This window comes from Xanthobacter lutulentifluminis, assembly GCF_043194675.2.
Classification (GTDB): Bacteria; Pseudomonadota; Alphaproteobacteria; order Rhizobiales; family Xanthobacteraceae; genus Xanthobacter.
The window spans coordinates 1,412,711-1,462,500 of sequence record NZ_CM195525.1 but is presented as its reverse complement, the minus strand read 5'-3'; the positions used below and the strand labels follow the sequence as shown (position 1 = coordinate 1,462,500).

Here is a 49,790-nt window from a genome sequence, read left to right as displayed (position 1 = left end):
CGAGGCCGAGAAGGTTCACATCGATGAGATGGCCGGGCGTCTCGATTTCCAGCTTCATGAGGTCGAGCAGGTTGGTCCCCCCGGCGATGAAGCGCGCGCCCGGTGTCAGGGCCGCGGCGCCCGCGGCATCGGCGGGGGTCAGCGCGCGCTCGTAGGTGAAGGCCTTCATGCGCGCCTCCCCGCCGCCTCGGTGATGGCATCGATGATGTTGGAATAGGCGCCGCAGCGGCAGATGTTGCCGCTCATGCGCTCGCGCAGCTCCGCGCCGGTCAGCGTCGCGGGGGCAAGCAGATCGCCGGTCACGTGGCTCGGGATATCGTCACGGATCTCATCCAGCACCGCCACGGCCGAGCAGATCTGCCCCGGCGTGCAATAGCCGCACTGGAAGCCGTCGTGGCTCACGAAGGCGGCCTGCATGGGATGCAGCCGGTCCGGCGTGCCGAGCCCCTCGATGGTGGTCACCGCATCGCCCTGGTGCATGACCGCGAGGGTGATGCAGGAATTGATCCGCCGGCCGTCGAGGATGACCGTGCAGGCGCCGCACTGGCCATGGTCGCAGCCCTTCTTGGTGCCGGGCAGGTGCAGGTGCTCGCGCAGCAGGTCCAGCAGGGTGGTGCGGGTGTCCACCTCGATGCTGCGCTCGACCCCGTTGACGGTGAGCGACAGGCTCGCCATCATCGGTTTCCCCGCACCTGTCGCCGGCGCGGACGGGACGCCCTCGGCATCGGCCGGAACGTGACCTGCCGCCCGTGACCTGCCGCCGTGGCGGCGGTCGCCGCGCCGCCGATGAGAAGGTCGCGCCGGCTCGGGTCAGGAGGGGAACGTTCCATGCGGTCAGGCTCCTTCCGGCCTTCGGCGCGCGCCACGGCGCCCGCATGCCTTTAACGGATGCGATGCGCCGCCGGATCCCCGCGCGCATTTCCCGCGCCGCGGCCCGCGGCATAGCATGCGCTGCCGCCGCGGCGGCTTCCACGAGACAGCACTCTAACCGGTGCCGGCGAGCTTCGGTTCCCTTTCCCCGCGGACGTCCTCCTAGGTCTCGACCCTCAGCCCGGCCTGCCCGGTGCGGCCGATGACGGAGACCGCGCAACCCTCACCCACGCGCTCCAGCTTCACGTCCAGCCGGTCCTGGCCGATCTGCAGGCCGCGCAGCGCCAGCCGGTCGAGGAAGGCGGGCAGCCGCGGCCGGTCGAACACGACGCGGCCCTGCGGCAGGTCGAAGCCGAGGCCGAGGGAGGCCTGCAGCAGCGCCAGCGGCGCGGCCGCCGCCCAGGCCTGCGGCGCGCAGGCGACGGGATAGGACACCGGCCCCTGGCTGCGCTGGCGGGCGAAGCCGCAGAACAGCTCCGGGATGCGCCTCAGGTCGAAATAGATCGAGGCGCGGAACAGCCCCTCGAAGATGCGCGCCGCCTCGGCCCTGAAGCCGTAGCGGGCAAGGCCGAGGGCGACCACCGCATTGTCGTGCGGCCAGACCGAGCCGTTGTGGTAGCTCATGGGATTGAAGCGCGCCTCGCCCTCCGCGAGCGTGCGTACGCCCCAGCCGGAGAAGGACGCGCGCCCCATCAGGTCGTCCGCCACGGCGGCCGCCCGGCCGGGCAGGGCGATGCCCGCGAACAGCGCATGCCCGGCATTGGAGGTGCGCACCCGGCAGGGCGCCTTGTCGCCGTCCAGCGCCAGAACATAGGTGCCGAGGTCCGGATCGAAGAAGGCGGCGTCGAACGCATCCCGCAGCCGCGCGGCGCGCAAGGCATGGGCGCTGGCGGAAGTCTCGTCCCCCAACGCGCGGGCGAGCAGCGCTCCGGCCTGCCAGGCGGCGTAGGCATAGGCCTGCACCTCCACCAGCGCGATGGGCCCGCGCGCCAGCCGCCCGTCCGCGTGGAAAACGCTGTCGTGACTGTCCTTCCAGCCCTGGTTGACGAGCCCGTCGCCGCGCCGGCGGCCATACTCCACGAAGCCGTCGCCGTCGCGGTCGCCATGGTCGCGGATCCAGGCGAGGGCGGCTTCCACTGCGGGCGCGAGCAGGCGGATGGTGTCGAGGTCGCCGGTGCGCTCCAGATAGGCGCCGGCCAGCATGACGAACAGCGGCGTGGAATCGATGCTGCCGTAATAGCGGCGGAACGGCACCTCGCCGAGCTCGGCCATCTCGCCGAACCGCACCTCGTGCAGGATCTTGCCCGGCTCGGCGTCGGCCTCCGGATCGAAGCGGTCGGCCTGGTTGGCGGCGAGGTGCAGCAGCACGCCCCGCGCGATGGCCGGGTCCATCCACAGCGTCTCGAACGCGGTGATGAGCGCGTCGCGGCCGAACACGGTGCTGAACCACGGCACGCCCGCATACGGATAGGGCCCCTCCGGCGTGTCGGTGACGAGGATGTTGAGGTCGCTGACCGCGCGCCGCAGCCCCTCGTTGAAATGATGGTTGGAGGAGACGACGCTCGCGCCACGCGCGGCCCGCTGGCGCAGGTCGCGCCGGGCGTTGCGCAGGGCGGTGCGGAAGGCGAGGCGCGCGCCCGGGCCGGGGTGGGCGGCATCGCAGCGGATCTCCACGAACATCACGAACGTCTCGCCGGGGGCGAGCTGCATGCGGTAGAGCGCGCGGTCGCCGGTGAGGGCGGTGGGTGTCGGCTCGAAGCCGAGGGTGGTCGTGCGCGTCTGCCCGTCGAGCCCGGCATAGGCGAGGCGCACGCGCGAGCGCTCCACGACCGGCGCCGCGCGGGTGCCGCGCCGGCTCCGGTGCGCGCCCCGCACCTCGAACAGGTCGGCAAAATCCGCATCGAAGCCGATGGCCAGCTCGATGCGGCGCGGCACCACGTCGAAATTGCGCACCGAGAGGCACTCGTGGCTCGCTGCGCGATAGAGGAAGCGCGAGCGGCGGATGTGCACGAGATCGTGCAGCAGCTCGTCCCGGCCATCGCCGGCGGGCAGGTCCGGATTGGTGAGGTCGCAGGTCAGCGTCGCGTTGTCGTCCCGCACCGTCGAGGAGAGCAGCAGCGGCCGCACTCCCTGCACGGTGAGGAAGAACTGCGACAGGTGGCGGGTGTCGCGATGGAAGATGCCGTGGTTGCCGGCCAGCTCGGGCACGGCGTCGCCGTGGGCGTCGAACACGGCGAAGGTGTCGTCGTGCTTCAGCGTCCGCGGCGTTGCCTCCAGCTGCGAGGCGCTGGCGGCGATGACATATTCCGGTTCCTCCGGATCGGGCGCGGGGAGCCGGGCGGCAGCGTCAGAGTGCAGCATCGAGGCTCCCGTTGACCACCTTGAGCCTGGGCTTTCCCGGGGCGGGCGCCGTGAGGCGCTCATAGATGGCGAGGTAGTCGCGGGCCATCCGCTCGGCCGAGAACCGCCTTTCAAAGATGCGCCGGATCACGGCACGATCAAGGCGGGGAATATCGCCAACGCGCCGGACCGCCTCCTCCACCGAGGAGACGATGAAGCCGGTGGCGCCGTCGTCGATGACTTCCGGAACGGAGCCGCAGCCGAAGGCGATCACCGGCGTGCCGCAGGACATGGCCTCGATCATCACCAGCCCGAACGGCTCCGGCCAGTCGATGGGAAAGAGCAGGGCCGTGGCGTCGCCGAGCAGGTGCGCCTTCTCGCGCTCGTTGATCTCGCCGATGAACTCGACGCCGGGCGTGGCCTTCACCATGGGCGCGATCACGTCCTCCCAATAGGCCGCGTCGGCACGGTCCACCTTGGCCGCGATCTTCAGTGGCATTCCGGCGCGGGCGGCGATCTCGATGGCGCGGTCGGGCCGCTTCTCGGGCGAGATGCGGCCGAGGAAGGCGAGATAGCCGCCGTTGCCCGGCCCGTACGGCAGCAGGTCGCGCGGCAGGCCGTGATGCACCGTCGCCGCCCAGTTGACGGGCGGCATGGGCCGGCGCTGGTCATCGGAGATGGAGACGAGGGGAAAATCCCGGAAGGTGGAATAGAGCCGGTGCACGGCGGGCAGGTCGAGCCGCCCGTGCAGCGTGGTGAGGCACCGGTTCCGATGCTCGCGCAGCATCGGGTAATGCAGCAGGTCCAGATGGATGTGCAGGACATCGAACGCGTCGGCGCGCTGGCGCGCCTCTTCCAGCAGCAGCATGTGGAAGACCAGCGGATCGACCGGGCCGGGTGCCAGCCGCAGGCCGGTCTCGCACATGGGCTCGAGCTTCGCCGAGGTGAGGGAGTCCGCGCTCGCGAACAGGGTCACGTCATGGCCGGCGCGCACCAGCTCCTCGGTGAGATAGGAGACGATCCGCTCCGTGCCCCCGTAGCGGCGGGGCGGCACGCTCTCGATGAGCGGCGCGATCTGGGCAATGCGCATGGGGGCACACTCCTCGGCGTGCTGGGCCGTGGCTGGAAGGAAAGAGGTTCAGGTCTTTCCCGCACAACGTGCAGCGCGGCCCGAGGTTTCACGCGATGCAAAAAAGCATCGAAACGCCATGAAATCTTCCCGCCTTGGTCGCACGATGCTGTCGCATCCGCGCGAAACTTACGCCCGCGCCCCTTCTCTCCTTCGTGTGATCGCGGCGGCCGCACGGGTTAACCGGCGGATGCGGCAGCCCCGACGACACGCCGCCGCTGGCGCGCCGGATGCGCGAGATGGTGATCGGCGCGCGTCGCGGCGGGAGGGCGGACGACACCGCCCCGCCCGAGCCTCAGGCGGACCTGTGCCGGTTCTGCTTCACCTCGCGACGCTCGGTCTCGCGGCGCGCGGCCTCCGTGCTGGTGGCGAGCGTGCCCCTGCGGCGCGCCTTCAGCTGCTCGACGTTCTGGTCCTTGTCCTCGTTCGGGGCGGGGCGTCCGAGGTTGCGGTCGGCCGACTTCTGCATTGCCAGTCTCCTTTGGGAAGTCATGTCCAAGGCAACGGCGTGCGCGCCCGTTTGTTTCCGCAACGCCACGAGCGGCACCGGGAACGCGTGGCCTCCTGCAACGTTTGGCAAGGGTGCTGCGGTCGTGATTTGACCGCCCGAAGGCAAACGGTGGCAGAATAGATCCATGGCACCCCGGGCTAGCTGGAAAGGCTTCCTCACCGTCGGAGCGCTGAGCTGCGGCGTGGGCCTTCATGCCGCCGCCTCCACCGCCGAGCGCATCTCCCTCCATATGGTGAGCCGCAAGACGGGCCACCGGCTGCGGCGCCAGTATGTGGACGAGGAAACCGGCGCGCCGGTGGAAGGCGACGAGCAGGTGAAGGGCTACGAGGTCGCCCGGGGCGAGTTCGTCACCCTCGAGCCGGAAGACGTGGCGGCGGTGGTGCCCCAGGGCACGCGCACCATCGCTGTGGACACCTTCCTGCCCTGCGGCGGGATCGACACCGCCTATCTCGACCGGCCCTATTTCCTCGCCCCGGTGGACGCGCCGAGCGCTCAGGTGCTGGCGCTCCTGGCTGCGGCCATGGCCGAGCGCAAGGTTGCGGCGCTGGGCGAGGCGGTGCTGTTCCGCCGGGTGCGCCGCCTGCTCATCCGCCCGGTGGGGGAGGGCGGGGCGCTGATCGCGTCCACCCTCAATTTCGACTATGAGGTCCGCCCCGCCGGAGAGGCGTTCGCCGATGTGCCGGACGCCGGGATCTCCGGCGAGATGCTAGAGCTCGCCACCCACATCATCCGTTCCAAGCCCGGTCGCTTCGACCCGGCCACGCTGGACGACCGCTACGAGGCGGCGCTGGCCGCGCTGGTGCGGGCCAGGATGGAGGGCAAGCCGCTGCCGAAGCCGGAGCCGCGCCGCGCCGGGAAGGTGGTGAGCCTGCTCGACGCCCTGCGCGCCAGCGCCGGAGCGGGCGCCAGCGAGGCGCAGGCGCGCTCCGGCGGCAAATCGTCAGGCGAAGTCAAATCTTCCGGCAAAGGCAAATCTTCCCGCGAAGCCAAGTCTTCCGGCAAAGGCAAATCTTCCGGCAAAGCCAAGTTTCTGGGCACGGCCAGATCCTCGGACCAATCTTCCGGCACGGCCACCGGTAAAGTGCCGGCCGCCGCGAGCGGTAGGGCAGAGGGCGGTGCGGGCAGGCGCGCGGGCGGCGGTGTCCGAAAGGCAGGGTAGCCATGGCCGGTCTCGACACCTATCGCGCCAGGCGCGACTTCGCCACCACGCCCGAGCCGGACGGTCGCCCGCGCCGCCAGCCCAAGCGGGGAGCGCAGGCGGACATGGAGGCGGGCGCCTACGTCATCCAGAAGCACGCCGCCCGGCGCCTCCACTACGATCTGCGGCTGGAGATGGACGGCGTGCTGAAGAGCTGGGCCGTCACCCGCGGGCCGAGCCTCGTTGCCGGCGAGAAGCGCCTTGCCGTGCATGTGGAGGACCACCCCCTCGCCTATGGCGGGTTTGAGGGCACCATCCCGCCGGGGCAGTATGGCTCCGGCAACGTGATCGTCTGGGATCGCGGCACCTGGACGCCGGTGGGCGATGCCGCGGCCGGCTATCACAAGGGCCATCTGGAATTCGAGATCGCGGGCGAGAAGCTCCATGGCCGCTGGCATCTGGTGCGCATGGCGCCGCGCGCCGGTGAGAAGAAGGAGAACTGGCTCCTCATCAAGGCGGAGGACGCCGCCGCCCGGCCCGAAGGCGCGCCCGAGATCACGGAGGAGGCGCCGCTCTCCGTGCTGTCCGGCCGCGACGTGGCGGGCGTGGACGGCGCCGACGCGCCGGTGCGGACAGCATCATCCGGGAGCAAACGTGCTGGCGCATCGGCGGCCGGGACTGGCGCGCGCAAACGGGCCGTGCGCAAGCCGCCACCTGCCGCCGCATCCGCGCGCCCGCCGGCCGACGCGCGGGTTTCCGAAGGCGCCGCCGCAGCGCGCAAGACCGGGGCCGGCGGGATGCCCACGCCCACGCCCACGCCCGGAGGCGCGCGCGCCTCCGCTCTCTCCGTCCAGAAATCAGATGCCCGCGCGCCGGCATCCGCCGATGCCGCTGTCCCGGCCAAAGGCGGGGCGCGCTCGCTCGCGATGGCAAGGCGCGCCGGCGCGGCAGGCATTTCCCGTGCCCAGGCCACTGCGGCGCCCATCCCGTTCGAGATCCCCAAGGCCGCGCGCAAGGCGCCGCTACCGGATTTCGTGCTGCCCGCCCTCGCCACGCTGGCGTCGCGCCCGCCGGCCGGGCGGCGTCATGTGCACGAGATCAAGTTCGATGGCTACCGTCTGCAGGCGCGCCTCCATGGTGGCCGGGTGCGGCTCATCACCCGCACGGGGCTCGACTGGACCGATCGTTTCGGCGCGCGGGTCCGCTCGGCTCTCGAAGCGCTGCCGGTCGCCGATGCGCTGATCGACGGCGAGGTGGTGGTGGAGGCCGGCAACGGCGCCTCCGATTTCGCCGCTTTGCAGGCGGACCTGAGCGCGGGACGGGACGAGCGGTTCATCTATTACGCCTTCGACCTGCTTCATCTGAACGGATACGACCTCACGCCCGCGCCGCTCCTCGCCCGCAAGATGCTGCTGGAGCGCCTTGTCTCGGCCGCCCCGGAGAGCTTCGGCGCGCTGCGCTGCAGCGCCCATTTCGAGGACGACGGCACCCTGGTGCTGCAGCACGCCTGCCGCCTGAGCCTCGAGGGCGTGATCTCCAAGCTGAAGGATGCGCCCTATCATTCCGGCCGCTCGCGCGACTGGATCAAGTCCAAGTGCTCGGAGCGGCAGGAGTTCGTGGTGGGCGGCTTCGTGCCCTCCACCACCGCGCGGCGGGCCATCGGCTCGCTCGTGCTCGGGGTCTATGAGGGCGGGCGGCTCGTGCCGGTGGGGCGGGTCGGCACCGGCTTTTCCAACCGGATGGCGGCGGACCTCCACGCCCTGCTAGCGCCCGATGCGGTGGAGGCGAGCCCGTTCGCCGGCAAGCTCTCGGCCGAGGAGGCGCGCGATGTGGTGTTCGTGGCGCCGAAGCACGTGGCGGAGGTGGAGTTCCGCGCATGGACGGGCGACGGCCACCTGCGCCACGCCTCCTTCCGCGGCGTGCGCGACGACAAGCCCGCCACCGAGATCGTGAGGGAGGCCGCGCCCGCGCCCCCGGTGGACGACCCTCCGCCGAAGCGCCGCGTGCGCCTCACCCATCCCGATCGCGTCTACTGGCCCGACGCCGGTGTGACCAAGGAAGGACTGGCTGATTACTACGCCGGGGTCTGGCGTTTCATCGCCCCGTTCGTGGTCGGCCGGCCGCTGGCGCTGGTGCGCTGCCCGGAGGGGATCGAGGGGCCCCGCTTCTTCCAGAAGCATCCCTGGAAGGGGGCGGACAAGGCCATCCGGGCGGTGGCCGATCCGCGCGCGCCGGGCGATCAGCGCTATCTCGCCATCGACACCCTCGACGGCCTCATGGCGCTGGTGCAGGGCGCGGCGCTGGAGATCCACCCCTTCGGTGCGCCGCTGGCCGACTGGGAGCGGCCCGACATGCTGGTGATGGACCTCGACCCCGGCGAGGGCGTGGACTGGGAGGCGGTGATCGCCGCCGCGCGGGAGGTGAAGGCGCGGCTTGAGGCGGAAGGCCTCGCCGCCTTCGTGAAGACCTCCGGCGGCAAGGGCCTGCACGTGTGCACGCCGCTGCTGCCCAAGGCGGACTGGGCCGCCGCGAAGGCCTTCACCAAGGCCATGGCCGAGGCGATGGCGGCCGATGCGCCGGAGCGCTTCGTCGCCACCATTGCCAAGGCGAAGCGCACCGGCCGCATCCTGGTGGACTACCTGCGCAACCAGCGCGGCGCCACCGCCGTCGCCGCCTATTCCGCCCGCGCCCGGGCCGGCGCGCCGGTCTCCATGCCGCTGGGCTGGGAGGAGCTGGGCCCGGCCGTCGGTCCGCAGCATTTCACGGTGCTGAACGCGCCGTCGCGCCTCGCGCATCTCGGTGCCGACCCGTGGGCGGATTTTCGCGCCGCGGCCGTGCCCCTGCCGGATGCTGCGGCGTCGGGCTCCAGCAAGCGGGCGAGGAGGCGCTGATGGCCCCGCGCGCCTTCTGGAAGGGCTGGCTCAAGCTCTCGCTCGTCACCTGCCGGGTGGCCATGACGCCGGCCACCACCGACCGCGAGAAGGTGCGCTTCCACATGCTGAACCGCGCCACGGGCAACCGCGTGGTCTCCCGCTATCTGGACGAGGTGACCGGCGAGCCGGTGCGCGCGGAGGACGCGGCGCGGGGCTACGCGACCGGCGAGGACAGCTATGTGCTGATCGAGGACGAGGACCTCGACACCATCGCGCTGGAGACCGTGCACACCATCGACATCGACAGCTTCGTTGCGCGCGATGCGGTGGGCTGGCTCTACCTCGACAAGCCCCATTACCTGGTGCCCGACGACGCGGTGGGTGCGGAGGCCTTCGCCGTCATCCGCGATGCCATGGCGCAGACCGGCACCGTCGCCCTGTCGCGGCTGGTGCTCTACCGGCGCGAGCGCGGCGTGATGCTGGAGCCGCGCGGCAAGGGCTTCGTGCTGTGGACCCTGCGCTATGCCGACGAGGTGCGCCACTTCGAGGGCGCGCCGCAGCCGCAGGGCAAGCCGGACAGGGCGGCGCTCGCGCTCGTGCGCAAGCTGATCGATGCCGGGACGGCGGAATGGTCGCCTGCTCTCGTGCATGACCCGGTGCAGGAGGGGCTGGTGGAGCTGATCGCCGCCAGGACGCGCAAGCGCCCGTCGCGCCGGGCGAAACCCGCCCCCGAGCCCGCGCCCGGCAATGTGGTGAACATCATGGACGTGGTGAACATCATGGAGGCCCTGCGCCGCAGCCTGAAGGACGGCGGCAGGGCGGGCCGCCGGGGAGCCGGCACCTGAGGCGCCGGCCGCCCCTCTCGCCGGCCAGAGCCAAAAAAAAGCCCGCGACATGGTCGCGGGCGAGGTGGCGGCCCGGTCGAAAGGAGGAATGACCGGTCTCGCAAGCGGTGGGTTGGGGTGGCTCAGATGACGCCGGCGCCGCGCATGCCGGCGATCTCGGTGTCGGAATAGCCGACGCTGCGCAGCAGGGCGTCGCTGTCGCCGCCGAGCTGCGGGGCAGGGGCGCGCGCGGTGAAGTCCGTGCCGTCGAACCGCAGCGGGCTGCCCACGTGCCGCAGCCGGCCTTCCACCGGATCATCCACCTCGATGACGAGGCCACGGGCGGTCACATGCTCGCTCGCCATGGCCTCGCGCGCCGACAGCACGGGCGTCACGCAGGCCTCGCTGCGGGCGAACAGCTCCAGCCACGCGTGGCGCGGGCGGGTGCGGAACGCCGCGGCGATGGCTGCGCGCTGCGCCTCCTGCGCGTCGCCCTCCACCCACTGCCGGTCGATCCATTCGGGCAGGCCCAGCCCTTCGCACAGGTTGCGCCAGAACTTGGGCTCGTAGGCCCCGACGACGACGCTCAGCCCGTCGGCGGCCTCGTAGACGCTGTAGAACGGCCGGTTGAACGGGGCGTCGAACGGATTGTCCTCGCCGGCGAGCTCGGGCGCATTCCAGCGGGCGGTGACGAAGCTCGCCCAGGTCAGCAGCCCGTCGGCCACGGAGACATCCACGAACCGGCCCTTGCCGGTTCCGCGCGCCTCGATGAGCGCGGCGAGGATGCCGCCCAGCGCCATCAGCGATCCGCCGCCCACGTCCGCCAGCGGGATGCCGGTGGAATGCAGGTTCGTGGTGGAGCCGTTCACCAGCTGGAGCAGCCCCATCATCCCCGTATAGTTGAGGTCGTGGGCGGCGAGCCTGGCCAGCGGCCCGTCCTGCCCGAAGCCGGTGAGGGCGCAGACGACGAGGCGCGGATTGCGCGCGTGCAGCTCTTCCGGCGACAGGCCGAGGCGGGCCATGACACCGGGGCGGAAGCCCTCCAGCAGCACGTCGGCGGTCTCGGCGAGCCGCAGCAGCGCCTCGCGCCCGGCCGGCGCCTTCAGGTCGAGCGTGATGCTCTTCTTGCCGCGGTTGAGCGCCAGGAACTGCACGCTCTGGGTCTTCACCCGCGGCGGGATCCAGCGCCAGTAGTCGCCCTCTCCCGGCTGCTCGACCTTGATCACCTCGGCGCCCATGTCGGCCAGGAGCTGGGTGCAGAAGGCGCCGGGCAGCAGGCGGGTGAGGTCGAGCACGACCACGCCGGCGAGCGGGCCGCGGCTGTCGTCGGCGGGTGGTGCTTCACCGATGTCGGCGTCCGCCTCTCCAGCCCTGCCATGCATCTTCGGCCTCCCTTGTTGCTTGCCCGTACGGGAATTCTGGCCACGCGAACCGGCCGGTGCGTGAGGCCAGCGGGCCTGTGGCCGGATCGGTCTGCCTGCGGCTGCCCGGCCAGCTCGTTTGCGGCACGCCGGGGCCGGGGCTATTTGTCAATCAAACGATAGTTAGAACATCATGCCGTGTCAACGTGCGGCGTCCCTGCTCGGCTGTTCCGTTCCGACGCCTCGGTTCGGGCTGTGGCCCGCGGGGGATGGGCAAGGCAGGAGCGCCGGACGCCGCGAAGGACGCCAGCGCGGCCCCTCGGCGCGATTCCATCTGCGCCGCCACCGGGACGCACGCCCATCGCCCAGGCGCCCTTGCAGCCCGCGACGCCTTGCCGCGGTCGCCCCGCGCATCCGCCTGCCGCGGCCCCGGCGGGGGCAGGCGCCGGGCAGCGGCCGCAACCCTCTTTCAAACGCTCGATAGATCGTCGTAAAATGCCGGCGGAGGCGGCATGTCGGCCCGGTGCGACCGGGCCATGCCGTCGGGGGACGTGGGCCGGCAGGCGGGCGGACGTGGCCTTGGGGCACGCAGCGGCCGCATGACGGTGTGCGCACCTTTCAGGCCCAGCGGAGAGTTAGGGACGAGATGGCAACGGCATTGGCTCAGGGCGTGGCGCGTCGCGAGGTCGTCGTCGAGGCAGCCGCGAAGCAATTCGCCAAGCATGGCTACGACGCCACGACGATGCGTAACATCGCCGCGTCCACAGGAATTCTTCCCGGCTCCCTCTATTATTATTTCTCCTCGAAGGAGGAACTGTTCGCCGCCGTCCACGAACGGGCGATCAACCATATCTGCACCGGCGTCATCCGCGCCATCAATCCGGAGGCGGACCCCTGGACGCGGCTGGATCAGGCCTCGCGCGGCTATCTCGAGGCGATGCTGAACAGCTCCATCTACGCGAGCCTGATCGTCACCGAATTTCCGCGCCGCCGCTCCAAGAAGCTGCGCGAGCGCCTCATCGCGGACCGCCAGCGATTCGAACAGATGTTTGTTGAGATCGTCGACGAGCTGCCGCTGGCGCCGGAGGTGGACCGCAGCTACTGGCGCCTCGCGCTCCTCGGCATGCTCGCGTGGACCTATGTCTGGTACAAGCCCTCGGGCGATCCGCCGGGCGTGGTGGCGAGCAACCTGATCGCCCTGCTGAAGAACCGCACCGCGGCCTGACGCGCGGCGGCCTCCGCGCCGCCTGCCTGCGTGCGGTCCCTTGCAACAGCGCTCCACCACAGGTCCCGTGCCCCGTACCGGTCGCGGTCCGTGGCGCGCCGCCGCCTGCGCATTCTGCCGGCCCGCCCCTCGTGTTTCACGTCGCACGATCCGGCCGCATGCGCCGCCGGCAGGCCTTTGCCGCGCATGTTCCCGCTCCTGCATTCTGGCGCCAAAACACCAAACAGATGCCGGTCCCGGCCGCGCAAAGGCGCATGAATGCAGGCGTGAATGCCATTGACAGGCTCCAAAATTCAAACTATCGTTTGATCATAACGACGGGCCAAAGCCCGACCAGAACAGGGGAGGACGGGCATGAATGGTGCCTCTGGAGCGGGGGTGTCCCGCAGGCGTTTCCTCGGACAGGCAGCAGGCGCGGCCGTCGTGGCCGGCGCCGTCGGCTCGCCGGCATTCCTGCGCGGCGCGGCGGCGCAGTCGCGGACGGTCCATATCGGCGCATCGCTGCCGCTCACCGGGACCTACGAGAAGGTCTCCCGTATCTGCCGGGACGGCTACGAATTCTTTCTGAAGGCAAACAACGGCAAGATGATCGTGGCCGGCGAGCCGCGTGACATCCGCCTCACCATCTATGACGACGAGAACAATGCCTCTCGCGCCGCGCAGCTCACCGAGCGGCTGATCAGCTCCGACAAGGTGGATCTGGTGCTCGGCACCTACGGTACCGATACGGTGCTGGCGCAGGGCGCGATCCTGCAGAAGAACGGCTGGGTGTTCCTGCAGTCCGGCGCGGCCTCCCGTCGCGTGGACGAGGAGATCGGCGGCCGCACCGCCTTCACCTGCATCGGGCCGCCCAGCACCTACGGCGTCGGCGTCGTCAACTTCCTGGCCCGCCAGCAGCCCAAGCCGGCCACCCTCGCGGTCGTGACCATGGATGATCCCGTCTATCACGAGATCGGCCAGGGCGTGAAGGACAAGGCCGCGCAGTATGGCATCAAGCTCGTGCAGGAAATCGTCCTGCCCATGAATGTGCAGGATCTTCGCCCCGCCGCGCTGAAGCTGAAAAGCGCAGGCAACGTGGACATCGTCTACAATACCGGGTGGGATCTCATCTGCGTGAAGCTGGTGCAGGAGATGGCGGCGCTCGGGGTCATGCCGAAGGCGTTCGTCGGCGGCCACCTCACCATGAGCCCCATCGTGCGCGAGACGCTCGGCCCGAAGATGGACGGCATCGTGGGGTCCACCTTCTGGGCGCCGCAGCTGAAGTATTCGGACCAGACGTTCCCGTCTGGAGAGGCCTTTTCCGAGAAGTTCAAGGCGACATTCGGCTATGCCGCCACCTATCATGCCGTCTATACGTACATCCTGCCATGGATCTACCAGGAGGTGCTGAAGGACGCGGATCCGAAGGATCCGTTCAACCAGTCCGAGCTGCGCCGCAAGCTGGCGGCGTTCAAGCGCGACAATTCCATGTGGGGGCCCATCTCGTTCAACGAGAAGGGGCGCATCAAGGTGGAAGCGGCGCCGGCCATCCAGTGGCTCGGCAAGCCCGCAGAACCGCTGGTGGTGGAGCCGCGCGACATGGCGCAGTCCGCGGGCGTCTATCCCATGCCCGCATGGTGACGGCCGCGCCCTGAGGGGCGGGAGCGGCATGTCTGCAAGGTTTGGCGCGACGGATCGCGCCGGCGGGCAAGCCGTCGGCGCGCGGGAAGGACGTGCGCGCGGCGATGACGTCAGCGCGGCGCAAGAAATACATCCGGAGGAAGACATGAGCCGAGGAAAGGACCAGGAAGGTCTGTCGCGGCGTTCGATCCTGAAGGCTGCCGCAGCCGGCGGCGCGGCGCTGCTCGCGCCGGCCGTGGTGCCATCGGTGCGGGCGCAGGCGGGCGGGGGAACTGTCCATTTCGGATGCTCCCTGCCGTTGACCGGAACCTATGAAAAGGTCGCGCGCATCTATCGGGACGGCTACGATTTCTGGGCGCGGACGGTCAACAACGAGATCATGGTCGGCGGCAAGCCCATGGGCGTGCGCTGGACCGTCTATGACGACGAGAACAACCCCTCGCGCGTGGCCCAGCTGACCGAGAAGCTCATCACCTCGGACAAGGTGAGCTGCATCGCCGGCGCCTATGGCACCGATACGAACCTGGCCCAGAGCGCCGTTGCCGCGCGCCACAAGTTCGCGGTGATCCAGGCCGGCGCGGCGTCCTCGCGCATCGACGAGGAGGTAGGCGGCCACACCACCTTCACGCTGGTGGGCGCGGCATCGAGCTATTACCTCGCCGCCATAGATTATCTTGCCACCAAGACCCCCGCGCCAAAGACGATCGCGCTGGTGGTGGTGGATGATCCTGTCTATCACGAGCACGCGGTCGGCATCCGCGAGCGGTGCGCGCGCCACAACATCAAGGTGGTGGCGGAGGAGATGGTCCCGCTCAATGTGCAGGACTTCCGCCCGACCGCGCTGAAGCTGAAGAACCTCGGACCGGTGGATATCATCGCGGCCCCGGCGTGGGACGTGGTGTGCATCAAGCTGGTGCAGGAGCTCTCCACCCTGGGCGTCCAGCCCAAGGCGTTCATCGGCGGCCACCTGACGGCGAACCCCATCGTCAAGCAAAGCCTCGGCCCAAAGCTGCAGGACGTCATCGGTGTCACGTTGTGGGCGCCGAGCCTGAAGTACAAGGACCCGCATTTTTCCTCGCCGGCGGAATTCCTGGAGAAGTTCACGGCGACCTATGGCTATACGCCCACGTATCACGCTGCCATGGCCTATGCCATTCCGCTCACCTACGAGCAGGCGCTGAAGGATGCGGACCCGGCCGATCCCTTCAATCAGGAGAGGCTGAAGGCGGCGCTGCGCGCGCTGTCCTACGAGTCGGTGTTCGGCCCCATCGCGTTCAACGCCAAGGGGCGGATCCGCAACGAGGGCATGCCGGTGCTGCAATGGTTCGGCACGGACCCGGTGGCGAAGATCGTCTTCCCGGAAAGCATGGCCGAGGCCAGCGGGGCCTATCCCAAGGTGCCGTGGTGAGGAGGGCCGCTAACGGTCCGGCCATGTATTCCGCCAATCGAGGACAATAGATGGAAGATGTCATCATCTACGGATTGCTGCGCGGCGGCATCTATGCGCTGGCGGCGTTCGGCTTCAGCCTGGTGCTGGGCGTCATCGGCATCGTCAATTTCGCGCACGGCGTGTTCGTCGTGTTCGGCGGCCTGCTGACGCATTATCTCGCCACCAAGCTCGCCTTGCCCTACGTGCCGGCGCTGCTGCTGGCGGCGATCGCCACCGGCCTGCTGGCGGGGCTGATCCAGCGGCTGTTCATCGCCCGCACCTTCACCTCCGAGCCGCTGATGGTGCTGGTGCAGACCTTCGGCATCGCCACCGTCGTCACCGAGCTCGGCATCCACTACTGGGGATCGCAGGAGCGCGTGCTGCGGGTGGAGACGGGCCTGCCGCCGGGGTTCTTCATCGGCAATACCTTCGTGCCCTCGTTCGACTTCGTGCTGTTCCTGCTCAGCCTGGTGTCGGCAGGCGTGCTCTACCTCCTGATCCAGAAGACGCGGTTCGGCCGTGCGGTGCGGGCCTGCCGCGATGAGCGTCAGTCGGCCCAGCTCAACGGCATCAACCTGTCGCGCACGTTCGAGCAGACCATGTTCGTGTCGGGCGCGTGGTCGGGCCTTGCCGGCGGCATGTTCATCGCCCTGAGCCCGCTGGCGCCCTACATGGACTTCGACTGGACCATCAATTCCTTCCTCGTCATGGTCATCGGCGGGCTGGGAAGCATGGTGGGCGTCCTTGTCGGCGGCCTCATCTTCGGCGTGCTGGCGTTCGCCTCGTCCTTCTACCTTCCGACCGTGGCGCCCTCCGTCACCTTCTCGGTTCTTCTCCTGTTTCTCCTGTTCCGGCCGCAGGGACTGTTCGGCACCGGTCAGGGCGCGAGGAAATGATGATGCGCTCCCTCTTCGCACGCGCCGGGGGCCATGGCGCCGCCCGGCTCCGCATGCAGTTCGCGTGGCTTGGACTGTTCGCGCTGGCGCTCGTGCCGCTGCCGTTTCTCGTGAACGACTACTGGGTCCGCGTGGCGGTGTTCGTTCTGATCAATATCGGGCTGGCGTCGGCCTGGAACATCATCGGCGGCTTCGCGGGCTATGCCAGCTTCGGCCACGGGGTGTTCTTCGGCCTCGGCGCGTTCGTCGGCGCCATCGGCATCGTGCGCTATGGCCTGCCGCTTCCGGTGGTGATGCTGGCCGGCGGGCTGGTGACGGGCGCGCTTGCGCTGCTGTTCACGCCCATCTTCAAGCAGCGGGGGCTCTACTTCGCGCTGTCGAGCCTCGCGGTGCTGCTCATCTTCGACAACCTGCTGCAACGCTGGAGCTTCACCCGCGGGCTGCGCCAGTATGACGTGGGCTGGAGCGTGCAGCCCTCGCTGAGCCTCGACGGCTTCTACTACACCTTCCTCGGCCTCACCGTGGTGCTCATCGGCTCGGTCATCCTGCTGGCCCGCTCGCGGGTGGGCTATGCGCTGCACGCGCTGCGGCGCGACGAGGTCTTGGCCTCCTCCATCGGCATCCGGGTGCTGAAGTACAAGGTCATCGCCTTCGTCTTCAGCGCGGCCTGGCCGGGCGTTCTCGGCGCCGCCTTCGCGCCCTTCATCTCGTTCGTGTCGGTGCAGAGCGTGCTCGACATGAAGTTCACGCTGAACATGATCCTCGCCACGCTGTTCGGCGGGGCCGGGACGGTGATCGGGCCGGTGGTCGGCGCCATTGCGCTCTCGGTGATCGACCAGATCACCTGGGGCAATTTTCTCGAATACCACCGGCTCATCTTCGGCGCGCTCATCGTCGCCATCACCACCTTCGCCCCGGGCGGGCTGGTGAGCCTGTTCCGCTCCCTCACCCGCCGGGCCCCCGCGGCGCGGTCCGAGGCGGCGCCCCCCATCGGAAAGGTCAAGGTGAGCCCATGAGCGCGCGAACGCCCCTGCTCGAGGTGGAGCACGCCTCCCGCACCTTCGGCGGCGTGGTCGCCCTGAAGGATGTCTCCTTCGAGGTGTTTCCCGACGAGGTGGTCGGCCTCATCGGCCCCAACGGCGCCGGCAAGACGACCCTGTTCAACCTCATCTCCGGGCTGCTGCCGCTGTCCGGGGGCGAGATCCGGCTGCAGGGCCAGTCCCTGTCGCGGCTGCGACCGGACCAGATCTGCGCGCGCGGCGCGGTGCGCACGTTCCAGGCGGCCTCGCTGCTGGGCAACATGACGGTGTGGGACAATGTCCACGTCGCCAGCCTGTTCCGCGGCGATGGCGGCAAGGCGGGGATGTCGGCTGCCGACTGCACCGCCAACGCGCTGCGGCTGTGCGAGATCGAGCACCTCGCCGACCTGGCGGCCGAGCAGGTGACCGTGGGCGACCAGAAGCGCATCGAGATCGCGCGGGCGGTGGCCTCCGGTCCCCGGCTGCTGATGACGGACGAGATCCTCGCCGGCCTCAACCCCACCGACGGCGCGCAGATCCTCGAGATCCTGCGCAAGGTGCGGGGGCAGGGCATCAGCATCATCTTCGTCGAGCACGACATGCGCTCGGTCATGTCCCTCAGCGACCGGGTGGTGGTGATCGCGCAGGGGGTGAAGATCGCCGACGGCCCGCCCGGCGAGGTGGCGCGCTCGCCGGAAGTGATCTCGGTCTACCTCGGAGGGCGCTATGCTCAGGGTGTCTAACTTCACCGGCGGCTACCGGCGCGGCGTCGCCATCATCGAGGGCATCTCGTTCGACATCGGCCGCACGCCGGTCACCAGCATCGTCGGCTCCAACGGCGCGGGCAAGACCACGCTGCTGCGGGGCATCGGCGGGCTGCTGGGCTGGCACGGCGGCGAGATCCATTTCGACGGACGGCGCATCGACCAGTTGCCCGCGCACGAGATCGCGCGGCTCGGCATCCGCATGGTGCCGAGCGGCCGCGGCACCTTTCCCAGCATGAGCGTGCTGGAGAACCTGCAGGTCGGCGGCCACCACCTCGGCGCCTCCGAACGGGCGGCGCGGACCGACCGCGAGATGCAGCGCTTCCCCCGCCTGCGCGAGCGCTGGTCGCAGCAGGCGGGCATGCTCTCCGGCGGCGAGCAGCAGATGCTCGCCATCGCGAGGGCGATGATGAGCGATCCCCGCCTGCTGATCCTCGACGAGCCGTCCCAGGGCCTTGCGCCGATCATCGTGGACCAGATCTTCGAGATGATCCCGACCCTCGCCGGCCAGAACGCGCAGGTGCTGCTGGTGGAGCAGGATGTGGGCCGGGGCCTGGAGGTGAGCGAGGAGGTGTTCGTGATCGAGAAGGGCCGCGTGACCCTCTCCGGCCGCAGCTCCGACATGGCGAACAACGACAAGATCCGGGAGTCCTACCTTGGCCTTGGCTGACACGCAGGCGAACGCGGCGGCCGCAGTGCCCGCCGCCCCGCTGCTCATGACCCCGCTGAAGCTGCGCGACCTGACGCTCAAGGGCCGCGTGATGATCTCCCCCATGTGCACCTACAGCGCGCATGAGGGTGTGATGGACGATTTCCACCTCGTCCATCTCGGCCGCTTCGCCATGGGCGGCGCCGCGCTGGTGATGGCCGAGGCCACCGCCGTCTCGCGCGTCGGGCGCATCACCCACGGCTGTGCCGGCCTGTGGGAGGATGCCCAGATCGCGCCGCTCAAGCGCATCTGCGATCTGCTCCACCGGTTCGGCGCGGCGGCCGGCGTGCAGCTCTCCCACGCTGGCTTCAAGGCGGCCTCGCAGCGCCCGTGGGAAGGCGGCGTGGGGCTCACCGCGAGCGACCTCGAGGCCCGCGGGGAGGGGCCGTGGCAGCCGCTCGGCGTCACCGCGGCGCCGTTCGACGAGGGCTGGCCTCTGCCGGCGGCGATGACGGCGGAGGATATCGCGGCGGTGGCGGGCGAGTTCGTCGCGGCCGCCCGGCGGGCGGATGCGGCCGGCGTGGACGTGATCGAGCTGCACTGCGCCCACGGCTACCTGCTGCACTCCTTCCTGTCGCCCATCGCCAACACGCGCACGGACGCCTATGGCGGCGAGCTTGCGGGGCGCATGCGCTTTCCGCTGGAGGTGGTGGCGGCGGTGCGCGCCGCGTGGCCGGCGGGCAAGCCCCTGTTCGTGCGCATCTCCAGCGTGGACGGCATCGACGTCGGCTGGTCGGTGGGGGATTCCATCGCCTTCGCCCAGCGCCTTAAGGCGCTGGGCGTGGATGTGATCGACTGCTCGTCCGGCGGCATGAAGCTGCCCTCCCAGCAGAGCTTCGTGTGGCGCGGGCCGGGCTTCCACGTGCCGTTCGCCGAACGGCTACGGCGCGAGGCGGGCCTGCCCACGGTGGCGGTCGGCCTCATCACCGAGCCGGCGCAGGCGGAGGCGGTGCTGGCCGAGGGCAAGGCCGACATTGTCGCCATCGCCCGCGAGGCGCTGCTTGATCCCAACTGGCCGGTGCGGGCGGAGCTGGAGCTGGCGGGCGCGCCGGCCTGGAGCCGCTTCGCCGAGCAGTTCGGCTGGTGGCTGCTGCGCCGATCGCGCCAGCGCAAGGACGCCTACGCGACGCCGCGCGGGCCGGGCGCGGCCTGAGGCCGCCCATCGTACGCACCCGCGCCGGCGCGCGCCGGCGGACGGGACATCCAGACAGGCGGGAGGCCGGTTCGTGACACGCAAGCTCGTTCTACTTCACAAGCGCCGCGCGGGAACCGCGGTGGATGCCTTCCATGCCGCGCTCGCCGCCGCGTGCGAGGACGACGCCGCCATCGCCGGGCTGACGCGCTACGTCCAGTCGCACACGCTGGTGCAGGGCTATCGCAAAGGCGAGCTGCTGTTCGATGCGGTGGAGGAATTCAGCTTCGCCTCCCGCGCCGCCGCCGCCGATTTCCTCGCGGGCCCCGCCTTCGCTGCCGTGCGCGGCCGCCGGGCCGCCCTCGTCGATCCGGCCGCCGGCATCGTCATGGCGGTGGACGTGCACCGGGTGAAGAACCAGCCGGTGCCGCTGGGCGCGGTGAAGAACATCGAGTTCGTCAACCGCCGTCCCACGGTCGCGCTGTCCGCCTTCCGCCGCTACTGGCGGGAGGTGCACGGGCCGCTCGGCGCCACCATCCCCTCCATGCTGCGCTACGAGCAGAACCACCTCGCGCCCGAGGCCTACCTGCCGGACGAGCCGGCGCCGCGGTTCGACGGGCTGGCCATCACGTGGTTCGCCTCCACCGCCGCCATGCGCGCGGGCGCGGAGACGCAGGCCTATGCCCTGACCCGCGCCGACGAGGCCGCGTTCCTGCCCGACGGCCACCTGCCCATCATCATCACCCGCGAGGTGCTGGAGCGCTGAAGCCGCCCGCATCGCCCGCGCGAACCCACTTAAGGACGACCATGGACCACCTGACCGCCGAGCAGCAGCAGATGAAGCAGCAGTTCATGGCCGATCGCGGCTACTGGAACGCCTTCTGGGATGGCCTGCTCACCCTCAGCCCCGAATTCTTCGAGGCCTACCGCACCTTCTCCAGCATCCCGTGGAAGCATGGCCCGCTGGAACCGAAGGTGAAGGAGCTCATCTACATCGCCATCGATGCGGCCACCACGCATCTCTACGAGCCGGGCCTGCGCATCCACATCCAGAACGCGCTGAAGTACGGGGCGATGAAGGAGGAGATCATGGAGGTGTACCAGCTCACCTCGGTGCTCGGCATGCACACCTGCACCATGGGCGTGCCGGTGCTGATGGACGAGCTGACGGCGGCCGGGCGCGGCGCCGAGCTGGAGGGCGAGCTGAGCGGGCCGCAGCAGGAGCTGAAGGCCCGCTTCATGGAGAACCGGGGCTACTGGAACCCGTTCTGGGACGGCCTGCTGAAGCTCGATCCGCGCTTTTTCGCCGCCTATCTGGAATTCTCCTCGACCCCGTGGAAGACCGGGCCGCTGGAGCCGAAGGTGAAGGAGTTCATCTACATCGCCATCGATGCCTCCACCACCCACCTCTATGAGCCGGGCCTGCGCATCCACATCCAGAACGCGCTGAAGTACGGGGCGACGAAGGAAGAGATCATGGAGGTGTACCAGCTCACCTCGGTGCTCGGCATGCACACCTGCACCATGGGCGTGCCGGTGCTGATGGACGAGCTCGCCAGGGCCGGCTCCTGAGCGCGTGGCACCCCCCGCATGAGCACGCAGGGCGCCGTGTGGCGTGGACGGATTCAATCTGCCCGCACGGCGCTCTAGAGTGGCGGCGAACGCCCCGAACCGGCGCGGGCCAGATGGAGGTCGCAGATGGACATTTCGCATCCCGGCGTGGAGCCGCCGGCGCCGGCCCCGGCCGAGTATTTCACCGGGACGGTGACCATGGAACGGCGCTTCCAGCGGGCTGCGCCGGCGCGCATCTCCGGCGCCGTGGTCACCTTCCAGCCGTCGGCGCGCACCGCCTGGCACACCCATCCGCTCGGGCAGACGCTCATCGTCACCGCCGGCAGCGGGCTGGTGCAGCGTGAGGGCGAGCCGGTCCAGGCCATCGGGGTCGGCGACATCGTGTGGATTCCGCCGGACGTGCGGCACTGGCACGGCGCCAGCCCCGCCTCGGCCATGACCCATGTGGCCCTCGCCGAGATGCGCGATGGCGTCTCCGTGGCCTGGCAGGAGAAGGTCACGGACGCGGAGTACGGCGCGCCCTGAGCCGGCGCTGCGCACGGCGCCGGCGCGCCTCCTCCAATGCCGACGAGGCCGGCGCGGGCCGGCCTCGGGCGCTGTCGCGATGCCCTGGGGTCAGGCGCGCCGTTCCAGGCTCATCACCGGGATCGGGCAGACCTCCGGCGTCGCCGGCTCCGTGCCCGCCTCCGGCAGCACCGGCGCGGCGCTGGTCTCGCCGGCGAGCGCGGCGGTGAAGCGGGCGTGGTCGAGCTCGCCCTCCCAGCGCGCCACCACCACCGCGGCGACGCCGTTGCCGATCATGTTGATGACCGCCCGCGCCTCGCTCATGAAGCGGTCGATGCCGAGGATCAGCGCCATGCCGGCCACCGGGATCGCCGGCACCACCGAGAGCGTGCCCACGAGGGCGATGAAGGAGGCGCCCGTCACCCCCGACGCGCCCTTGGAGGTGAGCATCGCCACCGCGAAGATGGCCATCTGCTGGGTGAAGGAGAGATCCGTGTTGGTGGCCTGCGCCACGAACAGCGCCGCCAGCGTCATGTAGATGGAGGTGCCATCCGTGTTGAACACGTAGCCGGTGGGCACCACGAGGCCGACCACGGGCTTGGGCACGCCGGCGCGCTCCAGCTTCTCCATCAGGCTCGGCAGGGCCGAGTCGGAGGAGGAGGTGCCGAGCACGATCAGGATCTCCTCCTTGATGTAGGCGAGGAACTTCAGAACGCTGAAGCCCGCCCACCAGGAGATGAGGCCGAGCACGCCCACCACGAAGATGGCGCCGGTGAGGTAGAAGGTGCCGATCAGCATCACCAGCGGCCCGAGCGAGGCGACGCCATACTTGCCGATGGTGAAGGCCATGGCGCCGAACGCGCCGATGGGGGCGAGGCGCATGATGACGTTGAGCGCGCCGAAGACGAGATGCGAGCCCGCCTCGATGGTCTCGCGCACCGGCCTGCAGCGGTCGCCGAGGTGCGAGAGCACGTAGCCGAACAGCACCGAGATCAGCACCACGGGGAGGATGTCGCCGCGGGCGAAGGCATCCACCACGGTGTTGGGCACGATGTTGATGAGGAAGTCGGAGATGGACTGGTCCGCCGCCTTGCCGGCGTAGGCCTTCACCGCGGCGCTGTCGAGGGTGGCGGGGTTGGCGTTGAAGCCGGCGCCGGGGCGCACCACGTTGGCGACGACGATGCCGATGACGAGGGCGATGGTGGACACCACCTCGAAATAGAGCAGCGCCTTGCCGCCCACGCGGCCCACCTTCTTCAGGTCGCTCATGCCGGCGATGCCGGTGACCACGGTGCAGAAGATGACGAGGGCGACGATCATCTTGATGAGCTTGATGAAGACGTCGCCGAGCGGCTTCATGTCCACCGCCACCGCCGGCCACAGATAGCCGACGACGATGGCGAGGGCGATGCCGATGAGCACCTGGATGTACAGCACCTGATACCAGGGCTTGCGCGGGCATTTGGCGTTCGCTGTGTGGGCCATCAGATTTCCTCCGGTCGGGGCGTGCGGGGCTTCGCCGCCCTCATGTTGTTGTTGGGTGGGTTGTTCTCGGGACGGGGTTGCTTCTGGGGTGGTCGGGTGCGGCTTCAGGAGGCCCCGGCGGTGCGCGCCGGGGTGGGATCGCGTGGGGCGGTGCCGGCAGCGGGCTGGAGCGGCATCACCAGCAGAACGACGGCCGGGGCCGCGCTGTCGTTGCGCAGCTGGCGGCCCTCGCCGGGGGCGATGCGGCAGGAATCGCGGGCGGCGAGGCGGACTTCCTCGCTGCCGTTGGACAGGACGATCTCGCCCTCGATCACCAGGTAGATCTTCTCGACGCCGGAGGCGTCGAGGGTGGTGCCGCCGCCGGGCGCGAGGGTGGAGAGGCCGAGCCACACGGTGTCCGCCGGCCCGGCTTCCCGTCCCTGGAGGCGCCGCATCTCCATCAGATGATGGCCGGGAGCCTCATAGGCGGGCGCGGCATCGATGCGCACGACGTGCATGGCTCAGGCCTCCGGCAGCAGCAGCACACGGTCCTGCGTCGATCCCATCACCAACCCATAGGCGGCGCGGGCCTCGGCGAGGGGAAAGAGGGCTCGCGCGTGGATGGGGAAGGGCTTCAGCGCCCCCGTCGCGAAGCCCGGCGCCAGCGCCGCGAGGATGCGGCCCGTCTCCACCGAGCTCAGGGCGATGGTGTCGATGCCCACATAGGTGTGGCGGCCCTTGTAGAAGGCGAGGATGTCGAACGTCACGAAGCGCTCGATGGCGGCGATGAACACCGCCCGCCCGCCCACCGCCAGCGCTTTCTGGCCGATGTCGTAGAAGGGATCGCCCACCGTGTTGAACACGATGTCGGCGCCCTTGCCGTCGGTGATTTCGCGCACGCGGGCGGGGACGTCATCGGCGGCGGCGTTGAGCACGATGGGCGGAACGCTCGCACGGCCGATGAAGGGCTCGGCGCGCCGCACCACGCCGATCACCCGGGCGCCCCGCCAGGCGGCGATCTGCGCCACCGCCTGCCCGACCTTGCCGTTGAGGCCGAGCACCAGCACGCTCTCGCCCGGCTGCGGCAGGCCCGCGCGGCGAAGACCTTCCCAGGCGGTGACGAAGGGCACGCCGATGCCCGCAGCCTCCTGAAGGGAGACGCCCTGCGGCACCTCCACCACGGCGTCGGCTTCCACGATCATGTGGCTCGCCTGCGCGCCGTCCTGGCGGATGCCGAGATCGCCCGAGGAGCCGAACACGGTTCGGCCCAAGAGCGCCGCGGGGCCGGCCACCACCGTGCCGGAGAAATCCCGGCCGGGGGTGCGGGGGAAGACGGCATAGGGCATGAGGCCGGTGGCGGCCTTCGCGTCGGAGGGGTTCACGGCGGCGGCGGCGATCTTCACCACCACCTCGTCGGCGCGGGGGGTGCGCAGCGGCGCGTCTTCCAGCGCCAGGTCGATGGCATCATAGCTCGCGGCCTTCGCGTTCAGTCTGAGGCCGTGGCGGACGATGGGGGCGATCTGCGGGCGTTCGGCAAGAAGTGTCATGGGGGCTCCGGTCACTCGGCCGCGGCCGGGGTGCGATGGGTGAGAGGCGCGGCAAGGCCGAGCAAAGCGCGAACCTCGGACGGGGTGGCGATGGCGCCGCCGAGGGCCTCGACGATGCCGCGGGCCTTGGTCACCAGCGCCGCGTTGGAGGGGGCGAGCACGCCGCGGTCGAGATAGACGCTGTCCTCCAGTCCCACCCGCACATGGCCGCCGGAGAGATAGGACATGGCCACCATGGGAAAGGCCGCGCGGCCGATGCCGATGGCGGTGAAGGCGGTGCCGGCCGGCAGCAGGTTGCGGGCGTAGAGCACGGTTTCCGGCGAGGGCTGGAAGCCGTAGCGCACGCCCATCACGAAGGAGGCGAGCACGGGGGCGGAAAGCGTGCCGTCGGCGATGAGATCGTGCAGCAGGGCGATGTCGCCGGAATCGAACAGCTCGATCTCCGGCTTCACCCCGGCGTCGGCGATCACTTTGGCCATGCGCCGCACGTTGGCCGGCGTGTTGATGACCACGGCGCTGCCCGAATACATGGTGTTGAGGTCGAGGGTGCAGATGTCCGGCTTCAGCGCCGCGATATGGGCGACCCGTTCTTCCGGCGGCAGGAGCGTGGTGCCGGGCGCCGCCACTTTGGGATCGTCCGGCGAGGGCACGAAGCGCCCGCCGGGGCCGGTGGTGACGTTGAGGATCACCTCGCGGTTCGCGGCGCGGATCAGGCGGATGGTCTCCTCATAGAGCCTGAGATCCATGGAGGGCGCGCCGGTGGCGGGATCGCGCACATGGATGTGGACGACAGCCGCGCCGGCATCGGCGGCCTCGAGGGCTGAGGCGGCGATCTCACCCGGCGTGATCGGCAGGTGGGGCGTCTGGTCCGGCCGCGTGAGGTTGCCGGTGATGGCGCAGGTGATGAACACCCGGGGCAGGGGCACGCGCATGGTGCGGGTCCTCAGAGGGCGCGGCCGCCATCGACCTGGATGGTGTGTCCGGTCGAATAGCCGAGCATGGTGGCGCAGGCGGTGATGGCGGCGGCGATGTCCTCGGCGTCGCCGATGCGCTTCAGCGGGGTGGAGGCGCTGACCTTGTCGTTGAAGTCGGCGCCCCGGCCGGGCACGAACTCCGTGTCCACCACGCCCGGCGACACCGCGAGCACCCGCACCTCCGGGGCGAGCGCCCGGCCCAGCGCCTTGGTCATCACATCGATGCCGGCCTTGGCCGCGCAATAGGCGATGGACGAGCCGACGCCGGTGAAGGCGGCGATGGAGGAGATGTTCACCACCAGCCCGTCGCCGGAGGCCTTCAGCAGCGGCGCGAAGGTGCGGATGGTGGCGAACTGGCCGCGCCAGTTCACCTGCAGCATCCGGTCGATGAGCTCGTCGGTGAGGGCGTCGAGATCGGCGTGGGGCACCGGCCGGGTGAAGCCGGCGGCATTCACCAGGATGTCGAGCCGGCCGTACCGCGCGGTGATGGCATCGCGCAGGGCGAGGAGGGAGGGCGTGTCCACCACGTCGGCGACGAAGGCGGCATGGCCCTCGCCCAGCTCGGCGATGAGGGCGGCGGCGGCCGCAGTGTCGCGCTCGGCGGCGAGATGGCTGATGGCCACCTTTGCCCCGGCGGCGGCGAGCATGCGGCTGGTGGCGGCGCCGATGGCACCGGCGCCGCCGATGACGAGGGCCACCTTGCCCTCCAGCGAGCGGGGATAGGCGAGGCGCCTGCCGGCGGCAGGGGTCGGGGCATGGTCGCGCGGCGACACGGCATCGGTTCGCACCGGCGTCTCCTTCAAGGTTCGGAAGATCGGAACAGGCGTGCGCCGCCGCTCAGCGGATCGGCGGGACCGGCAGCTTGGCCTCGCCGGGCTCCATGACGAAGGCGTAGTCGAGCCGGTACCACGGCGCGCCGGCATCGGGGGCCGGGGGCGTGCCGGAGCCTTCGCGGTAGTCGCCCACGAGGGCACGGGTGACGCCGAACACCACGTCGCTGTCGAGATGGCCGTCGTCATCCACGAACACCTGCGTGATGAGCGTCTTGTAGCCCGGCCGGTAGGCGAGGAAATGCAGGTGCGCGGGGCGGAAGGGATGGCGCAGCTGGGCCTTGAGCAGGTCGCCGGCCGGGCCGTCGGTGGGCACCGGATAGCCGGCCGGCTTCACCGAGCGGAACGAGAAGCGGCCATCCGCATCGGTGCGGAACTTGCCGCGCAGGTTCATGTCCGCCTGGCCGGGGTCCTGGTTCTCGTAGAGGCCCACGGGCGAGGCCTGCCACACATCCACCTCGACGTCGGCCAGCGGGCGGCCCTGCGGGTCGGTGACGCGGCAATCGGCGAACAGGGCCGGGCCGGGAGTGGGCGAGCGCAGGATGGAGCCGCCGTTCTCCGTCTGTGGCGAATGCATGCGCCAGAACGGGCCGAGCAGGGCGGCGGCGGTCTCGGTGGCGCCGTTCCGGCCGTTGTTCAGCAGGCACACCAGCGTCGAGAAGCCGATGACGTCAGAGAACAGCACCGCCTCGTTGTGGCAGTCGTCGGTGGCCTTGCCGATGCGGTTGAGAACGTCGAGGCCGAGCTCGAACTCGGCCTCGGTCAGGCGCACCTCCCGGGCGAAATCGTGCATGTGCCGCACGAAGGAGGCCATCACCTGCCTCAGGCGCAGGTCCGGGCCCCGTGACATGGCATCGAGGACCACGTCGGTCAGCGTCTCGGTGTCCTCGATGATGTGGGAGCGCGGCTTCAGTTGCGCCTCCAGCATGTCCAGTCCGGTGGTCATGGCGTTCCTCCGTGGTGCGGGCGTCGCGGATTGTTGTTTGTGCGAACGATTGCGCAATCATGCGCGAACGATTGCACAAGTCAAGCCCCCCGGATCGGGCGCCAGAGTCAGGCGCCGGAGCACGCGCGGAGAAAGCGAGTGGGCGGGACGGAGTCAGCGCCGGCGCGCGGGGCGGGCCCTGGCGGGTGCCGCGTCGCGCGGGGCGGCGGTGGAGGCGCGCAGGATCAGGCGCGCCGGCACCAGACAGAGCGCCGGCGGGGCGTCCGGCCGGGCGATCTGATCCAGCAGGGTGCCGGCGGCGGCGGCGCCCATCTCCTCATGCCCGATGCGCACGGTGGTGAGCGGCGGGGCCACCATGTCCACCAGCGGCATGTCGTTATGACCGACGATGGAGATGTCCGCCGGGATGGCGAGGCCGCGCTGCTGGGCCTCCTGATAGGCGCCGAGCGCCAGCAGGTCGTTGCTGGCGGCGATGGCGGTGATGTCCGGCCACCGGTCCAGCAGGTCCGCGGCCGCGGCGCGGCCGGCCTCGCGGTTGTAGGCGCTGGCGGTCGCCACGGCCGTCGCGTCGAGGCCGGCCGCCGCCATGGCGTGCGCGAAGCCGCGCCGGCGCAGCACGCCGGTGGAGAGCCGCTCCGGCCCGGCGAGGTGGCCGATGCGGCGATGGCCGAGCGCCACGAGGTGCTCCACCGCGAGGCCGATGCCGCCCTCGTCGTCGCTCACCACGGTCGGGGCGCGCAACGTGTCCTCGCCGCGATTGACCAGGACTGTCGGCACGCCCGACCGCAGGCACAGGGCGACGGTGGCGTCGTCGCGCTTGGCGGTGGCGAGCACGAGGCCGTCCACCCGCCGGGCGATGAGCTTTTCCACCATGTCGGCCTGCGCCGCCGCGTCCTCTCCGCCGTCGGCCACCATCATGGAATAGCCGCGCGCCGCCAGTGTCGCGCCGATGCCGCCGAGGATGGGGGCGAAGACGGGATTGGCGAGGTCGGGCACCACCACGCCGATCAGGTGGGACCGGCCGGTCCGCAGCGAGGAGGCGACCGCATCCGGCCGGTAGCCCTGCCGCCGGGCCTCCTCCTGCACCTTGGCCACCACGTCCGTGGAGATGCGCCGGCTCTGCTCGGGATCGAGCGCGCGGGCCACGGTGGAGCGATGCACGCCCACCGCATCGGCGACGGATTGCAGCGTCGCGCAGCGGGGGGCGGCGGCCGGCTTCGGGTGTCTTGCGCGCATGACCTGAGGGATTCGAAAATGGCGACCGCCGCAGGATACAAGTTTCCGCGCGCCGCGCACGCGCAGGCTCCCCGCCATGGGCGCGGCACCCGCCGCCGCCTCAGCCCGCCCGGCGGGGCGGGCATGGCCTCACATCTCGGCCCAGCGCCGCACCAGGTTGTGATAGACGCTGGTGAGCGACAGCACGGCGGGATCGTCGTCCGGCAGCCGGCCGCGCAGGTCCATGATGGCGAGGTCGAGGTCGTAGAGCAGGGCCCGCGTGCCGTCGTCCGGGATCATGGATTGGGTCCAGAAGAACGATCCCCATCGGCTGCCGCGGGTGATCTCCCGCACGCTGTGCAGGCTGCTCGACGGATAGACCACCGCATGGCCCGCCGGCAGCTTCACCTCCTGGACGCCGTAGGTGTCCTCGATCAAAAGCTCGCCGCCGTCATACTCGGCCGGGTCGGTGAGGAAGACGGTGGTGGAGACATCGCAGCGCATGCGCCGGCCGGCGCCGGGAATGGCGCGGATCGCCCCGTCCACGTGGGCGCCGAACTTCATGCCCGTGTCGTAGCGGTTGAACAGGGGCGGCAGCACGTGCAGCGGCATGGCTGCGGAGTTGAAGACGGGGTTGCGCCCCAGCGCCCGCAGGATGATGTCGCCGAGCTCCAGCGCCTCCGGCGCCTCCTGCGGGATCTGCAGGTTGAGCTTGGAGCGGGCCGCCTGCTGGCCGGCGGTGACACGGCCATCCACCCAGGCGGACGCCTCGAGCACGCGGCGGCAGTGGGCCACCTCGTCGGCGGTCAGCAGGTGCGGAATTTCAACCAGCATGCAGCATCCGTTCTCGGCTGAAGCGCCGGCGGGCGGGCCGCCGGCGCATCGGGGGCGTCATCAGAAGGTCGCGCCCACGGTGAGGGTGAAGGTGCGGCCGGGGGCCGGCACGGCGCGATTGCCGAACCCGCTCGCATAGTTGAGCTCGTTCGTCAGGTTGTAGCCGTTGAGCGCGACCCGGTACTTGTCGTGCCGGTAGGAGACGAGCGCGTCGAGGGAGAAGGTGTCGGGAATGATCGAGGTGTTGGCGCTGTTGGTGAAATAGGCATCGGCATAGGTGATGCCGCCGCCCACCAGCAGCTGGCCCGGCAGGCTCTTCACGAGGCCGCCCTTGATCAGGTCGTAGGTGGTCCACAGGGTGAAGTTGTTGGGCGAGACGAAGGGCACCTCGTTGCCCACGTAGGAGGCCGTGGGAGAGGTGAGGATATCGCTGGCGTAATAGGCGTAGCCGGCCTGGATGCTCCATGCGTCGGTGATGTTGCCGGTCATGCCCAGCTCCACGCCCTGCACGCGCTGGGTCTCGCCGGTCTCCAGCGTGTCGCCGGTCACCGGGTCGGTGTAGAAGACGTTGCTCTTGTTGACGCGGAAGATCGCCGCGGTCAGGCCGAGCTTGCCGTCGAGCACCGAGATCTTCGCGCCGCCTTCCCAGGTCTCGTTGTCTTCCGGCGCAAGGTCGCGCTGGAGCGGGTTGACGACGGTGGCGTCGTTGGTGGGGAAGGCGCCCTGCGGGGTGAAGGACTTGGCGTAGGAGACGTAGTAGGTCTGGGTCTTGGTGGGCTCCCAGATCAGCGAGAGCTTCGGGCTCCAGAACTGGGTGTCGGACGAGGCGTTGACCCAGGTGCCGGGGTTCAGCGGACAGGTGACCGCCGTGTTCACGCACCAGTAGTCGTAGTCGGTGGAGTAGCTGTCCCAGCGCGTGCCGGCGAGCACGGAGATCTGGTCGGTGAACCAGATGCGGTCGCTGGCGAACAGGCCGAGGTCGGTGGTGTCGCTGATCTTCTGGCCGTTGTTGCCGCGCGGATTGAGGTAGAGGAAATATCCGGTCGTGTTCTCGTAGATCGGGAGCCAGATGGTGGAGACGCCCTTGGTGCCGGCCACCGAGAGCGCGGTGCGCTCGTCGTGGACCGCGTAATAGTCCACGCCGGCGATGAATTCATGCCGCAGCCAGCCGGTGTTGAACTTCGCCACCAGGGTAGTGATGTTCTGGGCCGCCCAGCTGTCCTGGTCATAGCCGGGATTGCCGCCGCCGAAGGTGATGGCGGGATTGTTGCCCGCGAAGAACTGGCCGGTGCAGCTCGCCGCGTAGCTGGCGGGGGTGATGGGCGTCGTGCCCTGGCTGCAGCCCGGCGAGGTGGCGGCGAAGTCGCGGGAGTAGATGCCGATCCGGCTGTCGTTGCTGACCGTCAGCCAGTCGTTCACCTCGTTCTTGTAGTTGGCGGTGAACATGTTGGTGTCGGTGATGTCGTGGTCGGTCACCTTGCCGTAGAAGGTGCTGCGCGGCACGCCCCACTCGGTCACCGGCTGGCCGACGCTGCCGAATTTCGCCACGTCGCCGTACAGCGGGGTCACGATCGGCACGCCGTAGTCGGGCGTGCGGTCGCCGTGCTGGTAGAGGTAGTTGAGGTAGAGGGTCTGGTTGGTGCCGAGGCCGAAGCCCAGCGAGCCCATGATGCCCCAGCGGTCCGATTCCACATGGTCGCGATCGACGATGCTCTGCTCGTTGAACATGCCGACGATGCGCGCGGCCGTGGTCTCGTCGATCTGCTTGTTGACGTCGAACACGCCGCGATAGAGCGGGCCGGAGCCGAACTGGCCTTCCACGTCGTAGCGGTCGCCGCGGTGGGCCTGCTTGAGCTGGGAGTTGATGGCGCCGCCGGTGGTGCCGGAGCCGAAGCTCTCCGAGCTCGGGCCCTTGAACACCTCGACGTTCTGATAGGCGAAGCTGTCGCGCACATAGACGCCGAAATCGCGCAGGCCGTTGACGTAGATGTCGCCCTTGGCCTGGAAGCCGCGGATGCGGAACTGGTCGCCGTTCATGCCGCCGCCGCCCTCGCCGATGGACACGGTGACGCCCGGCACGTTGCGCAGCGCCTGCTCGAGCGTGGTCACGCCCTGCTGCTGCATGGTCTCCTGGGAGATGACGGTGACCGTCTGCGGCGTGTCCTGCAGCGTGCCCGGCAGGCGGGAGAGGCCGGTGCCTGCCTCCAGGGAGTTGGCCGGCTCGCCCTCGCCGGTGACGACGATGGTGGGCAGCTCGCCGTCGGCGCCGGTGTCCACGTTTCCGGCCTGCTGCGCGAAGGCATCGGCGAACGGCACCGCCGACAGGGTCATCGCCAGTCCGGCGCTGAAGGTGGAGCGGGTCGTGGGCCGAAGGGTCCTCAAGGTTGCCATGACTTCTTCCCCCGTGAAGGAACGACGCCGGACACCAGTGTGGCGCCGGGCGCGGGAGGGTATTTCCAGTATTTACTCGGTAAATATCGTGGGCCGCCAAGTTGCTTGGAAGTCGTCATGCGGGCGGGCCCGGCATTCAATTCTTCCGCGCAAGAATGGCCCTTGAGCAGGGCTGCGCCGGCGGCGGCATGGGCAGCATCTGCAAACCGGTCCAGTGGAAAAATTACCCCTTACGTATCTGGAGGTATAAGTCTGTGATGTGCGGCGCTGCAACAATTATGTTTTTTATTTGTTCTAAGCAGGTCGCAAAAGAGCCGCTCGGCAACACGATGATGCGTCTCGTTACACTTTCATACGATGTCTGGAGCATTTCAAAATAAGAATTTGTCTAATCAAAAGCGAAGGGAATAGCCGCTTTCGCGGTTGACAATCTGTCTCCGCGCCCGGGTGAATGGCCTGACATTCCTTGCCGCCCGGCCCCGCCCGGCGGCGTCGCGCGCAGGGCCTTGCGTCCGCGCGCCACGGGTCGCGAGATGCTGGACGAGGTGATTTCCTACAAGGCCCTGAAGGGCATGGACGAGGCGGCCCTGCGCGCCCGGCTGGCGGAGGAGCCGCATCGCGCCGCCGCGCTGGTCCGCGCCGCCGCGCTGAACGGCATCCGCAGCGCGCAGGTGATGCTCGGCCAGATGCTGGTGGACGGCCACGGGGTGGCGCACGATCCTGCGGCCGGCCTGCGCTGGTTCCGCATCGCCGCCGAAGCCGGCAGCCTCGACGGGATCAACATGGTGGGGCGCTGCCACGAGCTTGGCTGGGGCGTGCCGCGCGATGCGACCGAGGCCGCGCGGCACTATCTCGCCGCCGCCCGCAAGGGCCATGCCTGGGCCCAGTTCAACCTCGCGAGCCTGCTGCTCCACAGCCCCGGCTTCGCGGAGGATCCCGCCCCGGCGCGGGCCTGGTTCGTCCGCTCCGCCCGGCGCGGCAATCCCAAGGCGATGGCGATGGTGGGCCGCTTCCTGGAGCGCGGCTGGGGCCGGCCGGCCAATCCCGTGGCGGCGCGGCGCTGGTACCGGCGCGCGGCCGAGGGCGGGGATTATCGCGGCCAGTTCGATCTCGCCCGCACCCTGTGGGAGGACGGGCGGCGGGAGGAGGCCACAGGCTGGTTTTCCCGCGCCGTCGAGGCCGGTGTCCCGGACTTCTGCCGGCTCGCCGCCGAGGGCCTGCGCGCCGCCGGCGATCCCGCGCTCGCCGCCCTCGCCGATCGCGCGCTCGAGCGGGTGGCCGAGGCGGAGGCGGGCGCAGAGGCGCTGGCGCAGGCCCGTGCCAAGGAGGCGGCCGCGCGCCGGCCGAGGCCGCTCCACCGGCGCCGGCTGCGCTGGCCGCGGCTGTTGGCCTGACCTCCGCGCGCGGCCCGGCTCAGTCCCGCATCAGCGCGGTCACCGGATCGAGCCGCGAGGCGTTGCGCGCCGGCAGATAGCCGAAGCCGACCCCGATCAGGCTGGAGCAAGCGACCGCCGCGACGATGGAGGTGGTGGAATAGACGAGGGTGAAGTTCGACCCCGAATAGGCGAACAGCGCCCCGAACCCCAGCGCCAGCCCGATGCCCGCCACCCCGCCCACCAGGCACACCAGAACGGCCTCGATGAGGAACTGGTTGAGGATGTCGCTGCGCCGCGCGCCCACCGCCATGCGCACGCCGATCTCCCCCACCCGTTCCGAAACCGATACCAGCATGATGTTCATGACGCCGATGCCGCCGACGATGAGCGAGATCACTGCAATGGCTGCGATCAGCATGGTCATGGTCTCGGTGGTGGAGGTGATGGTGTTCCGGATGTCGTCGGTGTTGATGATGAAGAAGTCCTTGATGCCGTGACGCTGCACGAGGAGGCGCGTCACCTGCTGCTCGGCGACCTCCATGGGGGCATCGTCCGCCACCTTCACGGTGATGGAGCGCAGCGAGCTGTTGCCGAGAAAGCGTGTCTGCACAGTGGTGTAGGGCAGGTAGATGGACAGGTTCTGGCTGCCGCCGAACCCGCCCTGCTGCGGCGCCACCACCCCCACCACCCGGGCGAACACGTCGCCGATCAGGATCACCTGCCCGAGCGGCCCGCCGGGGGTGTCCTTGAACAGGGTGCGCCGCGTGTTCTCGTCGATCACCGCATCCAGCGCCCGGCCGTGCACGCTGTCGGTGTCGAACAGCCGGCCCTGGGTGAGGCGCACGCCCTTGGCCTCGAAATAGCCTTCGCCCACGCCGTTGACGAGAGCACTCGCCTCGGTGGCGCCGAACCGCACGGTGCTGGAGCGCGAGACGGTGGGCGTCACCGCCGCCACATAATGCTGGCGGGCGAGGGCGTCGGCATCCGCCACCACCAGCGTGGTGATGCGGCCGGAGCGGGTATCGCCGAAACTGCGGCCGGCGAAGATCTCCAGCGTGTTGGTGCCCAGATTGGCGATGTTCGCCAGCACCCGCCGGCGCGAGCCTTCGCCCAGCGCCACCACGCACACCACCGAGGCGATGCCGATGATGATGCCGAGCATGGTGAGGAAGGTGCGCAGGCGGTGCGCGTTCATGGCGAGAAGCGCCATCACGAACGCCTCGTACAGCCGGTCGGCGAAGGCGCTCCAGCGCGCGAGGCGTCCCTGCGGCGGGACGGCCGCCCCCGCGACGGCCGGCACACGCGCGCGGGACGCCCCGCCCGGCCGATCGGCGACGATCTCGCCGTCGCGGATCTCGATGATGCGCTGGGCGCGCTCTGCAACCTTCATGTCGTGGGTGACGATGATGATGGTGCGGCCCTCGGCGTTGAGCTCGTCGAGGATGCGCAGCACCTCGGCGCCGCTGCGGGTGTCGAGCGCGCCGGTGGGCTCGTCGGCGAGGATGACGTCGGCGTTGTTCATCAGCGCGCGGGCGATGGAGACGCGCTGCTGCTGGCCGCCGGAGAGCTGGCCGGGCCGGTGGCCGGTGCGGTCGGCCATGCCGAGCCGGGCGAGGATCGCCTCCGCCCGCTCGCGCCGGGTCTCGGCATTGGCGCCGGCATAGACGGCGGGGATCTCCACATTGCCGAGGGCGGTCAGTTCGCCGAGCAGGTGATAGCGCTGGAAGATGAAGCCGAAATGCTCGCGCCGCAGGGCGGCGAGGGCGTCGGGCTCCAGCGCCGAGGTCTCCTTGCCGCTCACCCGGTAGCTGCCCGAGGTGGGCCGATCGAGGCAGCCGAGGATGTTCATCAGCGTCGACTTGCCGGAGCCGGACGCGCCGACGATGGCCACCATCTCGCCGCGCGCGATGGACAGGTCGATGCCCTTCAGCGCCGCGATGGTGCCTTCGCCGGAGGGATATTCGCGCCACACGCCCTTCAGCTGGATCAACGGTTCCGACGGCGTGCTGACGCAGGTCGGCGCGGGCCGGACGAGCGACGCGTCCATGCTCACAATCCCCCCATGGGCGGCGGGCCACCCGGCCGGCGCTGCTGCTGCGCGCCAGCGGTGGCGCCGGGCATGGCCTCGCCCGTCACGACCTTCTCGCCCTCCTCGAGGCCGGAGCGGATCTCGGCCGTCACCTTGTCGTTGAGGCCGACCTCCACCCGCCGCCGCTCCACCGTGCCGTCGGGCTTCAGCACCCGCACCCGCCAGCCCTTGCCGGCGCGCTCCAGCGCCGTGGCCGGCACGGTCAGGACGCCCTCGGCGCGGCCGAGCACGATGTGCACTTCGGCCGTCATGTAGGTGCGCAGGCGGCCCTTGGGGTTCGGCACGTCGAACACGCCGATGTAGTAGATCGCGGACGAGGTGGTGGACGAGGAGGACGACGACGAGCTGCTGGTGGAGGTGGCGAAGCTGCTGTCGCTCTTGATGCTTTCGGGCGCCGGCTCGATGAAGCCGAGGCGGGCGGTGTGCCGCTCGTCCGGCGCGCCCACCACGGTGAACCAGAGCGGCATGTCCGGCGTGACCTTGACGATGTCGGCCTCGGAGATTTCCGCGCGCACGGTCATCACGTCCAACTGGCCGAGGATGGCGATGGTGGGCGCGGACTGGGTGGCGTTCACCGTCTGGCCCTCCTGGGCGACGATGGCGAGCACCGTGCCATCGGTGGGGGCGGTGATGCGGGTGTAGCCGAGGTTGGCGCGGGCCGTGTCGACGGCCACCTGCGCCGAGATGATCTGCGCATCCAGCGCCGCGAGCTGGGCGCGGGTGACCTTCACCTGCGCCTCCGCCGCCTCGAAATCCGCCTGCGACACCGCGCGCTGGGCCACCATGGTGCGCTGGCGGGCCAGCGTCTGCTCGTTGAGGACGAGCGTCGCCTCCTTCTCCGCCTTCTGCGCGCGCATGTTGGCGAGGGAGGCCTCGGCGGTGCGCAGGGCGTTTTCCTGCGTGACGGAATCGATCTGCGCGATCAGGTCGCCCTTGCGCACCACCTGGCCCAGAACCGCCTTCAGCGACAGGATGCGTCCGGAGGCCTGCGAGCCCACCGCCACGAGGCGCGAGGGCTTCAGCGTGCCGGAGGCGAGCACGGTCTCCTCCACATTGCCGCGGGTGACGGGGGCGGTCATGAGCCCGGCGGTGGGCGCGGGCGTGTTGTAGCGGTCATACGCGTAGGCCGCGGCCGCGAGCAGCACGGCACCGAGTGCCCAGCGCCAGAGACGGCGGGGCTTGCGCCGGGGCTTGGCCGCAGCAGTCTTGGCGTCGGCAGGCGCGGCGCGGGTTTCGTCGAGGGGCGGCAAGGCGTTCACGTCGGGGCGCTCCCGTCACTGGCTCGCGGAGGGCAGGGGGCGGGCGAAATGCGGGCCGGTATAGCCGTCCGCCACCTCGGGCCTGGAGGTGTCCACCACGCCGTCCCAGCCGCCGCCAAGGGCCTTGTTGAGGGCAATGTAATAGCGGGCGGTCGCCACCCGGCTCTGGATGAGCTGGGTCTCGGCCGAATAGAGCGAGCGCTCCGCCGTCAGCACGTCGAGGAAGCTGGTGGAGCCGCTCTCGTAGAGCGTGCGGGAGAGCCGCGCCGCCTCGCCATAGGAAGAGGCGGCCACCGCGAGGCGCGCCGTCTTGCGCCGCTGCTGGGTGAGGGAGACGGAGGCGTTCTCCACCTCCTCCAGCGCGGTGAGAACTGCGGCCCTGTACGCGAGGAATGAGGCGTCGCGCTGGGCTTCCGCCCCGTCCACGAGGGCCTTGAGCTGCCCGCCGGTGAAGATCGGCACCGTCAGCGTCGGCCCGAACGCCCAGCTGATGGAGGAGGCGCGTCCGAGGTCGCCGAGCTGGGTGCCGGTGGCGTTGATGTTGCCGGTGAGGCTGACGGCGGGATAGCGGTTCGCCTCCGCCTGGCCGATGAGCGCGGTGGACTGGCCGAGCCGCCGTTCGGCTGCGCGCACGTCGGGGCGCAAGGTGAGCACGTCGGCGGGGATGCCGCGCGCCACCGGCAGCCGCGGCGCCGGCACCGCCCGTGCCACGGAGAGGCGGGGCGCCAGCGCCGAGGGTGGCTGGCCGGTGAGCACCGAGATGCGGTGGATGCTCGCCGCCAGCGCGGCCTCCAGCTCGGGGATGCCGGCCTCGGTTGAAGCCACCAGTCCGGAAGCGTTGGCGAGGTCCACGGCCGAGGCGGCGCCCGCATCCACCTTGCGGCGGGTCAGCGCCTCGGTCTCCCGCTGGGAGGCCGCGGTGCGGCGGGCAAGCGCGATCTGGGCCTGATAGCCGCGCACGTCCGCATAGTTGGAGGCTACATCGCCCAGCAGCGTCAGCAGCACGGAATCAAGATCGTTCACCGCCGCGTCCACGCCATAGACGGAGGCTTCCACCCCGCGCCGGTTGGCGCCGAACAGGTCGATCTCCCAGCTGGCGTCGAGGCCGGCCTGATACTGGCCGTAGCTCGAATCCACCGTCACGTCGCCCCCGGAGCCGACCCGCCCGCCATTGTCGCCACGCGTGCCGGAGGCGTTGCCGGTGACCTGCGGGAACAGCGTGCCCACCTGCTGGCGATAGCTCGCGCGGGCGGCGCGGACATTGGCCTTGGCGGTGGCCACATCGAGATTGCCCGCCACCGCTTCCGCCATCAGCGCATCGAGCAGCGGGTCGCCCATGCGCCGCCACCACGCCTTGAGATCCGGCGTGGCCTCGGCGCGCTTGGGCGCAGCGGTGCCCCAATGGCCGGGGACGGCCATGTCCGGCGTCTCGTATTCCGGCCCCACCGCGCAGCCGGCGAGGGCGAGCGCGAGGGCGAGCGCCATGGCGCCGGGCGGGCGCCATGGCGGGCGCGGCGGTACCCGACCCGCCTCGGTCCGCATGGCTTTTTGTGCTCCCGGCCCGCTGCCGGGCCGGGCCTGCGCCGCGATGCGATGTGCCATCAGTCGAACGTGTCCACGCGGATGCGGCCTTCCGAGATCCAGCGGGCGACCTCGTCGCGCGCGGCCTCGCCCTTCAGGCCGCCCTCACGGGTGAGGATGGCGGCGATCGCTTCCTGCACCGCGCCCGCCATGGCGCGGCGGCCGCAAATGTAGACGATGGCCTTGCGTTCCACGAGCCACTCGAAGGCGAGGGCGGCATTTTCCATCAGCCGGTCCTGCACCCGCCTCCCGTCGTCGGCATCGCGGGAGAAGGCGGTGTCGAGGCGGGTGAGGCTGCCGTCCGCGAGCGCCGCCTCGATGAAGGAGCGCCACAGGAAGTCGGTGTCGCGATGGCGGTTGCCGAAGATCAGCCACGCCGGCCCCGCCCGCCCGGAGGCCCGCCGCTCGGCGATGAAGCCGGGGAAGGGCGCGATGCCCGAGCCGGCGCCGATCATCACGATGGGCTGCGCAGCATCGGCCGGGGGGTTGAAGCCGGGGTGCGGATCGAGCCGCGCCTCCACCACCGCGCCCGCCGCCGCCTCGCGCACCAGGAAGCCGGAGACGCGGCCGAACCGGCGGGTGCCATCCGCGTCACTCCATTCGTGCAGGCGCACGGTGAGCTCGATGCTGCGCGGATCGACCACGCTGGAGCTGCCCACGGAATAGGAGCGCGGGCGCTCGTCCGGCCCGGCGGCGAGGCGCACCAGATCGCCGGGGCGGAAGGAGAGATCCTGCGTTCCCTCCAGCAGGATGCGCCAGGTTTCACGAGAGGCCGCACGCGCGTCGTCCGTCGCCGCGCCGACCGTCGCCGCCCCGTCGAGACGCTCGCGGGCGGCGATGCGCAGGGGCAGGGGCGGGCTGAGCGGGGCGAGGCCGGCCACCTCGCATTTCAGGCCCAGCTCGGCGCGCACGGCATCGATCCAGCCGACAAAGGCGGCGGACGGGTCGCGGTCCGCCTCATGCAGCGCCACGGCCTCGGTGGCTCCGGCCGCGACCAGCGCATCGCGCAGCCGATGGCCGCCGCCGCAGAAATGGGCGTAGCTGCGATCCCCCAGCGCCAGCACGGCGAGGCGCGCGCCGGCGAGGCTCTCCGGCTTCAGCCGCCGGGCAAAAGCGCGCACGCCGTCCGGCATCTCGCCCTCGCCGGTGGTGGCGGCGACCAGCAGCACGAGGCGGAAGCGGGCGATGTCCTCGGGCTTCAGCGCGCCGAGGGGGGCGAGGGTCGCCTTCTCCCCGCCCGCGACGAGGCCCTCGCAGGCCACCGCGGCGAGCCGGGCGGCGGTGCCGGTCTGGCTGGCGTGGGCGACGAGGATGTCCGCGCCCGCCGCCATGGGCCGCGCCCGGTTGCGGCGCCAGCGGCGCACCCACGACACCGTGCCGGTGACGGTGAGCGCGAGCAGCGCCAGCGAGATGCCGAAATTGAGGAGGCCGGACCACACCCCGCCCCAGGTGCCCTCATGGATCTGCTTGACCAGCCCCGGCCCGCCCACCAGCGGCGTCACTGCGGTGTCGGTGACCACGTAGTTGCCGCCGTTGCTGCCGGTGGCGTCGGGGGCGAGCTGGAGGATCACCGTGCCGCCCCGGAAGCGGCGGGCGCCGGCAAGGCGCGTGAGGTCCAGCTCCCGTCCGGCCGTGGCGAGGGCCTGGGTGATAGCCACCGGGCGCTTGACCCGCGGCATTTCCGGCCGCGCCGGCGTGCCGATGCTCAGTGTCAGCATCACTGCCGTCACCGGCGAGGTGAGGGTGATGGGCAGAAGCAGCCAGCCGATTGCCGTGTGCCAGCCGATGAGCGAGTTGCGGAATCGGAGCCAGGTGAGGAACGGCCCCGCGATCATGATCGCGAGCATGAGGAAGCTCGCCACTTCCACCACGATGTTGAGGCTCAGCAGCAGCGACTTGTGCAGCCCCTCGGCCGTGCGGAAGATGTCGACGCCTCCGGCCGGGGCGGGGCTGTGATCGCCGCTCGCAAGGTCCCACCGGCCACCGATCTGCGGGTCCTGCGACATGACGCTGAGCGTGCGCCCGCCGTCGACGAGGCTGACGCCGCCGAACGGCCCCGCCGCCTCCAGCTTGCCGAGGAGCGCCGTGACGGCGGCCACGTCCACGCCGCCCCCGGGGCGCGGACCCTGCTGGGCGCTGTTGACGATGGGCCGGAACGACAGCACCGCGCCGGTCACGATGATGACGAGGAAGATGGGGAGGAGGATCAGCGCGATCCAGCGGTGAAGAAAGATGAGCGCAGGCCGGATGGCGGCGAACGACATGGCGAACTCCGTGTGGACAGGAACCGCTCGTGCTGGCTGGACGGCGCGCGGCCTGTCTGGCGACGGGTTCGTTGGGAACCTACATGCCCCATCCGCTTCGGCAAAATTTGTCGTTGCCGGGCGCGTTCGTAAGCGTTCTTGCCACTCGGCGGCATTGATACAATCAGATACAAATTCGCGGTGGCCGCAGGCGGCCCGGTCGGTTCAAGTCGGGCTGGGGAGATGATCCGTACGCGACGGGCGGCGGCGTCCCCGGCAGGGGCGGAGCCGGACGCGGCGCCGCCGGCTATCTTGGGAGCCCATGGAACGCACCCCGCACATCCTGGTCGTCGACGATCACCGCGAGATCCGCGAGCTGCTCGCCAAATACCTGACGCGCAACGGCTTCCGCGTGAGCGTCGCGTCCGGCGGCGCGGACATGCGCCAGCAGATGCGCACCGGCACGTTCGACCTCGTGGTGCTCGACATCATGATGCCGGGCGACGACGGGCTGACCCTGTGCCGCCAGCTGCGCCAGACCAGCGACATTCCCGTGGTGCTGCTGACCGCCGTGGCGGAGGAGACCGACCGCATCGTCGGGCTCGAGCTCGGCGCCGACGACTATGTGACCAAGCCGTTCAATCCGCGCGAGCTTCTGGCGCGCATCCGCGCCATCCTGCGCCGGGCGCAGGGGCCGGCGCGCACCCAGCAGGACGAGCCCTCGCTCTACCGCTTCGACCGCTGGCAGCTGGACCCCGGCCGGCGCATGCTGCTGGACGAGAGCGGCGAGGAGGTGCGGCTCGGCAGCGCCGAATTCCGACTGCTGCTCGCCTTCGTCACCCGCCCGTCCATCGTGCTGTCGCGCGACCAGCTGCTGGACATCACCGCCGGGCGGCCGGCGCAGGTGTTCGACCGCAGCATCGACAATCTGGTCAGCCGCCTGAGGCGCCGGATCGAGCGCGATCCGCAGAACCCCGCCCTCATCAAGACCGTGTGGGGCGATGGATACGTCTTCGCCGCACCGGTGGAGGTGGAGCCGTGAGGCGCCTCGCGCGGCTCACGCGCCTCGTGTGGCCGCGCAGCCTCGCCGGTCGCCTCGTGCTGCTGCTGGTGGCGACCCTCGCCGCCGCGCAGGTGCTGCTGGTGACGGTGCTGCAGACCGAGCACGACAGCGTGGTGGTGGGCATCGTCCGCGGGCAGGCGCTCAGCCAGACGGTGACGCTCGCCCGCCTCATCACCACCATGCCCACGGCCGACGCCGACCATCTGGCCAGCGCCTTCGTCTCGCGCGGCACCTGCGCCTGGGTGTCGGACGAGCCACCGCCGCCGCATGCGATGACCCGGGCCGAGGAGGGGCTGGCAAGCCTGCTGGCGCGGCGCCTGCACGGCCTCGGCAGCGGTCGTCCCCTGGTGCATATCGAGACCGGCGGCAGCTGGGATCGTGCCTGCGCCGATCGCGCCGCCGAGGACCAGCCCTGGGGCCGGCGCGACGCCGCCTCGGGCCCGGCGCCCGCGTCCCCGCCGCCGGCTGCCGTCCAGCCGGTGCGCAGCGGCTTCGGCGTGGTCGGCCTCAGCGTGCCGCTCTCTGACCAGCGCTGGCTGCACATGAATGCGCTGGTGGGCCTGCCCAGCATCTGGAGCCGGCCGACGGTGCTCTCCTTCCTCATCTCCGCCTTCGCGGTGTCGCTGGTGACGGTCGCCTGCGTGCGCCTGCAGACGCGCTCTCTGCGCTCCCTCGCCGATGCCTCGGAGCGGTTCGGGCGCGGCGAAAGCGTGCCGCCGCTGGACGTGCGCGGCCCCGCCGAGGTGGCGGCGGCGACGCTCGCCTTCAACACCATGCAGCAGCGCCTCAGCCAGTTCGTGCGCGACCGCATGCGCCTGCTCGCGGCCATCAGCCACGATCTGCGCACGCCGCTCACCACGCTCAGGCTCAAGGCCGAGTTCGTGGACGATGCGGAGGTGCGGGCCGATATCGTCGCCACCATCGACGAGGTGGTCGCCATCTGCGAGGCGACGCTCGCCTTCACCCGTGCCGAGGCGACCAGCGAGACCACGCGCATCGAGGCGCTCGACACCCTGTGCGCCGACGTGGTGGAGGAATTCGCCAGCGTGGGCGCCGACGCGCGCATGCTGGAGAGCGCCCGCGTCCAGCTGCCGTGCCGCCCGGTGGCCATGCGGCGCGCGGTGCGCAACCTGATCGACAATGCGGTGCGCTATGGCCGGCGCGCGGACGTGAGCGTGCTGGAGCCCGCGCCGGGCACCGTCGTCATTCGCGTGGAGGACGAGGGGCCGGGCCTGCCCGAGGACCGGCTGGAGGAGGCGTTCGAGCCCTTCGTGCGGCTGGAGCCGTCGCGCAGCGCCGAGACCGGCGGCATCGGCCTCGGCCTCGCCATCGCCCGCAGCATCGTCAAGGCCCACGGCGGCGAGCTGACGCTGGCCAACCGCGCCGGTGGCGGCCTGCGCGCCGAGATCACCCTGCCCACCGCCGGCACCGCGCCCCGCATGGCCGCCGCCTGATCGTCCAGCTCCGGCGCGGGCGCGTTCGTCGAGGTGGCGAGGGCAGCTGCGGGACCATGCCGCGCGTCGATTTTCCGATGCGGTGAGGGGACGGACCGCGCGACCGGGGGATGCCTGGGCTGGCCGCGCGAGGGCGGCTTCGGCTCCCGGTTGGCCGGTTCGGCGCCTTGCTGTGATGCCGGCCCGACGGCGACCGCAGAGCGGATCCCCCATGTCGCGCCGCGAGACCATCTTCATCGGCCGCGCCGTGAGCCCGCCGCTCCGGGACATGGCCTGCCGCCAAGCGTTCCGCCGCGATCGGCCGAAGGCGCTCCGGCCGGGATCAGCCGCGTCGGCTGGCGCGCGCGAGGGCGGCGAGGGACAACAGCACCGCCGAGGCGGCGATGCCGGCCGTGACCACGCCGGCCGGGGTCCAGCGCGCCGTCGCCTGGATGGTGACGCTCCGGCCGAGCTTGAACTCCCACGTGGCCTTCATTTCTTCCGGGTGGTAGGGCGCCGAGGGGGCCGCATCGTTCGGCGCGTCGGACATGGCAGCCTCGCTTCGGGTCGTCGGGGGCCGATGCGTCATGCCCGGCCGCAGGACACACACCCTACGCCGCCGCCGCCGGCCTGTCGCGGGCCTGTGACGCGGTACCGGGCCCAGGCTCGCCCGAAGGGCCCTGACCACGGTCGGCGCGGCTCTCCGCGAAGAAAAACCGGCCGCCGCCCCGGGAGGAACGCGGCGGCCGGTGCCGGCGTCAGTAGACGCTGGCGTAGATGCCCTCGATGTCCGCGCGGGTCATGTCGCGCGGGTTGCAGGCGATGAGCCGGCGGATGCCGGTGTCCACCTCCTCCGCCATGGAGGGGATGGCATCCTGTGGTACGCCGAGATCGCGCATGCGGATCTCAAGGCCCATGGCCGGCACCAGCGCCTCGATCTCACGCACCAGCGCCTCGGCCGCCTCGGCGTCGGCAGCGTGGGCGAGGCCGGGCAGCACCTGCCGGGCGAGGTCGGCGTAGAGCGGGCCGGCGGCCGGCAGGTTGAAGCGCATGATGGGCGCCATCACGATGGCGTTGGAATGGCCGTGGGGCACGTGGTAGCGCGCGCCGAGCGGGTAGGCGAGGGCATGGATCGCCGCCACGGAGGCGTTCACGAACGCCATGCCGGCGAGCAGCGAGCCCTGCAGCATGGCGGCGCGGGCCTCCAAGTCGCGCCCGTCCGCCACCACCGTGCGGATGTTGGCGGAGAGCAGCTGCAGCGCCTTTACCGCCAGGGCGTCGGCGATGAGGTTCTTGGCGGTGCGGCTGGTGAACGCTTCGATGGCGTGGACCATGGCGTCGAGGCCGGTCGCGGCGGTGATGCGCGGCGGCAGGCCGAGGGTCAGCAGCGGGTCGAGCAGCGCGACGTCAGGCAGCAGCTGCGGGGCGTAGATGGCCTTCTTGCGGCCTTCCGCGTCGGTGACGACGGACACCCAGGTCACCTCGGAGCCGGTGCCGGCCGTGGTGGGCACCTGGATCAGCGGCACGCGCGTGCCGCGGGCGAGGTTGGTGCCGTATATCTCGGCGATGGGCTGGTCGGAATTGATCATCAGCGCCACCAGCTTGGCGGTGTCCAGCGAGGAGCCGCCGCCGATGCCGATGATGCCGTCCGCGGCGAACGCCCGCGCCTGCTCCACCGCCGCGAGCACCACCGCCACCGGCGGGTCCGCGGCGACGTCCGCGAACACGTCCACCGCGATGCCGGCCTCGGCCAGCGCGGCGCGGGCGGTGTCGGCGAAGCCCAGCGTGACGATGCCGGGATCGCACACGATGAGCACGCGGGTGGAGCCCAGCTCCTTCATGAGGCCGCCGAGCCGCGACAGTCCGCCGGTCTCGCTGACGATGCGGCGCACGCTTCTGAACGTATAGTTCATGGGTCTATCCAGATTTCGGATGCTGTTGGGCGGGTGGAGCCGGCTTCAGCGGATGCCGCCGAGGCACATGTACTTGATCTCCACGAAGTCATCGATGCCGTACTTGGAGCCTTCGCGCCCCATGCCGGACTCCTTCACGCCGCCGAACGGCGCCACCTCGGTGGAGATGATGCCCTCGTTGATGCCGAGGATGCCGTATTCGAGCGCCTCGGCCACGCGGAAGATGCGGCCGATGTCGCGGGCGTAGAAATATCCGGCGAGGCCGTATTCGGTGGCGTTGGCCATGCGGATGGCCTCGTCTTCCGTCTCGAACCGGAAGATGGGGGCCACCGGGCCGAAGATCTCCTCGGAGAACAGCTCCATGTCGGGCGAGACGCCGGTGAGCACCGTGGGCTCGTAGAAGTTGCCGCCCAGCGCATGGGGCTTGCCGCCCACCAGCACCTTGGCGCCGCGCGCCACGGCATCCTTCACCAGCCGCTCCACCTTCGTGAAGCCCTTGGCGTTGATGAGCGGGCCGGTGGTGACGCCGGCCTCGGCGCCCGCGCCGACCTTGAGCGCGGACACGGCCGCGGCGAGCTTCTCGGCGAAGGCGTCATAGACGCCGGCCTGCACCAGGAGGCGGTTGGCGCAGACGCAGGTCTGCCCGGCGTTGCGATACTTGGAGAGCATGGCGCCGGCCACCGCCGCGTCGAGGTCGGCGTCGTCGAACACGATGAAGGGGGCGTTGCCGCCCAGCTCCAGGCTCACCTTCTTCACCGTGCCGGCGCACTGCGCCATCAGCAGCTTGCCCACCGGGGTCGAGCCGGTGAAGGAGAGCTTGCGCACGATGGGGTTGGCGGTCATCTCGCCGCCCACCGCCGGGGCCTGAAGGGTCGGCACGATGTTGAGCACGCCGGCCGGGATGCCCGCGCGCTCGGCCAGCTCCGCCAGCGCCAGGGCGGAGAGGGGAGTGTCCTCGCCCGGCTTCACCACCGTGGTGCAGCCCGCCGCCAGCGCCGGGGCTACCTTGCGGGTGATCATCGCATTGGGGAAGTTCCACGGGGTGATGGCCGCCACCACGCCGATGGGCTGCTTGATGACGACGATGCGCTTGTCGGCGCCGTGGCTCGGGATGACATCGCCGTAGATGCGCTTGCCCTCCTCGGCGAACCACTCGATGAACGAGGCGCCGTAGGAAACCTCGCCCCGCGCCTCGGCGAGCGGCTTGCCCTGCTCGGCGGTCATCAGCTGCGCCAGGTCTTCCTGCGCGGCCATGATGAGCTCGAACCACTTGCGCAGGATGTTGGCGCGCTCCTTGGCGGTCTTCGCGCGCCAGGCCGGCAGCGCGCGCTCCGCCGCCTCGATGGCGCGACGGGTCTCATCGGCGCCGAGGTCGGGCACGTCGGCGAGATGGGAGCCGTCGGCCGGGTTGGTGACGGGGAAGGTCCGGCCGCTGTCGGCGCCGACCCAGGCGCCGTCGATATAGGCCTTGTCACGCAGCAGCGCGGCGTCGGAGAGGGGGGGGACGGGCATGGCTGAAGAGCCTCCTCGAATGGGAAAACCGGCGGTGGCGGGCGCCTCACAGCACCGAGCGGTAGATGGCGAAGGCGTCGTCGTAGGTGACGGCGCGGGGATTGTTCACGAGCAGCCGCTCCACCTTCATGGCGTCGGTGGCGAGGCGGGGCAGGTCCGCCTCCACCACGCCCACCTGCGAGATGCGCCGCGCGAACGGCATGCGCGCGACCATCTCGTCCATGAAGTCGATGAAGGCCTCGGCGGCCGCGTCGGTGTCGGCGAAGATGCGGCCGGGCATCACCGCTCCGGCGAGCTCGGCATAGAGGGCGGCGGCGGCCGGCTTGTTGAAGCGCAGCACCGGCACCAGCACCAGCGCGTTGCTGAGGCCGTGCGGGACATGGAAGTGCCCGCCGAGCGGATAGGCCAGCGCATGCACCGCCGCCACCGGCGCGTTGGCGAACGCCATGCCCGCCAGAAGCGAGCCCTGCAGCATGGCGGAGCGGGCCTCGATGTCGCGGCCGTCGGCGATCACCCGGTCCATGTTCGCGGCGAGCAGCTGAAGCGCCTTGAGGGCGAGCGCGTCGGAGACGGCGTTCTTCTTGTGCTTGCTGGTGAAGGCTTCGATGGCATGGACCATGGCATCGATGCCGGTGGCCGCAGTGACCGGAGCCGGCAGGCCGACGGTGAGGCTCGCATCCAGCACCGCGATGTCCGGATAGAGCAGGGGGCTCACCACGCCCTTCTTCTCGTGGGTGGGCGTGGTGACGATGGAGATGGGCGTCACCTCCGATCCGGTGCCGGCGGTGGTGGGCACCTGGATCAGCGGCAGGCGCGGCCCGCGGGCAAGGCCGATGCCGTAGATGTCCGGCAGGGCCTGCGGCGCGCCCAGCAGCAGGGCGACCAGCTTGGCGGTGTCCATGGAGCTGCCGCCGCCGATGCCGATGATGAGGTCCGCCCCCGCCTTGCGCGCGGCCTCGGCGGTGGCGAGCACCACCTCCTCCGGCGGGTCGGCCACCACGTCGGTGAACAGCTCCACCGCGAGGCCGGCGGCGGCGAACGCCTCCAGCACCGGGGCGAGCACGCCGGACTTCACGAGGCCGGCGTCGGTCACGATCATGGGCTTCTTCGCGCCCAGCTCGGCGGCGAGGGCGGGCAGGCCGGTGGCACCGCCCACCTGCTGGATGACGCGGGGGGTGGTCTCGAAGGTGAAATTCAGGGTCATCGCGATGGCCATTCTTCAGACTGGGGCGTGCGGCTCAGTGGCTGGTGACCACGCCGCGCTCGATGTGGAAGACCTGGTCCACCAGATCCGAGGAATGGGTGGCGTCGGATTCCGAGAGGATCACGCACAGGCCCTCGCTGCGCAGCTTGCCGATCACCTCGGTCAGGCGGCGCGAGAGCACGGGGGCGACGCCCTCGAACGGCTCGTCGAGCAGCAGCAGGCGCCGGCCGGGCATGAGCGCGCGGCCGAGCGCCACCAGCTTCTGCTGGCCGCCGGACAGCTGCATCGCCTTGCGCTCGCGATACTGCGCGATCTCCGGCATGAGGGAGTAGATCCATTCCAGCCGCTGCGGTGCGTCGGCGAGGCGGTTGGCCCAGGCCGGCATGAGGATGTTCTCCTCCACCGTCAGGCTGGGGATGAGGCGCCGGTCCTCCGGCAGGTAGCTGATGCCCAGCGGCGCGCGGGTGTGGGCCTCCCTGTCGCCGATGGAGGTGCCGTCGAAGACGATCTTCCCGGAGATGGCGGTGAGGCCCATGATCGAGCGGATCAACGTGGTCTTGCCGGCGCCGTTACGACCGATCAGCCCCGCCATGCGGCCCGTGGGCACCTCCATGTTCACGCCGCGCAGGATCGGGATGCCGGCGATGGAGACGTCGAGGTTGGAGATGGCGAGCGTCATGCCACGGAACTCCCCTGCTGCGCGGCGGCGCTGGCTGCGGGCTTGTGATCGGAATGGCCGGTGACCAGCTCGCGCACGCGGGCATCGGCGAGCACCTGGTCCGGCGGGCCGTCGGCGATGATCTCGCCGCTGTAGAAGGCGAGGATGCGCGACACGTAGCGCCGCACCACATCCATGTCGTGCTCCACGAACAGCACGGTGAGGCCGTGGTGGCGCACCGCCGCCATCACCGTGTCCATCAGGTCGCCCTTCTCGTCCACGCTCACGCCGGAGGTGGGCTCGTCGAGCAGCAGCATCTTCGGATTGCCGATCATCGCCATGGCGATGTCGATGAGCTTGCGCGAGCCCTGCGGCACGGCGGTGACGCGGGCGTCGCGATAGGCGAGCACCCGGAACTCGGCGAGGATCTCCTCCGCCTTCTTCACGCGCGCCGGCGAGGCGAGGGCGGTGAAGAAGGAGGGGCGCGGCGTCTCGGCCGCGGCCAGCGCGATCACCAGGTTGTCGAGCACGGTCAGCTCGGGAAAGAGCTGCGCCACCTGGAACGAGCGGGTCAGCCCGGCGCGGGTGATGGCGCGCGGCGCGAGCCCGAGGATGGGGCGGCCGTCCATCAGGATCTCGCCCGAGGTGGGCGGCAGATAGCCGGTGACCATGTTGATGAAGGTGGTCTTGCCGGCGCCGTTGGCGCCGATGACGCCGACGATCTCGCCCTTCTCGATCCGGACGTTCAGGTCCTTGGCGGCGGTGACCGCGCCGAACGACTTGTTCAGCTTGCGGGTCTCCAGGATCGGGGTGGTGTGCGTGCTCATGCGCCGGCGCCTCCGGTGCGGGGTTTCGGGGTGGCGGAGGGATCGGACGAGGGCACCACGGCCTCGACCCGGCGGCGGGTGAACAGGCTCCACAGGCCCTTGGGCAGGAACACCACGATGCCGAGCAGGGTGAAGCCGAGGATCATCTGCCAGGCATGGGGCAGGAACTCGATGGCGTAGGTGCGCACCAGCGCGAACACGATGGCCGCGAGGAACGGCGCGATCACGCTGCCCGTGCCGCCCAGCAGGGCGATGAACACGAACTCGCCCGAGGTGGTCCAATAGGCCATGTCGGGGTCCACGTGGCCGGTGGCGAGGGCGGTGAGCCCGCCGCCGAGGGCGGAGACGGCGGCCGCAACCACATAGTTCGCGTACTGGATCCAGCGCGGCGACAGGCCGAGGAACTCCACCCGCACCTCGTTCTCGCGGATGGCCTCGCAGGTCATGCCCATGGACGAGCGGTAGTAGCGGTTGAGGAAGAAGGCCACCGCCGTCGCCGCGATCACCGTGAGGAG

Annotated in this window: 42 protein-coding genes and 1 pseudogene (2 of these 43 running past the window's edge); 17 read left to right on the top strand and 26 right to left on the bottom strand. The window is 70.5% G+C overall.

The genetic code is table 11. From position 1 onward, the window contains the following. The 5 genes and pseudogenes from V5F49_RS06565 to V5F49_RS06545 form a co-directional block, all read right to left on the bottom strand. Nucleotides 1–169 (bottom strand): annotated as a pseudogene (locus V5F49_RS06565) (FAD binding domain-containing protein); its annotated part reaches 635 nt to the left of the window's first position; the annotation flags it as partial. Then, nucleotides 166–675 (bottom strand): aldehyde dehydrogenase iron-sulfur subunit PaoA, encoded by a 510-nt coding sequence (paoA, locus tag V5F49_RS06560; protein WP_394115894.1) that lies wholly within the window; start codon nt 673–675, stop codon nt 166–168. The pseudogene V5F49_RS06565 and the gene paoA, both read right to left, overlap by 4 nt. 357 nt (nt 676–1,032) lie before the next feature. Beyond that, complete coding sequence (locus V5F49_RS06555; RefSeq protein WP_394115895.1) at nt 1,033–3,231, bottom strand: amylo-alpha-1,6-glucosidase; 2,199 nt, start codon at nt 3,229–3,231, stop codon at nt 1,033–1,035. Next, nucleotides 3,218–4,300 carry a glycosyltransferase family 4 protein gene (locus tag V5F49_RS06550; protein WP_394115896.1) on the bottom strand — a complete coding sequence of 361 codons (1,083 nt, stop codon included), beginning with the start codon at nt 4,298–4,300 and terminating at the stop codon, nt 3,218–3,220. Before V5F49_RS06550 ends, V5F49_RS06555 begins: the two co-directional genes overlap by 14 nt. A gap of 334 nt (nt 4,301–4,634) precedes the next feature. Next, the gene (locus V5F49_RS06545) at nt 4,635–4,808 is read right to left on the bottom strand and encodes a hypothetical protein (RefSeq protein ID WP_394115897.1); all 174 of its coding nucleotides are present in this window, start codon (nt 4,806–4,808) and stop codon (nt 4,635–4,637) included. A gap of 166 nt (nt 4,809–4,974) precedes the next feature. On the opposite strand from V5F49_RS06545, the gene ku (V5F49_RS06540) reads away from it, so the two are divergent. From ku (V5F49_RS06540) to ku (V5F49_RS06530), 3 genes are read left to right on the top strand one after another with little or no spacing between them, the layout of a single operon-like run. Then, on the top strand, nt 4,975–6,009 hold the full coding sequence (gene ku, locus V5F49_RS06540) for a non-homologous end joining protein Ku (RefSeq protein WP_394115898.1): 1,035 nt from the start codon (nt 4,975–4,977) through the stop codon (nt 6,007–6,009). A gap of 2 nt (nt 6,010–6,011) precedes the next feature. Continuing rightward, the gene (gene ligD / locus V5F49_RS06535) at nt 6,012–8,879 is read left to right on the top strand and encodes a DNA ligase D (RefSeq protein WP_394115899.1); all 2,868 of its coding nucleotides are present in this window, start codon (nt 6,012–6,014) and stop codon (nt 8,877–8,879) included. Continuing rightward, nucleotides 8,879–9,706, top strand: coding sequence for a non-homologous end joining protein Ku (ku, locus tag V5F49_RS06530; protein ID WP_394115900.1), 828 nt, complete (start codon nt 8,879–8,881; stop codon nt 9,704–9,706). The genes ligD and ku (V5F49_RS06530) overlap by 1 nt, the downstream gene beginning before the upstream one ends. 122 nt (nt 9,707–9,828) lie before the next feature. On the opposite strand, the gene V5F49_RS06525 is transcribed toward ku (V5F49_RS06530), so the two are convergent. After that, the gene (locus V5F49_RS06525) at nt 9,829–11,067 is read right to left on the bottom strand and encodes a CaiB/BaiF CoA transferase family protein (RefSeq protein ID WP_394115901.1); all 1,239 of its coding nucleotides are present in this window, start codon (nt 11,065–11,067) and stop codon (nt 9,829–9,831) included. A gap of 625 nt (nt 11,068–11,692) precedes the next feature. Between V5F49_RS06525 and V5F49_RS06520 the strand changes: the two genes are divergently transcribed. The 11 genes from V5F49_RS06520 to V5F49_RS06470 all read left to right on the top strand — a co-directional run bounded on the left by V5F49_RS06520 (nt 11,693) and on the right by V5F49_RS06470 (nt 21,937). Continuing rightward, nucleotides 11,693–12,271, top strand: a complete 579-nt coding sequence (locus V5F49_RS06520; protein WP_394115902.1) for a TetR/AcrR family transcriptional regulator — start codon at nt 11,693–11,695, stop codon at nt 12,269–12,271. 423 nt (nt 12,272–12,694) lie between these two features. Continuing rightward, nucleotides 12,695–13,891: an amino acid ABC transporter substrate-binding protein gene (locus V5F49_RS06515; protein ID WP_394115903.1), complete on the top strand. Its 1,197-nt coding sequence runs from the start codon at nt 12,695–12,697 to the stop codon at nt 13,889–13,891. Nucleotides 13,892–14,036: 145 nt separating this feature from the next. Further along, nucleotides 14,037–15,299, top strand: a complete 1,263-nt coding sequence (locus V5F49_RS06510) for an amino acid ABC transporter substrate-binding protein (RefSeq protein WP_394115904.1) — start codon at nt 14,037–14,039, stop codon at nt 15,297–15,299. Nucleotides 15,300–15,349: 50 nt separating this feature from the next. Continuing rightward, nucleotides 15,350–16,216 (top strand): branched-chain amino acid ABC transporter permease, encoded by an 867-nt coding sequence (locus V5F49_RS06505; protein ID WP_394115905.1) that lies wholly within the window; start codon nt 15,350–15,352, stop codon nt 16,214–16,216. Nucleotides 16,217–16,218: 2 nt separating this feature from the next. Continuing rightward, nucleotides 16,219–17,232 (top strand): branched-chain amino acid ABC transporter permease, encoded by a 1,014-nt coding sequence (locus tag V5F49_RS06500; RefSeq protein WP_394115906.1) that lies wholly within the window; start codon nt 16,219–16,221, stop codon nt 17,230–17,232. Next, nucleotides 17,229–17,978 (top strand): ABC transporter ATP-binding protein, encoded by a 750-nt coding sequence (locus V5F49_RS06495; RefSeq protein WP_394115907.1) that lies wholly within the window; start codon nt 17,229–17,231, stop codon nt 17,976–17,978. The genes V5F49_RS06500 and V5F49_RS06495 overlap by 4 nt, the downstream gene beginning before the upstream one ends. Next, the gene (locus V5F49_RS06490; RefSeq protein WP_394115908.1) at nt 17,962–18,669 is read left to right on the top strand and encodes an ABC transporter ATP-binding protein; all 708 of its coding nucleotides are present in this window, start codon (nt 17,962–17,964) and stop codon (nt 18,667–18,669) included. Before V5F49_RS06495 ends, V5F49_RS06490 begins: the two co-directional genes overlap by 17 nt. After that, a complete protein-coding gene (locus tag V5F49_RS06485) occupies nt 18,656–19,861 on the top strand; it encodes an NADH:flavin oxidoreductase/NADH oxidase (RefSeq protein WP_394115909.1) in 1,206 nt (401 codons plus the stop codon). The genes V5F49_RS06490 and V5F49_RS06485 overlap by 14 nt, the downstream gene beginning before the upstream one ends. Nucleotides 19,862–19,934: 73 nt before the next feature. Further along, nucleotides 19,935–20,606 (top strand): EthD domain-containing protein, encoded by a 672-nt coding sequence (locus V5F49_RS06480; RefSeq protein ID WP_394115910.1) that lies wholly within the window; start codon nt 19,935–19,937, stop codon nt 20,604–20,606. A gap of 41 nt (nt 20,607–20,647) precedes the next feature. Continuing rightward, on the top strand, nt 20,648–21,412 hold the full coding sequence (locus V5F49_RS06475) for a carboxymuconolactone decarboxylase family protein (protein ID WP_394115911.1): 765 nt from the start codon (nt 20,648–20,650) through the stop codon (nt 21,410–21,412). Between the two features lie 126 nt (nt 21,413–21,538). Further along, nucleotides 21,539–21,937 carry a (R)-mandelonitrile lyase gene (locus V5F49_RS06470; protein WP_394115912.1) on the top strand — a complete coding sequence of 133 codons (399 nt, stop codon included), beginning with the start codon at nt 21,539–21,541 and terminating at the stop codon, nt 21,935–21,937. A 90-nt stretch (nt 21,938–22,027) separates the two neighbouring features. Here the strand turns inward: V5F49_RS06470 and V5F49_RS06465 are convergent, their stop codons facing one another. The 9 genes from V5F49_RS06465 to V5F49_RS06425 all read right to left on the bottom strand — a co-directional run bounded on the left by V5F49_RS06465 (nt 22,028) and on the right by V5F49_RS06425 (nt 32,117). Beyond that, complete coding sequence (locus V5F49_RS06465; protein WP_394115913.1) at nt 22,028–23,401, bottom strand: dicarboxylate/amino acid:cation symporter; 1,374 nt, start codon at nt 23,399–23,401, stop codon at nt 22,028–22,030. Between the two features lie 104 nt (nt 23,402–23,505). After that, the gene (locus tag V5F49_RS06460; RefSeq protein WP_394115914.1) at nt 23,506–23,898 is read right to left on the bottom strand and encodes a cupin domain-containing protein; all 393 of its coding nucleotides are present in this window, start codon (nt 23,896–23,898) and stop codon (nt 23,506–23,508) included. Between the two features lie 3 nt (nt 23,899–23,901). Further along, a complete protein-coding gene (locus V5F49_RS06455; RefSeq protein WP_394115915.1) occupies nt 23,902–24,927 on the bottom strand; it encodes a quinone oxidoreductase family protein in 1,026 nt (341 codons plus the stop codon). 11 nt (nt 24,928–24,938) lie between these two features. Continuing rightward, complete coding sequence (locus tag V5F49_RS06450; RefSeq protein WP_394115916.1) at nt 24,939–25,859, bottom strand: beta-keto acid cleavage family enzyme; 921 nt, start codon at nt 25,857–25,859, stop codon at nt 24,939–24,941. An 11-nt stretch (nt 25,860–25,870) separates the two neighbouring features. Continuing rightward, nucleotides 25,871–26,689 (bottom strand): SDR family NAD(P)-dependent oxidoreductase, encoded by an 819-nt coding sequence (locus V5F49_RS06445; protein WP_394115917.1) that lies wholly within the window; start codon nt 26,687–26,689, stop codon nt 25,871–25,873. A 49-nt stretch (nt 26,690–26,738) separates the two neighbouring features. Continuing rightward, complete coding sequence (locus V5F49_RS06440; RefSeq protein WP_394115918.1) at nt 26,739–27,677, bottom strand: dioxygenase family protein; 939 nt, start codon at nt 27,675–27,677, stop codon at nt 26,739–26,741. 153 nt (nt 27,678–27,830) lie between these two features. Then, nucleotides 27,831–28,913 carry a LacI family DNA-binding transcriptional regulator gene (locus V5F49_RS06435; RefSeq protein ID WP_394115919.1) on the bottom strand — a complete coding sequence of 361 codons (1,083 nt, stop codon included), beginning with the start codon at nt 28,911–28,913 and terminating at the stop codon, nt 27,831–27,833. A 129-nt stretch (nt 28,914–29,042) separates the two neighbouring features. After that, entirely contained in the window at nt 29,043–29,726 is a 684-nt protein-coding gene (locus V5F49_RS06430) for a Fe2+-dependent dioxygenase (protein WP_394115920.1), read from the bottom strand. A 60-nt stretch (nt 29,727–29,786) separates the two neighbouring features. Further along, nucleotides 29,787–32,117 (bottom strand): TonB-dependent receptor, encoded by a 2,331-nt coding sequence (locus V5F49_RS06425; protein ID WP_394115921.1) that lies wholly within the window; start codon nt 32,115–32,117, stop codon nt 29,787–29,789. Between the two features lie 533 nt (nt 32,118–32,650). Between V5F49_RS06425 and V5F49_RS06420 the strand changes: the two genes are divergently transcribed. Further along, entirely contained in the window at nt 32,651–33,511 is an 861-nt protein-coding gene (locus V5F49_RS06420; protein ID WP_394115922.1) for a tetratricopeptide repeat protein, read from the top strand. A gap of 19 nt (nt 33,512–33,530) precedes the next feature. On the opposite strand, the gene V5F49_RS06415 is transcribed toward V5F49_RS06420, so the two are convergent. From V5F49_RS06415 to V5F49_RS06400, 4 genes are read right to left on the bottom strand one after another with little or no spacing between them, the layout of a single operon-like run. Next, complete coding sequence (locus V5F49_RS06415) at nt 33,531–35,540, bottom strand: MacB family efflux pump subunit (RefSeq protein WP_394115923.1); 2,010 nt, start codon at nt 35,538–35,540, stop codon at nt 33,531–33,533. Nucleotides 35,541–35,542: 2 nt separating this feature from the next. Further along, entirely contained in the window at nt 35,543–36,841 is a 1,299-nt protein-coding gene (locus V5F49_RS06410) for an efflux RND transporter periplasmic adaptor subunit (protein WP_394115924.1), read from the bottom strand. Between the two features lie 15 nt (nt 36,842–36,856). Further along, complete coding sequence (locus V5F49_RS06405) at nt 36,857–38,443, bottom strand: efflux transporter outer membrane subunit (RefSeq protein ID WP_509210753.1); 1,587 nt, start codon at nt 38,441–38,443, stop codon at nt 36,857–36,859. Next, nucleotides 38,443–40,686 carry a PepSY domain-containing protein gene (locus V5F49_RS06400; protein WP_394115926.1) on the bottom strand — a complete coding sequence of 748 codons (2,244 nt, stop codon included), beginning with the start codon at nt 40,684–40,686 and terminating at the stop codon, nt 38,443–38,445. The genes V5F49_RS06405 and V5F49_RS06400 overlap by 1 nt, the downstream gene beginning before the upstream one ends. A 301-nt stretch (nt 40,687–40,987) precedes the next feature. Here V5F49_RS06400 and V5F49_RS06395 point away from each other — a divergent pair, with 301 nt between their 5' ends. Continuing rightward, nucleotides 40,988–41,707 (top strand): response regulator, encoded by a 720-nt coding sequence (locus V5F49_RS06395; protein ID WP_394115927.1) that lies wholly within the window; start codon nt 40,988–40,990, stop codon nt 41,705–41,707. Then, entirely contained in the window at nt 41,704–43,182 is a 1,479-nt protein-coding gene (locus V5F49_RS06390) for an ATP-binding protein (protein ID WP_445329376.1), read from the top strand. Before V5F49_RS06395 ends, V5F49_RS06390 begins: the two co-directional genes overlap by 4 nt. 322 nt (nt 43,183–43,504) lie before the next feature. Here the strand turns inward: V5F49_RS06390 and V5F49_RS06385 are convergent, their stop codons facing one another. The 7 genes from V5F49_RS06385 to V5F49_RS06355 all read right to left on the bottom strand — a co-directional run. Then, nucleotides 43,505–43,711 (bottom strand): hypothetical protein, encoded by a 207-nt coding sequence (locus tag V5F49_RS06385; protein ID WP_394115928.1) that lies wholly within the window; start codon nt 43,709–43,711, stop codon nt 43,505–43,507. Nucleotides 43,712–43,919: 208 nt separating this feature from the next. Then, nucleotides 43,920–45,074 carry an iron-containing alcohol dehydrogenase gene (locus V5F49_RS06380; RefSeq protein WP_394115929.1) on the bottom strand — a complete coding sequence of 385 codons (1,155 nt, stop codon included), beginning with the start codon at nt 45,072–45,074 and terminating at the stop codon, nt 43,920–43,922. 45 nt (nt 45,075–45,119) lie between these two features. Next, nucleotides 45,120–46,586: an NAD-dependent succinate-semialdehyde dehydrogenase gene (locus V5F49_RS06375; protein WP_394115930.1), complete on the bottom strand. Its 1,467-nt coding sequence runs from the start codon at nt 46,584–46,586 to the stop codon at nt 45,120–45,122. A gap of 46 nt (nt 46,587–46,632) precedes the next feature. Further along, on the bottom strand, nt 46,633–47,790 hold the full coding sequence (locus V5F49_RS06370; protein ID WP_394115931.1) for an iron-containing alcohol dehydrogenase: 1,158 nt from the start codon (nt 47,788–47,790) through the stop codon (nt 46,633–46,635). A 34-nt stretch (nt 47,791–47,824) separates the two neighbouring features. Continuing rightward, nucleotides 47,825–48,469: an ATP-binding cassette domain-containing protein gene (locus tag V5F49_RS06365; RefSeq protein ID WP_394115932.1), complete on the bottom strand. Its 645-nt coding sequence runs from the start codon at nt 48,467–48,469 to the stop codon at nt 47,825–47,827. Continuing rightward, the gene (locus tag V5F49_RS06360) at nt 48,466–49,275 is read right to left on the bottom strand and encodes an ABC transporter ATP-binding protein (RefSeq protein ID WP_394115933.1); all 810 of its coding nucleotides are present in this window, start codon (nt 49,273–49,275) and stop codon (nt 48,466–48,468) included. The genes V5F49_RS06365 and V5F49_RS06360 overlap by 4 nt, the downstream gene beginning before the upstream one ends. Then, nucleotides 49,272–49,790 carry the 3' portion of a branched-chain amino acid ABC transporter permease gene (locus tag V5F49_RS06355; RefSeq protein ID WP_394115934.1) on the bottom strand. Its footprint extends 483 nt past the window's final position, so the window shows 519 of its 1,002 coding nt (coding positions 484–1,002); the start codon falls outside the window, past its right edge — the gene reads right to left on this strand; its stop codon occupies nt 49,272–49,274. Before V5F49_RS06355 ends, V5F49_RS06360 begins: the two co-directional genes overlap by 4 nt.

Coding starts and splice junctions, on each gene's coding strand:
- V5F49_RS06460 (WP_394115914.1), bottom strand. CDS start 23,898: ATGCACGTCGTGCGCATCGATGCCGCGCCCGCCTATGAGGCTCCCGGC.
- V5F49_RS06400 (WP_394115926.1), bottom strand. CDS start 40,686: ATGTCGTTCGCCGCCATCCGGCCTGCGCTCATCTTTCTTCACCGCTGG.
- V5F49_RS06435 (WP_394115919.1), bottom strand. CDS start 28,913: ATGCGCGCAAGACACCCGAAGCCGGCCGCCGCCCCCCGCTGCGCGACG.
- V5F49_RS06465 (WP_394115913.1), bottom strand. CDS start 23,401: ATGGCCCACACAGCGAACGCCAAATGCCCGCGCAAGCCCTGGTATCAG.
- V5F49_RS06510 (WP_394115904.1), top strand. CDS start 14,037: ATGAGCCGAGGAAAGGACCAGGAAGGTCTGTCGCGGCGTTCGATCCTG.
- V5F49_RS06545 (WP_394115897.1), bottom strand. CDS start 4,808: ATGCAGAAGTCGGCCGACCGCAACCTCGGACGCCCCGCCCCGAACGAG.
- V5F49_RS06470 (WP_394115912.1), top strand. CDS start 21,539: ATGGACATTTCGCATCCCGGCGTGGAGCCGCCGGCGCCGGCCCCGGCC.
- V5F49_RS06500 (WP_394115906.1), top strand. CDS start 16,219: ATGCGCTCCCTCTTCGCACGCGCCGGGGGCCATGGCGCCGCCCGGCTC.
- V5F49_RS06385 (WP_394115928.1), bottom strand. CDS start 43,711: ATGTCCGACGCGCCGAACGATGCGGCCCCCTCGGCGCCCTACCACCCG.
- V5F49_RS06475 (WP_394115911.1), top strand. CDS start 20,648: ATGGACCACCTGACCGCCGAGCAGCAGCAGATGAAGCAGCAGTTCATG.
- V5F49_RS06420 (WP_394115922.1), top strand. CDS start 32,651: ATGCTGGACGAGGTGATTTCCTACAAGGCCCTGAAGGGCATGGACGAG.
- V5F49_RS06525 (WP_394115901.1), bottom strand. CDS start 11,067: ATGCATGGCAGGGCTGGAGAGGCGGACGCCGACATCGGTGAAGCACCA.
- V5F49_RS06415 (WP_394115923.1), bottom strand. CDS start 35,540: ATGGACGCGTCGCTCGTCCGGCCCGCGCCGACCTGCGTCAGCACGCCG.
- ku (WP_394115898.1), top strand. CDS start 4,975: ATGGCACCCCGGGCTAGCTGGAAAGGCTTCCTCACCGTCGGAGCGCTG.
- V5F49_RS06555 (WP_394115895.1), bottom strand. CDS start 3,231: ATGCTGCACTCTGACGCTGCCGCCCGGCTCCCCGCGCCCGATCCGGAG.
- V5F49_RS06450 (WP_394115916.1), bottom strand. CDS start 25,859: ATGCGCGTGCCCCTGCCCCGGGTGTTCATCACCTGCGCCATCACCGGC.
- V5F49_RS06395 (WP_394115927.1), top strand. CDS start 40,988: ATGGAACGCACCCCGCACATCCTGGTCGTCGACGATCACCGCGAGATC.
- V5F49_RS06490 (WP_394115908.1), top strand. CDS start 17,962: ATGCTCAGGGTGTCTAACTTCACCGGCGGCTACCGGCGCGGCGTCGCC.
- V5F49_RS06550 (WP_394115896.1), bottom strand. CDS start 4,300: ATGCGCATTGCCCAGATCGCGCCGCTCATCGAGAGCGTGCCGCCCCGC.
- V5F49_RS06495 (WP_394115907.1), top strand. CDS start 17,229: ATGAGCGCGCGAACGCCCCTGCTCGAGGTGGAGCACGCCTCCCGCACC.
- V5F49_RS06520 (WP_394115902.1), top strand. CDS start 11,693: ATGGCAACGGCATTGGCTCAGGGCGTGGCGCGTCGCGAGGTCGTCGTC.
- V5F49_RS06440 (WP_394115918.1), bottom strand. CDS start 27,677: ATGACCACCGGACTGGACATGCTGGAGGCGCAACTGAAGCCGCGCTCC.
- paoA (WP_394115894.1), bottom strand. CDS start 675: ATGGCGAGCCTGTCGCTCACCGTCAACGGGGTCGAGCGCAGCATCGAG.
- V5F49_RS06360 (WP_394115933.1), bottom strand. CDS start 49,275: ATGAGCACGCACACCACCCCGATCCTGGAGACCCGCAAGCTGAACAAG.
- V5F49_RS06370 (WP_394115931.1), bottom strand. CDS start 47,790: ATGACCCTGAATTTCACCTTCGAGACCACCCCCCGCGTCATCCAGCAG.
- V5F49_RS06405 (WP_509210753.1), bottom strand. CDS start 38,443: ATGGCACATCGCATCGCGGCGCAGGCCCGGCCCGGCAGCGGGCCGGGA.
- V5F49_RS06375 (WP_394115930.1), bottom strand. CDS start 46,586: ATGCCCGTCCCCCCCCTCTCCGACGCCGCGCTGCTGCGTGACAAGGCC.
- V5F49_RS06425 (WP_394115921.1), bottom strand. CDS start 32,117: ATGGCAACCTTGAGGACCCTTCGGCCCACGACCCGCTCCACCTTCAGC.
- V5F49_RS06380 (WP_394115929.1), bottom strand. CDS start 45,074: ATGAACTATACGTTCAGAAGCGTGCGCCGCATCGTCAGCGAGACCGGC.
- V5F49_RS06430 (WP_394115920.1), bottom strand. CDS start 29,726: ATGCTGGTTGAAATTCCGCACCTGCTGACCGCCGACGAGGTGGCCCAC.
- ligD (WP_394115899.1), top strand. CDS start 6,012: ATGGCCGGTCTCGACACCTATCGCGCCAGGCGCGACTTCGCCACCACG.
- V5F49_RS06455 (WP_394115915.1), bottom strand. CDS start 24,927: ATGACACTTCTTGCCGAACGCCCGCAGATCGCCCCCATCGTCCGCCAC.
- V5F49_RS06365 (WP_394115932.1), bottom strand. CDS start 48,469: ATGACGCTCGCCATCTCCAACCTCGACGTCTCCATCGCCGGCATCCCG.
- V5F49_RS06505 (WP_394115905.1), top strand. CDS start 15,350: ATGGAAGATGTCATCATCTACGGATTGCTGCGCGGCGGCATCTATGCG.
- ku (WP_394115900.1), top strand. CDS start 8,879: ATGGCCCCGCGCGCCTTCTGGAAGGGCTGGCTCAAGCTCTCGCTCGTC.